Source organism: Glycomyces paridis (assembly GCF_004912155.1).
Lineage (GTDB): Bacteria > Actinomycetota > Actinomycetes > Mycobacteriales > Micromonosporaceae > Glycomyces > Glycomyces paridis.
Map to the genome: position 1 here is coordinate 152,957 of NZ_STGX01000001.1, position 57,671 is coordinate 210,627.

46 protein-coding genes (1 of these 46 cut by a window edge) are annotated in these 57,671 nt (G+C 70.3%); 30 read left to right on the forward strand and 16 right to left on the reverse strand.

Annotated features, from left to right (window positions below):
* Nucleotides 1-1,713 (forward strand): acyltransferase family protein (locus E9998_RS00630; RefSeq protein ID WP_158299654.1); only part of this gene is annotated, 1,713 nt, incomplete at its 5' end.
* Nucleotides 1,714-1,995: 282 nt separating this feature from the next.
* Here the strand turns inward: E9998_RS00630 and E9998_RS00635 are convergent.
* The 4 genes from E9998_RS00635 to E9998_RS00650 form a co-directional block, all read right to left on the reverse strand.
* Nucleotides 1,996-3,693, reverse strand: coding sequence for an HNH endonuclease signature motif containing protein (locus tag E9998_RS00635; RefSeq protein ID WP_136527772.1), 1,698 nt, complete (start codon nt 3,691-3,693; stop codon nt 1,996-1,998).
* A 409-nt stretch (nt 3,694-4,102) separates the two neighbouring features.
* The gene (locus E9998_RS00640) at nt 4,103-6,769 is read right to left on the reverse strand and encodes a S8 family serine peptidase (protein WP_136527773.1); all 2,667 of its coding nucleotides are present in this window, start codon (nt 6,767-6,769) and stop codon (nt 4,103-4,105) included.
* Nucleotides 6,770-7,003: 234 nt separating this feature from the next.
* Nucleotides 7,004-7,885, reverse strand: coding sequence for a menaquinone biosynthesis prenyltransferase MqnP (gene mqnP, locus E9998_RS00645; RefSeq protein ID WP_136527774.1), 882 nt, complete (start codon nt 7,883-7,885; stop codon nt 7,004-7,006).
* 43 nt (nt 7,886-7,928) lie between these two features.
* Nucleotides 7,929-9,386: a menaquinone biosynthesis decarboxylase gene (locus tag E9998_RS00650; protein ID WP_136527775.1), complete on the reverse strand. Its 1,458-nt coding sequence runs from the start codon at nt 9,384-9,386 to the stop codon at nt 7,929-7,931.
* A gap of 611 nt (nt 9,387-9,997) precedes the next feature.
* Between E9998_RS00650 and E9998_RS00655 the strand changes: the two genes are divergently transcribed.
* Nucleotides 9,998-11,599: an MFS transporter gene (locus E9998_RS00655; RefSeq protein WP_240037444.1), complete on the forward strand. Its 1,602-nt coding sequence runs from the start codon at nt 9,998-10,000 to the stop codon at nt 11,597-11,599.
* Nucleotides 11,600-11,613: 14 nt separating this feature from the next.
* Entirely contained in the window at nt 11,614-12,252 is a 639-nt protein-coding gene (locus E9998_RS00660; protein WP_136527777.1) for a TetR/AcrR family transcriptional regulator, read from the forward strand.
* A gap of 209 nt (nt 12,253-12,461) precedes the next feature.
* Here the strand turns inward: E9998_RS00660 and E9998_RS00665 are convergent, their stop codons facing one another.
* The 3 genes from E9998_RS00665 to E9998_RS00675 all read right to left on the reverse strand — a co-directional run bounded on the left by E9998_RS00665 (nt 12,462) and on the right by E9998_RS00675 (nt 16,936).
* On the reverse strand, nt 12,462-14,225 hold the full coding sequence (locus tag E9998_RS00665; protein WP_136527778.1) for a glycoside hydrolase family 6 protein: 1,764 nt from the start codon (nt 14,223-14,225) through the stop codon (nt 12,462-12,464).
* A gap of 553 nt (nt 14,226-14,778) precedes the next feature.
* A complete protein-coding gene (locus tag E9998_RS00670; protein ID WP_275669479.1) occupies nt 14,779-16,197 on the reverse strand; it encodes a glycoside hydrolase family 6 protein in 1,419 nt (472 codons plus the stop codon).
* Between the two features lie 523 nt (nt 16,198-16,720).
* Entirely contained in the window at nt 16,721-16,936 is a 216-nt protein-coding gene (locus tag E9998_RS00675) for a BldC family transcriptional regulator (RefSeq protein ID WP_136527780.1), read from the reverse strand.
* Nucleotides 16,937-17,162: 226 nt separating this feature from the next.
* On the opposite strand from E9998_RS00675, the gene E9998_RS00680 reads away from it, so the two are divergent.
* From E9998_RS00680 to E9998_RS00695, 4 genes are all read left to right on the forward strand, one after another.
* Entirely contained in the window at nt 17,163-17,627 is a 465-nt protein-coding gene (locus E9998_RS00680; RefSeq protein ID WP_136527781.1) for an Lrp/AsnC family transcriptional regulator, read from the forward strand.
* A gap of 24 nt (nt 17,628-17,651) precedes the next feature.
* Nucleotides 17,652-18,752 carry an L-cysteine desulfhydrase Cds1 gene (cds1, locus tag E9998_RS00685; RefSeq protein ID WP_136527782.1) on the forward strand — a complete coding sequence of 367 codons (1,101 nt, stop codon included), beginning with the start codon at nt 17,652-17,654 and terminating at the stop codon, nt 18,750-18,752.
* Between the two features lie 502 nt (nt 18,753-19,254).
* Nucleotides 19,255-20,508, forward strand: a complete 1,254-nt coding sequence (locus tag E9998_RS00690; protein WP_158299655.1) for an RICIN domain-containing protein — start codon at nt 19,255-19,257, stop codon at nt 20,506-20,508.
* 231 nt (nt 20,509-20,739) lie between these two features.
* Nucleotides 20,740-24,531: a rhamnogalacturonan lyase family protein gene (locus E9998_RS00695; RefSeq protein ID WP_158299656.1), complete on the forward strand. Its 3,792-nt coding sequence runs from the start codon at nt 20,740-20,742 to the stop codon at nt 24,529-24,531.
* Here E9998_RS00695 and E9998_RS00700 read toward each other — a convergent pair.
* From E9998_RS00700 to E9998_RS00710, 3 genes are all read right to left on the reverse strand, one after another.
* A complete protein-coding gene (locus E9998_RS00700; RefSeq protein ID WP_136527785.1) occupies nt 24,494-25,432 on the reverse strand; it encodes a YihY/virulence factor BrkB family protein in 939 nt (312 codons plus the stop codon). The two genes, E9998_RS00695 and E9998_RS00700, sit on opposite strands and share 38 nt — an antisense overlap.
* 45 nt (nt 25,433-25,477) lie before the next feature.
* On the reverse strand, nt 25,478-25,939 hold the full coding sequence (locus tag E9998_RS00705; RefSeq protein WP_136527786.1) for an RrF2 family transcriptional regulator: 462 nt from the start codon (nt 25,937-25,939) through the stop codon (nt 25,478-25,480).
* 87 nt (nt 25,940-26,026) lie between these two features.
* Nucleotides 26,027-26,695 carry a FadR/GntR family transcriptional regulator gene (locus E9998_RS00710; RefSeq protein ID WP_136527787.1) on the reverse strand — a complete coding sequence of 223 codons (669 nt, stop codon included), beginning with the start codon at nt 26,693-26,695 and terminating at the stop codon, nt 26,027-26,029.
* A gap of 290 nt (nt 26,696-26,985) precedes the next feature.
* Between E9998_RS00710 and E9998_RS00715 the strand changes: the two genes are divergently transcribed.
* The 9 genes from E9998_RS00715 to E9998_RS00750 all read left to right on the forward strand — a co-directional run bounded on the left by E9998_RS00715 (nt 26,986) and on the right by E9998_RS00750 (nt 36,044).
* Complete coding sequence (locus E9998_RS00715; protein WP_240037445.1) at nt 26,986-28,356, forward strand: MFS transporter; 1,371 nt, start codon at nt 26,986-26,988, stop codon at nt 28,354-28,356.
* Between the two features lie 125 nt (nt 28,357-28,481).
* Nucleotides 28,482-30,404, forward strand: coding sequence for an acetoacetate--CoA ligase (locus tag E9998_RS00720; protein WP_240037446.1), 1,923 nt, complete (start codon nt 28,482-28,484; stop codon nt 30,402-30,404).
* Nucleotides 30,405-30,658: 254 nt separating this feature from the next.
* Nucleotides 30,659-31,351 (forward strand): TrmH family RNA methyltransferase, encoded by a 693-nt coding sequence (locus tag E9998_RS00725; RefSeq protein ID WP_136527788.1) that lies wholly within the window; start codon nt 30,659-30,661, stop codon nt 31,349-31,351.
* Nucleotides 31,352-31,775: 424 nt separating this feature from the next.
* Nucleotides 31,776-31,940, forward strand: a complete 165-nt coding sequence (locus E9998_RS25080; RefSeq protein WP_158299657.1) for a hypothetical protein — start codon at nt 31,776-31,778, stop codon at nt 31,938-31,940.
* 13 nt (nt 31,941-31,953) lie between these two features.
* Complete coding sequence (locus E9998_RS26625) at nt 31,954-32,775, forward strand: PH domain-containing protein (RefSeq protein WP_136527789.1); 822 nt, start codon at nt 31,954-31,956, stop codon at nt 32,773-32,775.
* 253 nt (nt 32,776-33,028) lie between these two features.
* Nucleotides 33,029-33,574 (forward strand): SigE family RNA polymerase sigma factor, encoded by a 546-nt coding sequence (locus E9998_RS00735; RefSeq protein ID WP_136527790.1) that lies wholly within the window; start codon nt 33,029-33,031, stop codon nt 33,572-33,574.
* The gene (locus tag E9998_RS00740) at nt 33,571-34,752 is read left to right on the forward strand and encodes a hypothetical protein (RefSeq protein ID WP_136527791.1); all 1,182 of its coding nucleotides are present in this window, start codon (nt 33,571-33,573) and stop codon (nt 34,750-34,752) included. Before E9998_RS00735 ends, E9998_RS00740 begins: the two co-directional genes overlap by 4 nt.
* Before the next feature lie 86 nt (nt 34,753-34,838).
* Nucleotides 34,839-35,471 (forward strand): MarC family protein, encoded by a 633-nt coding sequence (locus E9998_RS00745; protein WP_240037448.1) that lies wholly within the window; start codon nt 34,839-34,841, stop codon nt 35,469-35,471.
* A gap of 24 nt (nt 35,472-35,495) precedes the next feature.
* Nucleotides 35,496-36,044 carry a hypothetical protein gene (locus tag E9998_RS00750; RefSeq protein ID WP_136527792.1) on the forward strand — a complete coding sequence of 183 codons (549 nt, stop codon included), beginning with the start codon at nt 35,496-35,498 and terminating at the stop codon, nt 36,042-36,044.
* A gap of 56 nt (nt 36,045-36,100) precedes the next feature.
* Here E9998_RS00750 and E9998_RS00755 read toward each other — a convergent pair whose 3' ends face one another.
* Entirely contained in the window at nt 36,101-36,337 is a 237-nt protein-coding gene (locus E9998_RS00755; protein ID WP_136527793.1) for a hypothetical protein, read from the reverse strand.
* Between the two features lie 266 nt (nt 36,338-36,603).
* Nucleotides 36,604-38,235 carry a DEAD/DEAH box helicase gene (locus E9998_RS00760; RefSeq protein WP_240037449.1) on the reverse strand — a complete coding sequence of 544 codons (1,632 nt, stop codon included), beginning with the start codon at nt 38,233-38,235 and terminating at the stop codon, nt 36,604-36,606.
* Between the two features lie 403 nt (nt 38,236-38,638).
* Here E9998_RS00760 and E9998_RS00765 point away from each other — a divergent pair, with 403 nt between their 5' ends.
* The 5 genes from E9998_RS00765 to hpf all read left to right on the forward strand — a co-directional run bounded on the left by E9998_RS00765 (nt 38,639) and on the right by hpf (nt 43,838).
* Complete coding sequence (locus tag E9998_RS00765; RefSeq protein WP_192907022.1) at nt 38,639-39,331, forward strand: ferritin-like fold-containing protein; 693 nt, start codon at nt 38,639-38,641, stop codon at nt 39,329-39,331.
* Nucleotides 39,332-39,427: 96 nt separating this feature from the next.
* Nucleotides 39,428-40,705 carry a peptidoglycan-binding domain-containing protein gene (locus E9998_RS00770; protein WP_136527795.1) on the forward strand — a complete coding sequence of 426 codons (1,278 nt, stop codon included), beginning with the start codon at nt 39,428-39,430 and terminating at the stop codon, nt 40,703-40,705.
* The gene (locus E9998_RS00775; protein ID WP_136527796.1) at nt 40,705-42,060 is read left to right on the forward strand and encodes an ABC transporter permease; all 1,356 of its coding nucleotides are present in this window, start codon (nt 40,705-40,707) and stop codon (nt 42,058-42,060) included. The genes E9998_RS00770 and E9998_RS00775 overlap by 1 nt, the downstream gene beginning before the upstream one ends.
* Before the next feature lie 16 nt (nt 42,061-42,076).
* The gene (locus tag E9998_RS00780; protein ID WP_136527797.1) at nt 42,077-42,727 is read left to right on the forward strand and encodes a ComF family protein; all 651 of its coding nucleotides are present in this window, start codon (nt 42,077-42,079) and stop codon (nt 42,725-42,727) included.
* 445 nt (nt 42,728-43,172) lie between these two features.
* Nucleotides 43,173-43,838: a ribosome hibernation-promoting factor, HPF/YfiA family gene (hpf, locus tag E9998_RS00785; protein WP_136527798.1), complete on the forward strand. Its 666-nt coding sequence runs from the start codon at nt 43,173-43,175 to the stop codon at nt 43,836-43,838.
* Nucleotides 43,839-43,909: 71 nt separating this feature from the next.
* Here hpf and E9998_RS00790 read toward each other — a convergent pair whose 3' ends face one another.
* From E9998_RS00790 to E9998_RS00800, 3 genes are all read right to left on the reverse strand, one after another.
* On the reverse strand, nt 43,910-45,052 hold the full coding sequence (locus tag E9998_RS00790; RefSeq protein WP_240037460.1) for a L,D-transpeptidase: 1,143 nt from the start codon (nt 45,050-45,052) through the stop codon (nt 43,910-43,912).
* 84 nt (nt 45,053-45,136) lie between these two features.
* Complete coding sequence (locus tag E9998_RS00795; protein WP_136527800.1) at nt 45,137-46,123, reverse strand: GNAT family N-acetyltransferase; 987 nt, start codon at nt 46,121-46,123, stop codon at nt 45,137-45,139.
* Between the two features lie 72 nt (nt 46,124-46,195).
* Entirely contained in the window at nt 46,196-47,317 is a 1,122-nt protein-coding gene (locus E9998_RS00800; RefSeq protein ID WP_158299658.1) for a GNAT family N-acetyltransferase, read from the reverse strand.
* 112 nt (nt 47,318-47,429) lie between these two features.
* Here E9998_RS00800 and secA point away from each other — a divergent pair, with 112 nt between their 5' ends.
* From secA to E9998_RS00820, 4 genes are read left to right on the forward strand one after another with little or no spacing between them, the layout of a single operon-like run.
* Complete coding sequence (gene secA, locus E9998_RS00805; protein ID WP_136527802.1) at nt 47,430-50,336, forward strand: preprotein translocase subunit SecA; 2,907 nt, start codon at nt 47,430-47,432, stop codon at nt 50,334-50,336.
* Nucleotides 50,337-50,341: 5 nt separating this feature from the next.
* Nucleotides 50,342-50,839 (forward strand): DUF6912 family protein, encoded by a 498-nt coding sequence (locus tag E9998_RS00810; protein ID WP_136527803.1) that lies wholly within the window; start codon nt 50,342-50,344, stop codon nt 50,837-50,839.
* A 29-nt stretch (nt 50,840-50,868) separates the two neighbouring features.
* Nucleotides 50,869-51,117 carry a ribbon-helix-helix protein, CopG family gene (locus tag E9998_RS00815; protein WP_136527804.1) on the forward strand — a complete coding sequence of 83 codons (249 nt, stop codon included), beginning with the start codon at nt 50,869-50,871 and terminating at the stop codon, nt 51,115-51,117.
* Nucleotides 51,114-51,548 carry a type II toxin-antitoxin system VapC family toxin gene (locus E9998_RS00820; RefSeq protein ID WP_136527805.1) on the forward strand — a complete coding sequence of 145 codons (435 nt, stop codon included), beginning with the start codon at nt 51,114-51,116 and terminating at the stop codon, nt 51,546-51,548. Before E9998_RS00815 ends, E9998_RS00820 begins: the two co-directional genes overlap by 4 nt.
* Nucleotides 51,549-51,567: 19 nt before the next feature.
* On the opposite strand, the gene E9998_RS00825 is transcribed toward E9998_RS00820, so the two are convergent.
* The gene (locus E9998_RS00825) at nt 51,568-52,512 is read right to left on the reverse strand and encodes a hypothetical protein (RefSeq protein ID WP_136527806.1); all 945 of its coding nucleotides are present in this window, start codon (nt 52,510-52,512) and stop codon (nt 51,568-51,570) included.
* A gap of 194 nt (nt 52,513-52,706) precedes the next feature.
* Between E9998_RS00825 and pruA the strand changes: the two genes are divergently transcribed.
* The 5 genes from pruA to E9998_RS00850 all read left to right on the forward strand — a co-directional run.
* Nucleotides 52,707-54,332, forward strand: a complete 1,626-nt coding sequence (pruA, locus tag E9998_RS00830; RefSeq protein ID WP_136527807.1) for an L-glutamate gamma-semialdehyde dehydrogenase — start codon at nt 52,707-52,709, stop codon at nt 54,330-54,332.
* Between the two features lie 53 nt (nt 54,333-54,385).
* Nucleotides 54,386-54,682 (forward strand): DUF397 domain-containing protein, encoded by a 297-nt coding sequence (locus E9998_RS00835; RefSeq protein ID WP_136527808.1) that lies wholly within the window; start codon nt 54,386-54,388, stop codon nt 54,680-54,682.
* Between the two features lie 357 nt (nt 54,683-55,039).
* A complete protein-coding gene (locus tag E9998_RS00840) occupies nt 55,040-56,587 on the forward strand; it encodes a S8 family peptidase (RefSeq protein ID WP_136527809.1) in 1,548 nt (515 codons plus the stop codon).
* Between the two features lie 4 nt (nt 56,588-56,591).
* Nucleotides 56,592-57,206 carry an RNA polymerase sigma factor gene (locus E9998_RS00845; RefSeq protein WP_136527810.1) on the forward strand — a complete coding sequence of 205 codons (615 nt, stop codon included), beginning with the start codon at nt 56,592-56,594 and terminating at the stop codon, nt 57,204-57,206.
* Nucleotides 57,196-57,671, forward strand: partial view of a carboxypeptidase regulatory-like domain-containing protein gene (locus tag E9998_RS00850; RefSeq protein WP_136527811.1) — the 5' portion only. Its footprint extends 55 nt past the window's final position; the window shows 476 of its 531 coding nt (coding positions 1-476); the start codon lies at nt 57,196-57,198; its stop codon lies off the right edge, out of view. Before E9998_RS00845 ends, E9998_RS00850 begins: the two co-directional genes overlap by 11 nt.

Here is a 57,671-nt window from a genome sequence, read left to right on the forward strand (position 1 = left end):
CTGTGGCTCCCGGCCTCCCGCTGGCCCGCCGTGTTCCGCGAGAGCATCGCCTCGCTGCTGTACGCCGAGAACTGGGCGCTCGCGACCAGGGCCGTCGACTACCTTTCCCGCGACGAGGCCCCGAGCCCCTTGCAGCACTTCTGGTCCCTATCGATCCAAGGTCAGTTCTACCTCTTGTGGATTGTCCTTATAGGCGCAGCCGCACTCATCGCCCGACGCGGCCCCATCCGCCTCCGCGAAGCCGCGTTCGTCCTGTGCGCCATGGTCTTCGCCGTGTCGCTGACGTACGCGGTCGTGACCACCGAGACCCGGCAGGCCTGGGCCTACTTCGACACCGGCGCGCGCCTGTGGGAGCTCGCCCTCGGCGGCATGTTCGCCCTCGCCCTCCCGCACCTCAAGGTCCCCGACGCGATCCGCGCCCCGCTCGGCTGGATCGGCCTCGCCGCGCTCCTATCCTGCGGCGCCCTCTTCGAGGTCTCCATGATGTTCCCCGGTTGGATCGCCCTGTGGCCCTTGGCGGGCGCGATGTGCGTGCTCCTCGCCGGGAACACCGGCCGCCGCTGGGCCGTCGACCGCCTGCTCACCTGGCCGCCGGTGATGCGCCTCGGCGCCTGGTCGTACGCCCTGTACCTGTGGCACTGGCCGATCCTCGTCGTCTACCTGCACCGCATGGGCCGCGACACCGCCACCCTCCTCGGCGGGGCCGCGATCCTCGCCGCCGCGATCGTCCTCGCCGCGGCCACCACCTGGGCCGTCGAGGGCCGCGTCGCCGCCTTCGCCCGCAGACGGCCCGGCCGCCGCTGGTCCCTCGCCACCGCCGCCGCCTTCGCCGTTCCCGTCCTCGCCGTGACCCTTGCGGCCCAGCACGTTCACGCGCAGCGCCAGGACGACCGCACTGCGGCCCTGGCCGAAGCGGCCGCCGACCGCGACTCCTACCCCGGCGCGGCCGTCCTCACCGATCCCGAACTCGCTGCGGGCCTTGCGGAACTGCCGTTCATCCCGCCGCTCGACAACGTCCGCGACATGCCGGTGATCTACGCCGACGGCTGCGACGCCGGCCTCGAAGGCACCCACGCGACGCCCTGCTCCTACGGCGACGAGGACGCCGAGCACACCATCGCCCTCGTCGGCGGCTCCCGCATCGCCCACTGGTTCCCGGCCTTCCACGACGCCGCCCTGGACGCGGGCTGGCGCCTGGTCTCGATCACCAAGTCCGGCTGCCAGTTCAGCACCGGCCAGGAGGACTCCTGTGCCGCATGGAACGAGGAGGCCCTCGCGATCCTGGACGACCTCCGCCCCGACCTCGTCGTCACCCTCTCCACCCGCGCCTTCACCTCCGGTGAGGGCATCTACGAGGGCTTCGCCGACCGCTGGCGCACCCTCGACGCCTGGGGCACCCGAGTCCTCGCCCTCCGCGACCTCCCGCGGCTGGCCGAACCCCTCCCCGAATGCCTTGAGCTGCATGAAGTCGAGGAGTGCACCACCCCGGTGGGTCTCACCCGCGCCGCGGAGGACCCCACCATCGGCTACACCGATCCGCCCCCGAACGTCGCCTTCGCCGACCTGGTCGAGTACGTCTGCCCCGCAGGCACCTGCCCCGCGGTCATCGGCAACATCCTCACCTACCGGGACCACTCCCACATGACGGCGACCTACGCCGCCACCCTCGCCCCCTACGTCGAGGCACAGGTACGAACGACCACAGGCTGGTGACCCAACTGCTAGCGCCCTCCCCAGGTCGGGGCATGGGTGCCGTGGAGGCGTCGGTGGTGGTTGCCCGGTCGCGGAGGCGCCGTGAGCACAGGGGCTGTTGCCGGTTCGGTCGCAGTCGCGGTGAGAGCGGGCGGCGACAGCGGTGGATGGTCGGGGGGAGTTGTCGAGACAGCGCCCGGTGAGGGTGGTGGCAGGGGCGGGCAGCGACGGAGCGGCGCGGCTCTGGGCCGAAGAGGTCGGTGCCGGTGAGGCGGGTGCTAGCGCAAGGCGCAGCGGTGCGGGTCAGAGGTATCGGTTTCGATCGCCGAGCATGGGAACGGGCTCGAACCCCCTGGAATTCGAGCTGGCCATGCCGCAGTCTGTGGCGCTCCGTCCCCGCCTCGGTCGCCTCCGGGACGGGCGGGTTAAGAACGGCGGCTCGCCGGGGTCTTCGGCGGCGGTCACCGATCCGACCTTGGAACATCGCGGCGTATCCGGGACATGCGGTGTCCGCGTGGTGTTCGCTTCGGCAATCGGCATCGGCTCCGCCTCGGAGGCCCGTGTCGGGATCGCGAACTTCGCTCGGGCCCTTGCCTTCGCGGCGTTCATCGCCGCGATCGTCCTGGCCATGTCGACTGCTTCGGCGGCCGGGGCGAGCACATGGCGCGTGCGCTCGGTCCACTCCGAGCGGTAGAGCCCGGTCGGGAACGCGTCCGCGTCCGCGTGCAGGGTGTCCATGTCGGCATCGGTTCGCCAATCGGCGCAGCCGCACTCGCCCTCCGAACTCTGGACGCCCTCGCCGTCCGCGTGGTCGTGGTGGACGATCGACGCCCGTCCCGGGCCGGTCTTCGTGAGCGACCAGCCCTTGGTGTGGATGCGGCCGTGGTGAAAGCGGCACAGCAGGATCAGGTTCTCGGCGACGGTCGCACCGCCATCGGCCCAATGCTCGATGTGGTGCGCCTCGGTCCAGTAGATGGGGCGTTCGCAGCCCTGCCATGCGCACCCGGCCGGCTGTTCGAGTTCGAGTTTGCGGCGGAGCGCCGTGTTGGGCAGGCGCAGGGCGCGGCCGAGTTCGACTGCTTCGCCTGCGGCGTAGTCGAACACCGAAGGGACGACGCCCGCCTCGCAGGCGAGGAGGCGGGCCTTGCCGACGCTGATCGGCTTGCCTTCGAGGAGGGGAAGGCGGCCGGTGTCCTCACCGCGGAGGGTCTCGATGTCGACGGTGAGGTCGAGGGTGGCGGTGTGGCCGTGCCGGGTCGCCGCATGGGGGCTGGCGCCGTATCCGGCGAGGAGCTGGTGCAGGGCCTCGGCGTTCCGGTTCGCCTGGGCGGGCAGGACGCCGTCGGCGTCCGACTCGTCCTGGCGGGGCGGGGGCACGGCGGTGGCGAGGTACTTTGCGAACAGCCGACCCGTGTCGGCCGCGAGGGTGGCGTCGACGGCCCACATGCCGTTGGGCAGTTCGGCGAGGTCCAAGCGCTGCAAGGACTCCTGTCCCAGACCTTCGAGGATCTCCTCGCCTGTGTCGAGGGCGGCAAGGAGCTCCCCGATGTGGGTCCGGACTTCTTCGACCGTGCCGTGGACGCACCACTCTCGGATGAGGTGTTCGGGGGTGGGGCAGGAGCGCGAGGGGTCGAAGGGCGAGGGGACCGGTTCGCGGTAGTAGGTCTTGGCGTACACGCGCAAGGCCTGGACCTGTTCGAGCCGGCGGACGGCCGCGGCGATCCGGTCGATCCGGGCGGTGCCCGTGGTGGCGGCCTCGGTCAGCGCGGTGAACTTGCGTGCGTTCCGGGCGATCGCGCCGAGGTCTGCGGCGGTCTGGGCGTGGAAGTCGAAGGTGGTGCGCAGCCATTCGCGCAGTCCGGAGTGGCCGTCGACATCGCGAGGGAGGTTGCGGGCGTGCGCCTCGATCACCGCAGCCAGCGCGCGGGCGTGCACTTGATTGATCGCCGAGGCGGCATCGTCGAGGAGGGCGTGGACGGCGGTGGGGGTTGGAGCGGTCATACGGCACCTCCTCGAACTTTCCTGCTGATTTCGCTTGTATGTGCTATATCAAGGATAGATCGGACTCGGCGGGGTGTCATCACTCGAACAGGTGAAAGTCAGATGTTTTCGCAGGTCAGCGGTACCGTACCCCGCGGTCGGGCGTGTCGGACCGCCTCCTCGCGGCAAGCGGAACCCCGCTGGTGAGCGCCGCCCGTCCGGCGCCGGACCGCCGCCCAGACCCGTCGGGAGTGCGCCCGCCTTCACCGGTCACCCGCCGCAAAGCCCGCCGCCGACCTCGCTCTTCGCCCGCCGCTTCGTCGCCGCCCGCTTTGACACCGAACCCCACACCTCCCGCCTGCTGCCGCCGAACTTGAACGGCCCGGGGCGGAGCCCCGGGCCGATCACTTCAATGCGGCTTCGGCGTCGGTCAGGTGAGCGTGAAGTCGGCGATGGTCACCGCTCCGTTGACCAGGGTGAACTGGCCGGAATCGGTGCCCGTGCCGGTCTTCGCGGCCTCGAGCGTCGTCGCTCCCGTGGCGGGCACGAACATCCAGTACGAGCCGTCCGCGCCGGTGGCGCTGTTGTAACCAGACGGCGCGTGCAGTACCGTCGCCCCCTCGACCGCCGCGCCGGCGGCGGTCACCTCGCCGAGCACCAGGCCGCCGTCGACGGGGGCGCAGGTGCCCGCGGTGCCCACCAGGACGTCGTCGAGCTGCCACCAGAAGGCCCGCTGGTTGTTGTTGCCGAAGTGGAACTTCAGGCGGGTCTCGGTGGAGGCGGCCCAGGCGGACAGGTCGACGGTGACGGTCTGGGCGGACAGGGTGCCGGTGTGGTCCCAGATCGGTTCCCAGGTCGCGCCGCCGTCGGTGCTGATGGACACGTCGTGCGTACCCGAGTTCAGGAACGACGCGATCCAGGCGCCGAAGGTCAACTGGGCGCTGTCGGCGCTGGACAGGTCGAACACGGGCGAGATGAGATCGGTGTCGAGGAGGGCGCCGCCGGGGAGGGCCGCGCCGTCGCCGATCGCGAAACCGCCGGTGCCGGCCGAGTTCGCGCGCACGCTCTGGAACGCCCAGCCGCCCTCGCCCCGGTTGACGACCGTCCAGCCCTCCGGCAGGGCCCCGGTCTCGAAGTTCTCGCCGAGCGTCGCGTACCCGTATCCGGGTGCGGTGCAGGTCGAGTCGGCCGTCAGCGCCACCGGGACGCTGCCGCCCGTCGAGGCCGTGACCGTCTGCGTCGAGTAGCCGGGGTAAGCCGCCTCCACGACGAGGTCCCACTGGTCGACCGGGAGCGTGATGGAGAACTGGCCGGTCGCCGGGTCGGTCTCGACCGAGACCTGCCCGCCCGCGTTCGAGACGGACGCCGCCAGCGGCCAGCCCTGGCCGGAGCCGTCGGTGACCGTGCCGGTGATGGTGCCGGTCGGGCGGGTCGCCAGCGTCGAATCCACAGTGGTCGTGACGCCGACGGGGACCGTCACGGCATACGTCTGCGTGGCGTACCAGAACTTCTCGATCGTCACGACGTAGTCGTCCGCCGGGAGCGCCGGGATCGCATACGTGCCGTCGGCGGCGGTGACCGCCGTGCGCGTCACGTCGCCGGTGAAGGCCACCTTGACGTCCTCCAGCGGTGCGCCGAGCGAGTCGGTCACGGTCCCTTCGGCGGCGCCGAAGTCGACCACCGGCGAGGCCGTGAACGCCGCGAACGCATCGAGGCGCCCGTGGCCGTACACGTTGTTGACCTCGGCGGTCCCGCCGCAGCTCGTGTCGTCCACGTCCACCGCCGAGCCGGCGAGGATGTCGTAGACCGCCTGGTAGTCCCCGGCGAGCGAGGGCGCGGCGCTGATCATGAGGGCGATCGTGCCCGAGACGTGCGGCGCGGCCATCGAGGTGCCGCTCCTGTAGCCGTACCCGCCGCCGGGCACCGCCGAGCGGATGCCCAGGCCCGGGGCGGCGATGTCGGGCTTGTTCTGCCCGTCCACGCCCGGCCCCTTCGAGGACTGCGGCGAGATGAGGCCGGTGCTGTCGTAGGCGCCCACGGCGATCACGTCGGAGTAGGTGCTCGGCGAGTTCGTCGACTCGCACCCGTAGCTGCCGGAGTTCCCCGCGGAGAACACCGGGATGATCCCCGCGGCGTGCCAGAGCGCCACGACCGCTTCGTAGTACGGGTCGTAGATCGTGCTCGAAGCGCCCCACGAGTTGTTCACGATGTCGGGCGCCTTCGACGGGTCGGCGTTGTTCCCCGCCAGGTCGGTCGGCGCGGCGATCCACTGGCCGGCCGCGATGAGCCCTTCGCGGCTCGGGCAGCAGCCGTTGACGCTGATCCACTGGGCGCCCGGGGCGACGCCGATCTGGTTGCCCTGGCCGTCGTCGCCGACCATGGTGCCCATGGTGTGGGTGCCGTGGCCGTCGGTGTCGCACGGGACGCCGCCGCAGGTGCCCTGCACGTCGAAGAAGTTGTAGTCGTGCGTGAAGGTGCCGTCGTGGTTGTTGCCCCGGTACTGGTCCACCAGCGCCGGGTGCGTGTAGTCGACGCCGGAGTCGATGCTGGCGATGACGACGCCGTTGCCGTCGATCCCCATGTCCCACACGTCGTCGGCGCCGATCCCGGTGAGGCCCCACTCGGCGGCCTGCACCCCGATCGCTTCTTCGACGGGTTCGACCGCGGCGTACTCGCCGGGGGCGTCGATCCCGGCGACGGAGTCGAGCGCGGCGAGTTCGGCGAGCAGGTCGGCGTCGGCGGTGACGCGGATCGAGGAGGAGGCCCAGTACGATTCGTACGCGGCTCCGGCCTCTTCGAGGACGGCGGTCGCCTCGGCCTGGGAGCTCGTCGCGAACGCCTGCGCGGCTTCGACTGCGGCGGTTCCCTTGTCGGTTTTCGCATCGGCGTCGAAGGCGTCGCTGAAGTCCGGGCCGCCTTGGAAACGTATCCAGGCCTCGGCTTCGCCTTCGGCGTCGATCTCGGCGATGAGGGCCGGGTCGGCCTTCTCATCGAGCTGCGCGGTGGCGTCCTCCGCGAATGCGGGGCTCGCCCCCGCGAGCGCCAGCGCGCCCGCGGTCGCCCCGGCGAGGGCGGTGCGCCATCGTCGTCGTGTCAATGCGTGTCCGATCTGTGTGGATCGCGGCGTCGCGTAATGCGCGGTGCCGCAACGGGTTCGGTGACGGGAACCTCATGGGAGGGCTCCCGCCACGGTCACACTGACAGTTCGGATGTCGTTGCGCAAGAGGGGATCGGCGAACCTCGATGCCGTGACCTCGGTCGTGTGACCGAATCCACAAGGTACGGGTCCACGAGGGAGCCCGGCACGCGTCGGGCCGTCGGCGGGCCCGGTTCAGCGGAGGAGCAGGTCCGCCAAAGCGAAGGCGAAGAGGGCGACGGCGACGAAGCCGTTGGCGGTGAAGAAGGCGCGGTTGACCTTGGAGAGGTCGTTCGGTTTGACGACGGCGTGTTCGTAGGCGAGGGCGACGGCGACGACCGCGAGGCCGGTCCAGTAGATCCAGCCGAAGCCGGTGAGGGCGCCGAACCAGGCGAAGGCGGCCCAGGCGACGACGTGGGTGACGGAGGAGGCGTGGAGGGCTGCTTTGACGCCCCAGCGGGCGGGGGTCGAGTGGACGCCGATCTCGCGGTCGACGTCGACGTCCTGGCAGGCGTAGATGAGGTCGAAGCCGCCGATCCACAGGCCGACGGCCGCGCCGAGGACGATCGCGGGGCCCGAGCCGTCGAAGGTGCCGGTCACCGCGAGCCAGGCGCCGACGGGGGCGACCATCTGGGCGAGGCCGAGGATCGCGTGCGGGTAGTTCGTGAAGCGCTTGGCGTACGGGTAGACGATGAGGGGCGCGACCGCGAGCGGGCTGAGGACGAGGCACAGCCAGTTGAGCAGGCCCGCCGAGACCAGGAGCGCCACGAGGCTCACCGCGCAGCCGACGTACGCCGTGCGCAGCGAGACGGCGCCGGTGACCAGTTCGCGCTTGGCGGTGCGCGGGTTCTGGGCGTCGATCCGGCGGTCGATGATGCGGTTGGCGGCCATCGCGAGCGTGCGCGCGGCGACCATCGCGACGGTGACCAGGACCAGGACGCGCCAGCTGAAGGCGTCCTCGATCGTCATGACCGTGAGCGTCGAGAGGTAGGCGAAGGGCAGCGCGAACACCGAGTGCTCGAAGGCGACGAGTTTCAGGAAGTCCTTGACGTGGTTCGGGCGGGCGATCGTGGACACGGCGGTTCCTCAGGTTCGGGGCGGCGGGCGGGCGGGGCGGGGCTCAGAGTCCGTACTCTCTCCAGCGGCGGTCGACCGTGGCCCGCACGTCCGAGCTCATCCGCATCGCCTCGGGCCAGCCGCGCGTGTAGCCCTCGGCGGGGGTCTTCGTCGTCGCGTCGATCCCGGCCTTGCCGCCCCAGAACTGGTGGTAGGACGCGTGGTCGAGGTGGTCGACGGGGCCCTCGGTGAGCAGCAGGTCGCGCGAGTAGTCCACATTGCCCAGGGCGCGCCAGGCCACCTCGCGGTAGTCGTGCACGTCGCAGTCGGCGTCGACCACGACGATGAGCTTCGTGAGGCTCATCATCTGGAGCCCCCAGATGGCGCTCATGACCTTCTGCGCCTGCTTGGGGTACTTCTTGTCGATCGAGACGATGACGCAGTTGTGGAAGACGCCAGCGGCGGGCATGTCGTAGTCGACGACCTCGGGGATCATGATCTTGATGAGCGGCAGGAAGATCCGCTCGGTGGCCTTGCCGAGCCCGTGGTCCTCCTGGGGCGGCGCCGAGGTGACGATGGTGTGGTAGATCGGCTTCTGGCGCATGGTGATCGCCTCGATGTGCATCACCGGGAACGGCTCCACGGGCGTGTAGAAGCCCGTGTGGTCGCCGAAGGGCCCCTCGGGGGCGCGCTCGCCGGGCTCGGCCCAGCCCTCCAGGACGATCTGGGAGTTCGCCGGGACCTGGAGGGGCACGGTGAGGCAGTCGACCATCTCGACGCGCTCGCCGCGCAGGAAGCCCGCGAACAGGTATTCGTCGATGTCCGGGGGGAGCGGGGCGGTCGCGGCGTAGGCCATGACGGGGTCGGGCCCGATCGCGATCGCGACCGGCAGGCGCTCGCCGCGCCGCTCGGCCTCGGCGTAGTGGCTCGTGGAGTTCTTGTGGATCTGCCAGTGCAGGCCCACCGAGCGCTGGTCGTGCTGCTGGAGGCGGTAGAGGCCGACGTTGCGCTTGCCGCTCTCGGGGTGCTTGGTGTGGACGAGCCCGAAGTTGTGGAAGATCCCGCCGTCGCCGGGCCAGACCTGGAGGCCCGGCAGCATGTCGAGGTCGACGTCTTCGCCGGTGAAGACCACTTCCTGGCACGGGGCCTTGCGGATCTTCTTGGGCGGCACCGATTTGAGCTGCATGAGCTTGCCGAGGCCGTCGCGGATGCCCGCCCAGCCCACCGGGAGTTCGGGTTTGGCGAGCTCGCCGATGCGGTCGCCGATCTCGTTGAGGTTGGCCACGCCGAGGGCCTTGGCCATGCGCGCCTCGGTGCCGAAGAGGTTGATCGCCACGGGGACGGTGCTGCCGGCGGGGCGCTCGAACAGCAGCGCGGGCCCGTCTTCGCGGATGACCCGCTGCGTGATCTCGGAGATCTCCAGGTGCGGGTCGACCTCGACGCCGATCCGCTTGAGGTCGCCGTCGGCCTCCAGGGCGGCCAGGAACGCCTGGAGGTCCTCGTACGGGAATTTGGGTGCCACGTGGCCATTCAACCACCCGTCGCGGGGGCGGCCCGCCACGCCCGATGCGGAGTGAACGCGGCCGTTCGCGCGCTGTTCACGGCAAAGCCCGTACAGCCATCCCTAACCCCCACCCTCCCGGGGAAAGGTAGGTGCAACCTTCCCCGCCGGGTACGACAGAACGGGCCCGTCAAGGCGTTTGCGTCCCTCGAAAGAGTGGTCGCGGCCGCAGGCGGCGGGGTGGAACCGCAGGTCGGGCGCAATTACGGTGCCGTCTGTCGCACCGGGGCGCTACCATTCTCTGTGATCGATATTACGATACGGTACCGTATCGTATCTGAATGCCGTAGGCTCAGACGCAACACCATAGCGCCGTGATCGCAGTAGCCCTTGCGCAACCTGAACGACTACCGCGACCACGGCGCACCAGAACCGCGCGTGGAGGCCTCGGCCCCCACCTCCGCGAACACCGCGCCCCTGGCCCGCGTCACACCGCCCGCCCGCCGCGCGTCGACAACACGGACCCGCCCGGTCGGCGCCGCGGCGGGGACGACACCAGCACGGCCCGCGAAGGGCGGCCTCCGATGCCGCCGCACCGGCGCCGCCGCGCATTCCACAGAAACGGAAACCCTGTGAGCGACTCCCGTTCCGAACCGGTCAACGCGACCGAACCCGAGGACGCCGGCCACCCGCGCCGGTGGGCCATCCTCAGCGTCCTGGTCATCAGCCTCATCGTCGTCGTCCTGGACAACACCGTCCTCAACGTCGCCATGAAGACGCTCGCCGACCCCAAGGAGGGCGTCGGCGCCACCCAGAGCGACCTCGCCTGGATGATCAACTCGTACACGCTCGTCTTCGCCGGGCTCCTGTTCGCCTCCGGCGTCATCGGCGACCGCATCGGCCGCAAGCGGATGCTCCTGGCGGGCCTCGTCGTCTTCGGCGTCGCCTCCCTGCTCTCCGCCTACGCCACCACCCCCGACCAGCTCATCTGGTACCGCGCCCTCATGGGCGCCGGCGCCGCGGTCATGATGCCCTCGACGCTCTCGCTCCTGCGCAACGTCTTCTCCGCCAAGGAGTTCCCCAAGGCCCTCGGCATCTGGACCGGCGCGGTCGGCATCGGCGGGGCCATCGGCCCCATCGTCGGCGGCGCGCTCCTCGACCACTTCTGGTGGGGCTCGGTCTTCCTCATCAACGTCCCGATCGTGGTCTTCGGCCTCATCGCCGTCCTCATCCTCGCCCCCGAGTCCAAGGGCTCCCAGGCCAGGGCCGACTTCCTCGGCATGGCCCTGTCCATGATCGGCCTCGTCAGCCTCACCTACGGCATCATCGAGGCCGGCGACGAGGGCTCGTGGACCGGCGTCACGGTCTGGGGCACCATCGCCCTCGGCGTGATCGTCCTGGTCGCCTTCGTCCTCTGGGAGCGGCGCACCCCGCACGCCTCCCTCGACATGGGCCTGTTCAAGAACACCAGGTTCTCGGCCTCCTCGGCCATCATCACCCTGACGTTCTTCGGGATGATGGGCCTGATGTTCTTCATGACCTTCTACCTCCAGCTGCTCAAGGGCTACACGCCACTGGAGACCGGTCTGCTGTTCCTGCCGTTCGGCGCCGCGATGCTCGTCTTCGCGCCCATGTCGAACACGCTCGTCCAGCGCTTCGGCGCCAAGACCGTCGGCATCGTCGCGATGCTCCTGGTCATCACCAACTTCACGGTCACCGCCACCGTGTTCGAAGCCGACACCCCCGTCTGGGTCGTCATCGTCCTGTTCGCCATCACCGGCGCCGGCATGGCCAACCTCATGCCGCCCGCCATGAACACCCTCATGGCCTCGGTCCCCAAGGAGAAGGCCGGCGTCGGCTCCGCCCTCGCCAACACGCTCCGCCAGGTCGGCGGCGCCCTCGGCGTCGCCGTGCTCGGCACGGTCATGGCCCAGGCCTACCAGTCCGAGATCGGCGAAGCCGCGCCGCAGCTGCCGGACAAGGCCGCCGAGTCGTACGCCTCCACCTACGGGGCGCTCGAATCCGGGCTCGTCCCCGACGCGGCCCAGCAGGCCGTCCAGACCGCGGCCGACGCCTCGTTCATCACCGCGCTGCACACCACCGCGTACGCCGCCATCGGCGTCGCCGTGGTCGGACTCGTCGTCATCGCCCTCTTCTTCCCCGGCAAGCGCCGCCGCGAAGCGGGCGAGGCCGAGCGCGAGGCCGCCGCCGAGCCCGAGTTCGTCGAGGTCTAAGGCACAATCGAGCCATGCGTCCCGAGCTCAGCGATCCAGTGACCCCCGCCGCGGTGCCGGCCCCCTCCAAGGGCCGGCCCCGCAGCGAGGCCGTGAGCCAGTCGATCCTGGAGGCGGCACTGGACCTCATCGCCGAGCACGGGACCATCGCCGACGTCAGCGTCGAGGCCGTCGCCGAGCGCTCCGGCGTCTCCAAGGCCACCATCTACCGGCGCTGGTCCTCCAAGGAGGAGCTCATCGCCACGGCCGTCGAGGCCATCAAGGCCCCGATCCCGGCCACGATGCCCCGCACCTCGCTGCGGGACGACCTGGTCCACATCGGGAACAACATGCGCAAGACGTTCGGGCCCCGGGACCGCAAGGTCTTCAAGTGCATGATGACCGCCGTCAAGGAACCGGAGTACAAGCGCCAGCACGACCGCATGGTCGAGCACCGGCGCCTGTTCGTGCGCGACACCTTCGCGCACTGGGCCGAACGCGGCGAACTCGGCGACGGGGTCGACCTCGACCTGGCCGTGGCCATGTTCATCAGCCCACTGCTGACGATCTTCGTGTACTCGCACTACCCGGAGCTCAACGTCGGCGGCACCGTGGAGCGGTTCGTCGACAACCTGCTGCGCGGCATCGGCGGCCCCGCCTACGTCTCCCGCTAGGCAGGGCGCACGACGAACGGCCCGGCCGGTCAGATTCCTGACCGGCCGGGCCGTTCTCGTACGCGAAGCACCGGAGGCGTGTTACGACCGGGCCCCGCCGTCCCGCGGGGCCCGGTCACCGGAAGGAACCGAGGATCTGGTCGGAATGCGGGGCCGGCGACCACCTCCCGGATCGCCGGGCCCCGCTTGACTTTCAGCTCACCGCGCCCTTAGTTGACGGGCGGGTACGCATTCTCCAGGAGCTCCTGGAACTGCTCCGAGGACCAGTGGCCCGAGATCGGCATGTTGTCACGCGCGCCGGACGGGTTGTTGCCGTTGCGGATGTTGCCCTGGTAGTCGGGGTCGCACATCTCGTCGAAGCCCTTGCCCTCGTCGTTGTCGATCAGCTCAGAGGAACCGTCCGACTCGCCCGGAGGCTTGATCCAGACGTAGGCGTCGATCCACGCCTCGGGGTCGGCCTGCGGGCGCTCGCCCAGACCGGCACCGGCCTGGTTGCACCAGTTGCCCTTCTGGAAGCGCTGGTCGATGCGGGACTCGTCCACGAAGGTGACCGGGTCGGTCGAGGTCGAGGTGCCGGTCGGACGGTAGTCGCCGCCCCAGCCGTTGCGGCTGGTGTCGATCAGCATGCCGATGTCCTCGTTGAAGCCGTTGGCGATCAGTTCCTCGCGCATGGCCTGCGTGAAGTCCTTCTCGTTGTTGAAGTCGTTCCAGTCGACCCACGGCAGGTTCGCGTTCTGGTTGAGCGCCTGGCCGCCGACGTTCTGGTCGACCTCCCAGTAGGGCTCCTCCAGCGCGGAGTAGTTCGCGGTGTTCGAGATGAAGCCGTGGACGTCGTCCGCGGTCATGCCGTTCTCACCGATGAGCGAACCGAACAGCGCGGCGGACGCGTTGAAGTTGTCGTACTGCGGGTTCACGTCGCCCCAACCGATCCAGCCGTGGTGGCCGGCGTCGATGTAGTTGTACGTGTTCGACAGGGCGCCCAGCTCGGCGACCGCGTACGAGACGCCGTCGACGTAGTTGCCGTTGTTCTTCATCGTGTCGCAGTTGGCCGTCGCGGTCTCGCGGGGCGAGACGTTGGTGACCAGGTTCGGCAGCGAGTCGATCTCGATGACGTTGACGATCTTCAGGTCGGCGTACTTGGCCTGGCCCTGGATCTCCACGATCGGGTCGATGTAGTCGTTCTTGTACGCGTCGATCTCGCCCGCGGCCAGCTCGCCGTTGGAGGCGAGGGCGGCGCAGTCGCGACCCGGCAGGTTGTAGATGACGATCTGGATGAGGTCGTAGCCGTTCTCGATCGCGTGGTCGAGGTGGTCCTCGAGGCCCATCGAGCCGGTGGTCGGCGAGTCGTTGCCGTAGATCGCGCTGGTGCGGTCGAGCCACACGCCGGTGGGCTCGTTCGCGACTGCGTCGCCGCCCGGCTCGGCCGCGGCGTTCGCGGACCACTGCGGGTTCACGTAGACGTTCGCGCCGGTGTACGGGTTGTCGACCTTGTCGCCCGGGTTGCCGGGGTCGTCGGTCGGGTCGTCCGTGGGGTCTTCGGACGTCGGGGGCTCGGTGACCTCGCCGCAGACGTCGCCGTTCACGGAGAACTCACCGGGCGTGGCGGAGGAGCCGGACCCGATGAACCCGAACACCTCCTTGCTCTGACCGGAGGCGATGGTGGAGTTCCAGCCGACGTCGCCGCCGGTGAAGTGTCCGCCGCTCACGTTCCAGTCGACGTTCCACGCGCTGGAGACGGAGGTGCCGGACGGGAAGTCCCACTCCACCTCCCAGCCGTTGATGGCCTCGCCCGCGGTGATGACGACGTTGGCCTGGAAGCCGCCGCCCCAGCTGCTGACGACGTTGTAGTCGACCTGACAACCCTCTTCGGCGAGTGCCTGGTTCGCCGAAGCGAAGGTCAGACCGCCCGCGGCGAGCGCGCCAACGGCGACGCCGGTGAGGGCGAGTCTCCTTCTCCTTCGAGGTGCTTGCATAGTTCGATGTCCTTCGGGGTTGATGGGCCGCACGAGTGCGACCCGGAACGGGTGTCCATCGAGGGAAGCGCTCCCAAGATGTGCATTGATAATCTCCGATATATAGATGGACTGTCAAGAGGTCCGCCAGGATATTTCGTTCGACAGGGCGCCCGGGGCAACGGTTTCGAAGGCTGCTGGCCGCGCGGCAAGCGCTTGAATCAGTGAAAACGCTCCCGCGCGATTCGTATCGGTCACTTGGAAAAAGTTCGCCGAGATCGCCCCGCGCCCCACAGCCCTCGCCTCGCCGCACCCCGCCCTCGTGTCCCTGTCGTACCCCCGAGGGAACCTTGTGCAAGGGGCCTTTCGACTGACCGTTTCGCGGCAAAAGCCGGATTGGATCGGATTCGGGCCACGGTTCGGTGCCTTCCGCGCGCACGACGGCGGGGCCGCGCCTGCGCGCGGCCCCGCCGTCGTCTTCATCGCGGGCAGAGTGCCGGTCCGCCCTCGTCCCCCGGACCTTTCGGCGCGGCGGCGGTGTGTCGCGCCGCCGCGCCTTCGGGTCCGCCTGCCGTCAGCTCAACGGGGGATAGGCGTTCTGGAGCAGCTCCTGGAACTGCTCCGAAGACCAGTGACCCGAGATCGGCATGTCGTCGCGGGCGCCGGACGGGTTGTTGCCGTTGCGCGGGTTCCCCTGGTAGTCGGGGTCGCACATCTCGTCGAAGCCCTTGCCCTCGTCGTTGTCGATGAGCTCGGAGGAGCCGTCGGACTCGCCCGGAGGCTTGATCCACACGTAGGCGTCGATCCAGGCCTCGGGCGAGGCCTGCGGGCGCTCGCCGAGGCCGGCTCCGGCCTGGTTGCACCAGTTGCCCTTCTGGATGCGCTGGTCGATGCGGGACTCGTCGACGAACGTCACCGGGTCGGTGGAGGACGACGGGCCCGAGGGCCGGTAGTCGCCGCCCCAGCCGTTGCGGCTGGTGTCGATGAGCATCCCGATGCTGTCGTTGAAGCCGTTGGCGACCAGCTCGGTGCGGAAGGCCTCGGTGAAGTCCTTCTCGTTGTTGAAGTCGTTCCAGTCGACCCACGGCAGTTCGGGGTTCTGGTTCAGCGGCTGCCCGCCGACGTTCTGGTCGACCTCCCAGTAGGGCTCCTCCAGAGCGGAGTAGTTCGCGGTGTTGGAGATGAAGCCGGCCACGTGGTCGGCGGTCATGCCGTTCTCGCCGATGAGCGAGCCGAACAGGGCCGCGGAGGCGTTGAAGTTGTCGTACTCGGGGTTCGTGTCGCCCCAGCCGATCCAGCCGTGGTGGCCGGCGTCGATGTAGTTGTAGGTGTTGGCGAGCGCGCCGAGCTCGGCGACCGCGTACGAGACGCCGTCGACGTAGTTGCCGTTGGACTTCATCTCGTCGCACTCGGGCGTGGCCGTGGCGCGGGGCGAGACGTTGGTGACCAGGTTCGGCAGCGAGTCGATCTCGATGACGTTGACGATCCGCAGGCCGGCGTACGCCGGGTCGCTCTGGATCTCCACGATCGGGTCGATGTACTCGGACTTGTACCGGTCGATCTCGTCGGCTCCCAGCTCGCCGTTGGAGGCGAGGGCCGCGCAGTCGCGGCCGGGGAGGTTGTAGATGACGACCTGGATGAGGTCGTACCCTTCGGCCACCGCGTGGTCGAGGTGGTCGCGCAGCCCCATGGAACCGGTGGTGGGGGAGTCGTTGCCCTCGATGGCGCCGATCCGGTCGAGCCACACGCCGGTGGGCTGGTCGGCGATGGCCTCGCCGCCGGGCTCGGCGGCGGCGTTCTCGGCCCAGATCGGGTTGACGTAGACGTTGGCGCCCTCGTAGGGGTTGTCGACCTTCGCCTGCGCGGCGTCGACCTCGGCGGGGTTCTCCGCTGCGCCCGCGGTGGTCACCGCGACGGCGCCGACGGTGGCGGCCGTGAGCGCCGCCGCGGCGATGGCCGCCAGGCGCTTGCTCCTGCTTCGACTGAGTGTCATGTGCCTTCCCTCGTAGTCGGCTCGGGGAGCGGCTCCGCGCGTACCGGGTGGATGCGGAAGCGCTCCCAATCTCATATCGAAGTTTGCCTATGTCTGAGTGTGATGTCAAGAGTCTCAGGACCGGGAAATCCAGAAAAATCCGATTGGCCGCTTCTGTGGCGACTCGCGGTGTTCATACGACTTCAGAGTGTGGACAATTGCCCTTAATGGAACAAATAGACTCCGAAATGGAATGACGGCCCACGGCGCGAAGGCGCCCCGGCGGCACCGGCGGCACGGGGGAGGGTCGCGCGGTTCCCGGGCACGCGAAAAGCCGGTCCACTGCGCTCTCCACCGCGGGCGGCGGAGGGTCTCGCGGGACCGGCTTGTGCCAGGTGTGAATCTGCGGCTCTGTGCGGCCGCTGCTCGGATTTCTACGGCTGGCAGAAGTCGCCGTAGCGGGCGGATTCACGGCTCGTGTGCGATGCCGTGGCGGGCCCGATCATCGATCGGTCGTTCGCGGTCGCGGGCACGACCAGGCGATCTACTGCTGGACGTTCCCGGACTCGAAGGCGGCCTGCGCTCCGGCGTCGCCTTCGAGCAGCGCCCGGACCTCCGATTCGCGGAACCGACGGTGACCGCCAGGCGTGCGGATGCTCCCGATCCGGCCCGCAGCGGCCCAGCGTGTGACGGTCTTGGGATCGACGCGGAACAGCGAGGCAACTTCGCCGGGTGTGAGTAGGCGGTCCTCGGTCTCCATGATTTCTTCCTCCCCGTGATGAAGACTCACTTCGTGCGTTAAACCCATTACACCACTATTCAGTCAAACCTGCCATGAGTTCTTGGACATACTTTCGGTCGGTAGGTTTTGCCTGAAAGTACCACGCGTATGTCAACGGCGCTCTGAGCTGATTCCGACGCTCTAGGAGTTCGCGGGTATGAGGTAGGCACAGGGCGCAAGTGGCAACTCTGGTTATCCTCAACGGGTGGACGAGATCGACCAGACCATCGTGAACCTCCTGCGCACCGACGGACGCACCTCGTACGCCGAGCTCGCGCGCAGGGTCGGTCTCACCGCGCCGTCCGTTCAGGACCGCGTCACCAAACTCGAGAAGAACGGGATCATCACCGGCTACAAGGCCGTGGTGGACTCCGAGACCATCGGCCTCGGCATCACGGCCCTCATCGGCATCATCCCCGACAACTCCGCCGACCACCTCGACATCTGCGAACGGCTGCGCGCCATTCCGCAGATCGAGTCGTGCTATTTCCTCGCCGGCGTCGAGTGCTATCAGCTCAAGGTGCGCGTGCCGAAGATGGGGGACCTGGAGACCCTCATCCACCGCGTCGGCGCCATCCCCGGCGTGGCCCAGACCCGCACCACCATCACGCTCTCGACCAAATGGGAGGACCGCCCGCAGCCGGTCCCGCCGGAGCAGGCCGGGCCGTGAACGCCAAGCGCAGGGGGGACGCGCATGCACGCCGTTGACCGCACCAAGGACCGCCTCTGGGTGAACTGGGCGATCACCACTGTGGAGGCCGACGCGAACCGCTCGGCCGACACGCACCTCCTGCCGTTTCCGCTCCCCCCGGAATGGGGCGTCGACCTCTATCTGAAGGACGAGTCGGCCCACCCGACCGGATCGCTCAAGCACCGCCTCGCCCGCTCGCTGTTCCTCTACGCGATCTGCAACGGCTGGATCGACGAGGGGACGCCGGTCATCGAGGCCTCCAGCGGCTCGACGGCCGTCAGCGAGGCCTACTTCGCGCGGATGCTCGGGCTGCCGTTCACCGCGGTCATGCCCGAGTCGACCAGCCCCGCCAAGATCGCCCAGATCGAGTTCTACGGCGGCAAGGCCCACCTGGTGCGCGAGGCGGCGGGCGTCTGCGCCGAGGCCGAGCGCCTCGCCGCCGAGACCGGCGGGCACTTCATGGACCAGTTCACCTACGCCGAGCGGGCCACCGACTGGCGCGGGAACAACAACATCGCCGAGAGCGTGTTCGAGCAGATGCGCCTGGAGCGCCACCCGGTCCCGACCTGGGTCGTGGTCGGGGCAGGCACCGGCGGCACCTCGGCGACCATCGGCCGGTACGTGCGCTACCGCCGGCACGCGACCCGCCTGTGCGTGGTCGACCCCGAGCACTCGGCGTTCTTCGCGGGCTGGCGCGACGGGGACGGCGCGGCCCGCGTCGACCGCGGCTCGCGGATCGAGGGGATCGGGCGCCCGAGGGTCGAGCCCTCGTTCGTGCCGGGCCTGGTCGACCGGATGGTGAAGGTGGAGGACGCGGAGTCGATCGCGTGCCTGCGCTGGGCCTCCGACCGGCTCGGGCGGCGCCTGGGCGGATCGACCGGGACGAACCTCGTGGCGGCCCTGGCGATCATCGCCGAGATGCGCGAGTGCGGCCAGGGCGGCAGCATCGTGACCCTGCTGTGCGACTCGGGCCGGCGCTACGGCGAGACCTACTTCGACGACGACTGGGTCGCAGCCCAGGGCATCGACCTCGCCGACGCCGCCGAACGCCTCGCCCCGCTCCTCCCGGCCTTACCGGGCCGCGCGGCGGTCCCTCGGCAGTGAGCCGCTTCCCATGGCGCGCTGACCGGATCGGCGCTTCACGCTTTCGGGTGACTGGCGGGCGACACGCCCGGCTTTCTGTCGGACCCCCGCGCGACGGTGGGCAGTACCTTCCCCTCTCGGGAGGGTGGGGGTTTGGGATGGTGGCGACGGCGGGCGGATTCGTCCGGAGACCGTCCGTTCGCGACGGGGCTTGTGTTAGCGCTCTCAAGGGGTTACGATTCTCGCCAAATAAATCGATACTCGTGAGTACATTGATCCCCTTGCGAAGCCCGGCACCGCCGGGGATCGCCTCCACCGCGACACGGGCGGTGGGATCCGGCGCGACTTTGAATCGTTTCATGGCACCGGTGTCATGACACGGTTTCATGGCACTGGCTTCATGACACTCGTTTCGCGGCCGTCGCGCCCACCCCTCCCTCCGACCGTCTCCCTCCTCACAAGGGTCGCGGCGCGGCCCGCGGGCCGCGCCGCGACCCTCACCATCGAGCACTGGAGTCCCCCGATGCGACAACCGAATCGACCGAACCCGTTCGACGCCAAACTCACCCGCCGCTCCCTCGGTGCGCTCGCCGGGATCGGCGCCGGCCTCGCGGCCGGCGGCCTCCTCGGCGCGGGCGCCGCGAGTGCCGCCTTCACCCCCGGCACCTGGTACCACCTCCAGTCCCGCTACTCGGGCCTCGTCCTGGAGATCGCCGGGTCCTCGACCGCCAACGCCGCCAAGCTCGTCCAGGGCAACCGCACCTACGCGAACAACCAGCAGTTCCGCTTCGTCGACGCCGGCGGCGGCTACTACCGCATCGAGGTCCGCCACTCCGGCCAGGTCCTCGACGTCTACGGCAAGTCCACCGCCAACGGCGCCGACGTCATCCAGTACCCCTCCAACGGCCAGACCAACCAGCAGTGGCAGGTCATCGACGACGGCACCTGGCTGCGGTTCGTCAACCGCAACTCCGGCAAGGCCCTCGACGTGTGGGAGTGGAGCATCGGCCTGGGCTCGCGCCTGTCCCAGTACGACTCCACCGCGGGGATCAACCAGCAGTGGAAGCTCGTCCCGGCCGGCGCCGCGCCCGCATCGGGGAACCCCACGATCTACATCGCCTCCGACTCCACCGCCCAGACCTACAACTCCTCGGTGTACCCGATGACCGGCTGGGGCCAGCGCCTCGGCGGCTGGACGGACGCCAACACGACCGTCGCCAACCACGCCATCGGCGGCCGCTCCTCGCGCTCCTTCATCGAACAGGGGCGCCTGACGACGATCCTCAACGCGATCCAACCGGGCGACTACCTCTTCGTCCAGTTCGGGCACAACGACGCGAGCACCGGCAACCCCGAGCGCTACACCTCCCCGGCCGACTACAAGATGTACCTGCGCGACCACTACATGGCCGGGGCCACGGCCAGGGGCGCGACCCCGGTGCTGCTCACGCCGATCAACCGCCTCGACTACAACTCCTCGGGCCAGTTCAACGAGTCGTTCGCGACCTACGCCGACAAGGTCCACGAGCTGGTGGCCGAGACCGGTGTGGCGCTCATCGACCTCGGTGCCCGCTCGCGCGCCTACCTCAACGCGATCACTCCGGCGCGGGCCCAGTCGCAGGTGTTCATGCACCTCGCGGCCGGGGCGTACCCGGCCTACCCGGACGGCCTGGCCGACTCGACCCACTTCCAGGACTTCGGCGCGAACCAGATGGCGCGCCTGGTGTCCGAGGGCGCGAAGGCCCTCGGCGGGAACCTCGGCGCGCACGTGCGCTGACGGCACCGGGATCGCGGGCGGTCCTTCGGGCCCGCGATCCCGGCACGGAATCCCTCGGAACCGCGCATCGGATGCCACACGTATCGACATGCATTGACTTTTCCTGCACGCGCAGGTACCGTCCTCTCAGCAGAAACCGCTTGCTCGGCGATCAATCCCGAGATTGAAACGATTCACTCACGATCGCCGGATTAGTCCCCTCCTCTCACCCCGGAAGTGAACATGAGGCCAATGACTCCTCCACCCCCTCGCCTGCGCCGCTCCCTCGCGGTGCTCGCGGCCGGGGCGACCGCGCTCGCGGGCGTCCTCACCGCGGGCGCCCCCGCCCAGGCCCAGGACGACGCCATCACCGTCTACCTCGCGTCCGACTCCACCGTCCAGACCTACGACCCCTACTACGAGCCGCAGGCCGGCTGGGGCCAGGTCCTCGACCGGTACTTCGACGAGAACGTCACGATCGCCAACCACGCGATCGGCGGGCGCTCCTCGCGCTCGTTCGTCGAGCAGGGCCGCCTCGACGCGATCCTCGACGAGATCCAGCCGGGCGACTACCTCTTCGTCCAATTCGGGCACAACGACGCCACCGTCTCGGTCCCCGAGCGGTACACCTCGCCCGAGGACTACAAGACCTACCTGCGCGACCACTACATCGCGGGCGCGATCGAGAAGGGCGCCGTGCCGGTCCTCGTGACCCCGGTGTCGCGCCGCAGCTTCAACGCCGACACCGGCGAGTTCAACACCTCCTTCCCCGAGTACGTCGAGAAGGTCTACGAGCTCCACGAGGAGACCGGCGTCGCGATGGTCGACCTCTCGGCCTCCTCACGCGCCTACCTGAACGAGATCGGGCCTGAAGAGGCCAAGTCGGTGTTCCTGCACGTCCCGGCCGGGGTCTACCCGAACCGGCCGAACGGCACCGCGGACGACACGCACTTCCAGGAGTACGGCGCCATCCAGATGGCCCGCCTGGTCGCCGAGGAGACCGCGACGCTCGGGCTTCCCCTGAGCGATCACGTGGTCGACGTCGCGCCCCCGGCCGACGTCCCGGCGGCGCCGACCGGCGTCACCGCGGCCACCGTCGCCAACGCGAGCATCACCCTCAACTGGGCCGACCAGGACGACGCGGACATCTACCGCGTCTACGTGCGCGAGCCCGGCGGCGAATGGCGCCTGGGCACCACCTCGACCGCGGGCGTCGGCCGCGTCGCGGGCCTGGCCGAGGAGACCGCCTACGAGTTCGCCGTCACCGCCGTCAACGGCAAGGGCGAATCGGCCTATTCGGACACCCTCGCGGTCGCGACCGCGACCGCCGGGTTCAAGTTCGACTTCGGGCCCGCGAGCCAGACCGTGGCCCCCGGTTACACCGAGGTCAACCGCGGCACCGTCTACGACGCCGACAAGGGCTACGGCTTCACCACCGACATGACGAGCGCGATCGACCGCGACCGAGGCAACGCCGAGGACCCGCTGGGCTCGGACTTCGTCGCCTGGTTCGGCGGCTCGTACGACTTCGCGGTCGACGTCGCCGACGGCCTCTACAGCGCCCGCGTGTTCGTCGGCGACTACCTCGGCTCCGCGCGGACCAACGTGGCCTTCGAAGGGGTCGGCTACGGCGCCGCGAACGCGGGGTCGAAGTCCATCCTCGCCAAGGACTTCGAGGGGATCGTGGTCGAGGACGGCCAGCTGAACGTCAACATCACCGGCCAGACCGGCCACCTGAACGGCCTCGAACTCACCCGGATCGGCGACGCGCCCGGCTCCGGCGACGGCCCCGACGAGCCGTGCGCCGACTGCGCCGAGCAGATCGAGAGCCTCGACCGCGCGCCCGTGGCCGTGGCCGTCGACGGCGGCAACTTCCTGAGCTGGCGCAGCCTCGCGAACGACCCCGAGGGCCTCGCCTTCAACGTCTACCGCGACGGCCGCCTCATCACCCCCGAACCGACGCAGCTGACGAACCTCACCGACCAGGGCGGCACCGCGAACGCGACCTACTGGGTCGCCACGGTCGCCGACGGCGTCGAGACCGGCTACACCGCGGCCTTCGAGGTCTGGGACGACCAGTTCATCGACATCGACATGGAGCGCCCCGAGGGCGGCACCACGCCCGACGGCGTCGCCTACACCTACGCGCCGACCGACGCCACCACGGCCGACCTCGACGGCGACGGCGTCTTCGAGCTCGTCCAGAAGTGGGATCCGTCGAACGCGAAGGACAACTCCCACAACGGCTACACCGGGAACGTCTACGTCGACGCCTACACGCTGAGCGGCGAACTGCTGTGGCGCGTCGACCTCGGCCGCAACATCCGCGCCGGGGCCCACTACACCCAGCTGGTCGCCTACGACCTCGACTCGGACGGCCGCGCCGAGGTCGCCCTCAAGACCGCCGACGGCACCGTCGACGGCGTCGGCACCGTGATCGGCGACCCCGACGCGGACTACCGCAACGAGACCGGCCGCATCCTCGACGGCCCGGAGTTCCTCACGATCTTCAACGGCCAGACCGGCGCCGCCATGGAGACCGTGGACTTCTCGCCCGAGCGCGGCGACATCTGCCAGTGGGGCGACTGCTACGGCAACCGCGGCGACCGCCTCATGGCCGCCGTCGCCTACCTCGACGGCGTGCACCCCTCGCTCATCACCAACCGCGGCATCTACGCCAAGACCGAGATCACCGCCTGGAACTGGGACGGCGACAACCTGCCGCAGCTGTGGTCCTTCAGCTCCGACAGCTGGGGCGGCGCCTACACCGGCCAGGGCAACCACCAGATGTCCGTCGCCGACACCGACGGCGACGGCCGCGACGAGATCGTCTTCGGCGCCATGACGATCAACGACGACGGCACCCCGCTGTACTCCACCGGCCTCGGCCACGGCGACGCGCTCCACGTCTCGGACTTCGACCCCTCGAACGAGGGCCTGGAGATCTTCAGCCCCTTCGAGTGCATGAGCTGCTCGGGCAACCGCGCCGGCGCCTTCCGCGACGCCGACACGGGCGACGTGCTCTGGTCGATCCCGGGCACCCGCGACACCGGCCGCGGCGCCTGCGGCGACATCGACCCCGCCTACCCCGGGGCCGAGTGCTGGGCGGCCTCCGCGACGGGCGCGTGGAACTCCCGCGAAGGCGAGCTCCACGCCGCCGACGGCACACTCATCTCCACCTCGATCCCCTCGGCGAACTCGATGATCTGGTGGGACGGCGACCTCGGCCGCGAGATCTTCGACCACGAGTTCGACGAGCCGAACTACGTGCCGATCTACCCGTTCATCGCCGAATGGGACCCGGAGACGGGCACCCAGTCGGAGATCTTCACCCCCGAAGGGGTGCAGACCAGCAACGGCACCAAGGGCAACCCGGTCCTCACCGCCGACCTGCTCGGCGACTGGCGCGAGGAGGTGATCCTGCGCAAGGAGTCCAACGACGGCGTGCGCCTGTTCACCACCACCATCGCCTCCGATTACGCCCTGCCGACGCTGATGAACGACCCGCAGTACCGCCTCGCGGTCTCCTGGCAGAACGTCTCGTACAACCAGCCGCCGTGGCCGAGCTACTTCCTCGGCTACGACATGGCGACCCCCGAGTACCAGACCGTGACCTACGGCCCGGCCCGCGACGCCGCGGACGCGCCCTACGCCGCGGCGTCCTGCTCGGTCGACTACGATGTGGTCGCCGACTGGGGCTCGGGCTTCGTCGTCCAGATCAAGGTCACCAACACCGGTGACACCGCGATCGGCGAATGGGACCTCGCCTGGAGGTCCGGCGGCGTCGAGTCCGTCCTGCACGCCTGGGGCGGCGACATCGCCGCCGACGGCGACGCCATGGTCGCCGACCCGGCCTTCTGGAACTTCCCGCTCAAACCGGGCCACACGAAGCAGATCGGCTTCCAAGGCACCGGCGACCCCCACGACCCCGGCATGTTCCTCATGAACGGCCAGGTCTGCGCGGCCGCGTCGCGAGAGTGCCGATCACCACCGGGGGTCCGGGCGCTCAGGCGTCCGGGCCCTCGGTTCGTTCGCGGTGCTTGAAGAGGCGGCCGACGCCGTTGGGGATGGCGGCCCGCTCGTAGAGGTCGATGGCGCGGCCGCGCAGGGAGGTGGCGGTCCAGGAGGCGGCGAGCAGGAGCATGACGTTGAAGAGGTAGAGGAACACGAGGAGGCCGACGGCGGTGGTCACCGCCTGGTAGGCGGGGCGGTCGGAGACCTGGAGGACGTAGAGGCGCCCGACGGTCTTGAGCAGCTCCATGCCGATGGAGACGGCCAGGGAGGCCCAGACGACGCGTCGCAGGGGCATGACGACGCGGGGGAGGGCTTGGAGGAGCACGGCGGCCAGGAGCGCGTTCGCGACCAGGCCGACGAGGACCGAGACGGAGCGGACCACGAGCGCCATGTTCCCGGTGACCTCGTCGAGGTCGAGCCAGGCGAGGACGACCTCGGCGCCGGCGGTCGCGCCGATCGTGATGAGCAGCAGCAGCGAGATTCCCAGCAGGATGCCCAGGTCGATGATCCACCGCAGGATCGGGTTCCCCGGCTGGGCGTCGAGGTCCCAGATCTGGCGGATCGCTGCCCGCACCGACTGCACCCACGCGACCCCGGCCACCACCAGCGCGACCGCCGCGAAGATCGTCACCGACTTGCGCGAGCTCTCCAGGACCCCGATGTCGATGACCGGCAGGTTGGTCGACAGCCAGCCCTCGACCGAGTCGTAGATCTCGGGGATGTTGAGCAGGAACCCGAAGATCGCCAGGGCCAGCAGCGACATGGAGAAGGCCGCGAAGAACGCGTAGTAGGAGATGGCGGCGGCGAGCTGGCCGCCGTGGACCTCGAAGTAGCGTTCCTGCGCGCGCCAGGAGTGGTCCACGAGGTTGGACCGCTTCCGGGCCCCCAGGAGCACGCGGTCCCACCAGGCCCCAAGGTCGGGGAACTTCACGCTCCGATTCTGGCAGAGCCGCGCCGCCGCCGAGGGCCCGACGCGTCAGGCGCCGCGGATGACCCAGGCGTCAGGGTCCTCCAGGAGCTTGGTGACCGAGGTGGGGAGGTCGTCGGCGGCGACCGCCGCGAGCGAGACCGACTCCAGGATGTTCCGCTCCGAGACGCGCAGCGCGATCCACACGTTCGTCAGCGCCGCGGCCGTCCCCGCGTAGGTGACCTCCTCGGGGCGCTCCCCGCGGACGCCCACGAGCGGGCCGTCCACGGCCCGGATGACGTCGGCGAGGCTGATCCGGTCGCCGGGTCGCGCGAGCTGGTGGCCGCCCTCGGAGCCGCGCTTGGAGGTCGCGATGCCCCCGCGCCGCAGTTGGAGCAGGATCGATTCGAGGAACTTGCGGGGGATGCCCTGGTCCTCGGCGATCTGCTCGGCCGACACCCATCGATCGCCGTATCCGGCGAGCGCCACCGCGGCTCGCAGTGCGTAGTCGACGCGGGCGGACAGGCGCATGAGGACTCCATTCAGATCGACGCCGCAAGGGGCGGCACTGTCGACTCTATCTCCCGCAGGCGCCGTCATCCGAGGCTCGGGCCGCGCTCAGTCGTCGATGAGCAGGCGCAGGTACGCGGCGGTCTCGGCCGCCGCCAGGTCGGCGTCCCCGGCGATGACGGCCTCGACGGCCCGGGTGTGGTCTATGTGCGGCTCCTCGGCCAGGACCGGCCCGAGCCCGGCGCGGACGGTGTCGCGCAGCGACTCGGCGAGCTCGGTGTACAGCTCGGCGAGCAGCTTGTTGTGGCTGGCCTCGGCGACTGCCTGGTGCAGGGCGATGTCGGCGGCCACGAACGCCTCGGTGTCGCCGACCTCGTGGGTCGCCTCGCGCTCGGCCAGGAGGATGCGCAGCCGGGTGATGTCGGCCTCGTCGCGGCGGTGCGCGGCGAGGCGCGCGGCCTCGACCTCCAGGCCCCGGCGGACCTCCATCGCGTCCGAGGCCGGGCTGGCGGCGATGCGGCGGCGCACGGCCGCGGTGACCTCGCTGCGGCCGACGACGAACGTCCCGGCGCCCTGCCGGATCTCCAGGAGCCCCGCGTGGGCCAGCGCCCGGACGCCTTCGCGGATGGTGTTGCGGCCGACGCCGAGGAGCTCGGCCAGTTCGCTCTCGGTGGGGATGCGCGAGCCGAGCGCCCACTCGCCGTCGGCGATCTGGCGGCGCAGCTGATCGATCACCTGATCGACGAGGGCGGACTTGCGTGTCGACTGTAGTGCCACTGGCGGACCAGACCTCTCCGGAGCGTTTCCACGGCCGCCGGGGGGCCCGCCATGGGGGGTGCGTGTTTCCCAACACTAGAAGGATTAAAGCAGACAGCGGCCGCGATACCGTTGACAGGCCGTCGATTCATCCCATGAATTGACCCGATCGTATCCCGGTCTCCGCACCGGCGCATGCGACCCAGGAAAGACCGCGGCACTGCGCACACCTGTGCGTGCCGCACGGTTGGACAGCGGTCTCCACCCCACCGGGCCACCGATCCGTTCCCGACCCGGAAGGAGCCGTCCGCGTGACGACCGATGCCGCCCCCGCGAAGGACGCCGAGGACGCGGCCGCCGCGAACCGATCCGCGGCCAGCACCGTAGAGGCAGCCGTGGAGGCCGCCTTCGAGGACGCCGCCGAGGCCGTCCCCGAACCCGCCCCGCACGCCGTACTCGCCGACCCGACCGGCCCCGCCGGCCCCGCCGCCCCGGCGACGCCCGAGGGCCGCCGCCTCGCCGCACTGCTCGTCGTCGGCGTCGTCCTCGCCGCCTTCAACTTCCGCACCGCCGTCACCAGCGTCGGCGCGATCCTCGCCGAACTGCGCGAGGGCCTCGGCATGTCCGAGACCGTCGCCGGGCTCCTCACCACCCTTCCCGTGCTCGCCTTCGCCGGCCTCGGCGCCCTCGCCCCCCGCCTCGCCCGCCGCTTCGGCCCCCGCCCGCTGCTCACCGGCGCGCTCCTGGTCATGAGCGTCGGCCTCGTCGCCCGCGCCTGGGCACCGAACACCGCGCTCTTCCTCCTCTTCAGCCTCCTCGCCCTCGCCGCCGGGGCCATCGGCAACGTGGCCGTGCCCGTCATCGTCAAGCGCTACTTCCCGCACCGCATCGGCCTCATGACCACCGCGTACTCGACGACGCTCGCGGTCGGCACCGCCGTCGCCGCCGCGGCCACCGCGCCCCTCGACCACCTCCTGGACGACTGGCGGATCGCGCTGGCGGTGTGGGCGCTGCCGGCGCTCGTGGCGATCGTCCCGTGGCTGCTGTGGCGCCCGGGCGCCGCCGCGGCCGGGGTCGCGCCGATCGGGCGCCTGCACGGCGTGCGCCGCTCGCGCCTGGCGTGGACGATGCTGGTGGCCTTCGGCGCGCAGTCGGCCATCGCGTACATCCTCATGGGCTGGACGACGACGATCCTCGCCTCCGACGGCATGAGCGCGGCCGCGGCCGGGACGATGCTCGGCGTGCTCACCGTCGTGCAGATCCCCGTCTCGGTGGTCGTCCCGGTGCTCACGGTCCGCTGGGGCCCGCGCCCGGTGTTCCTGCTGCTCATGGCCTGCTACCCGCCCGCGATCGCCGGGCTCTGGCTCTTCGGCGGCGGGCCGGCGACCTGGCTGTGGATGGCGCTGTTCGGCATCGGGACCTCGGTGTTCCCGCTGATCCTGACCCTGTTCGGGCTGCGGGCCCGCACCCCGGCCGGCACGAGCGCGCTGTCCTCGTTCGCGCAGTCGGGCGGGTACCTCATCGCGGGGGCCGGGCCGCTCGCGGTCGGCTGGGTCTTCGGGCTCACCGGCTCGTGGTCGGTGCCGTTCGGGCTCGTCGGGGCGCTCGCGGTCCTGCTGTTCGCCGCCGGGCTCTACATCACCCGGGAGCGGTACATCGAGGACGAGCTCGCGCCCGCATAACGGACACGGGCCCCACTCGTAGCGGTGAACGGGCGCACCCCCGGTTCCCCCGCGGCCCGGAGCGAACCCGAGTCGTGCCACGATAGTGCTGTGGGCCACAACGTTGTGGAAATCGGGAGGCGATCGTGACCAACGAGGTGCTGTGGCTGCCGCGGACCGACGCGGTGGAGACGACCAACATCGGACGCTTCAGCCAGTGGCTGTCGCGCCGGGAGGAACGCGACCTCACCTCTTATCCCGCGCTGTGGCAGTACTCGGTCGACCACCTGCGCCCGTTCTGGGGCTCGCTGTGGGAGTACTTCGGCCTCGGCGCCACCGTGCCCGAGCACCGGGTCCTCGCCGACGAGTCGATGCCCGACACCGTCTGGTTCCCCGACGAGACCTTCAACTACGCGCGCGCGGTGCTCACCGCGCCGGGCGTGGCCGACGACGACGTGCTCGTGCGCGGCTACTCCGACACCCGCGACCCCGTCGAGTGGACCCTCGCCGACCTGCGCGAGGCCGTCGCCCGCGCCCGTGCCGGGCTCGTGGCGCACGGCGTCCACCGCGGCGACCGCGTCGCGGCCTGGATGCCGAACATCCCCGAGACCTTCGCGCTCATGCTCGCCTCGGCGAGCCTCGGCGCGGTCTTCTCCAGCTGCGCGCCCGAGTTCGGCGCCAAGGCCGTCCTCGACCGCTTCGCGCAGATCGAGCCGAAGGTCCTGGTCGCCGTCGACGGCTACAAGTACGGCGCCAAGTCCATCGACCGCACCGCCGACCTCAAGCGGGTCGTGCGCGGCCTGGAGGGCCTGGGCGCGCTCGTGACCCTCCCGTACCTCGGCACCGAGGTCGAGGGCGAGACCTGGGACCGCTTCTGCGCCTACGACGAGGGCGTGGAGTTCGAGGCACTCACCTTCGACCACCCGCTGTACATCCTGTACTCCTCGGGCACCACGGGCCTGCCGAAGGCCATCGTGCACTCGCACGGCGGCATGGCGATCGAGCACGCCAAGATGCACTCGCTGCACCACGACCTCGGTGTGGGCGACCGGTTCTTCTGGTACTCCACGACCGGCTGGATGATGTGGAACTACCTGGTGTCGGCGCCGATCGTCGGCGCGGGCGTGGTCCTGTTCGACGGGATGCCCGACCCGGCCGGGATGTGGCGCCTCGCCGAGGAGTCGGGCACCACCTTCTTCGGCACCAGCGCGCCGTTCCTCATGGCCTGCCGCTCGCGCGGCATCAAGCCGGGCGAGGAGGCCGACCTCTCGCGCCTGCACGGCATCGGCTCCACCGGCGCCCCGCTCCCGGCCGTCGGCTTCGACTACGTGTACGAATCCATCAGCGCCACCGCGCAGCTCCAGTCGCTCTCGGGCGGCACCGACCTGTGCACCGGGTTCATCGGCGGCGCGCCCACCGTCCCGGTGTGGCGCGGGGAGCTCTCGTGCCGCTGCCTGGGCGCCGACGTCCAGGCCTTCGACCCCGAGGGCCGCCCGCACATCGGCCGCGAGGGCGAGCTCGTCATCGCCTCGCCGATGCCCTCCATGCCCGTGGGCCTGTGGGGCGACCCTCTCAAGCACCGCTACCGGGACACCTACCTCACCGACTTCCCCGGTATCTGGCGCCACGGCGACTGGATCACCATCTCCGACCGCGGCTCGGCGGTCATCTCCGGGCGCAGCGACGCGACCCTGAACCGCGGCGGCGTGCGCATGGGCACCGCCGAGTTCTACGCGGTCGTGGAGGCCGTCGAGGGCGTCGCCGACTCCCTCGTCGTCCACTTGGACGACCCGGGTCAGGACCGCCTGCTGCTCTATGTGGCCTGCACCGAGGGCACGGTCCTCGACGACGACCTGCGACGGCGCATCACCGCGGCCCTGCGCGAGCAGCTCTCGCCGCGGCACGTGCCCGACGAGGTCCGGCAGGTGCCCGCGATCCCGCGCACCCTCAGCGGCAAGAAGGTCGAGGTCCCCGTCAAGAAGATCCTCAAGGGCGTCAAGCCCGAGGAGGCGGTGGACAAGGACGCGCTCGCCGACCCCGAGGCGCTCCGGGCCTTCCTCCGGGCTTGAACGGCGCCCCGGCCCGCGCTCCGAAGCGGTCGCGAGGCCTGAGTGACACGGGGCGCCAAAGGCCCGATTTCCTTCTGCGGCAAGGGAAATCACTTGGGTGTGTGCCCGATCGCAGGCGGCCGGTGGCTAATATGTTCCGAGTCGCCCCGGTCGGTTTCCCCCGTAGCCGCCGGGGCGGCGTGCTGCCCTCCGGGCCCGTGCCCGGCGTCCCCCGCCGCCCGAGCGCGGCCGGGCGCGCCGCCGCCTGTGCTCCAATGGTCGGCGTGACTGACGAGACGGCGCCCGAACCCGGCGCAACCGGCGCGGACCTCGCCTCTGAGGACCCCGCGTCCGAGGAGGTCGGGGTCGGCCCCTGGGAGGGCCCGCCGCCTGCGGGCGACCACTACGACCCCGAACTGCTGCGCCTGGGCGACCGGCGCAACGTGGTCGACGCCTACCGCTACTGGCGCCGCGAGGCGATCGTGGCCGACCTCGACGCCCGCCGCCACGACTTCCACGTCGCCATCGAGAACTGGCAGCACGACTTCAACATCGGCACCGTCGTCCGCAACGCCAACGCCTTCCTCGCGAAGTCCGTCCACATCGTCGGCAGGCGCCGCTGGAACCGCCGCGGCGCGATGGTCACCGACCGCTACCAGCACGTCGAACACCACGCCACCGTCGAGGACTTCGTGGCATGGGCGGCGGGGGAGGGCCTGGCGGTCGTGGGCATCGACAACCTGCCCGGCTCGGTCCCCATCGAGACCACCTCCCTGCCGCGGCGGGCCGTCCTGGTCTTCGGCCAGGAGGGGCCCGGACTGTCCGAACCGGTCCGCGAGGCCTGCGCGATGGTCTGCTCGATCACCCAGTTCGGATCGACCCGCTCGATCAACGCGGGCGTCGCCAGCGGGATCGCCTTGCACGCGTGGGTGAGGGAACACGTGTTCGGACAGCGCCCCGGCGCCTGAGCCGCTCGGTCGGAAATCCGACCCCGGCCGGGTCCCCGTTCGTCGCACCGCGGTGGCACTCTGGAGACCTGGCCGCGCGACGGTGCTCAATGCCGAGCCCGGTGCTCAAAGCGGAGCGCGGTCGCGGCGATTGTCGGATACCGGACGCTTCCATAGGGCCGGTACCGGCGATGCGCCTACATTGAGCCAAGGGTGGGTGACTTGGGGTAAGCTCCCCCGTGGTACAAGCGAATAGGTCGAACCGCTGGTAGACGGCGGCGTCGGGCGACAGTGGAGCCTCAGGGCGACAGCGCTTCCCGGCACGGTCCGATCGGTGCACACCGAAGGGGCCCTTCACAAAACTGAAAGCCGAGTCATGCTCGTACGGTAGACTCGTGCAAGCCTGCGCCAGACGAAGGATCGGCCAGGACCCTTGACGGGAGGGGTGAGGAAGTTGAAGAAGTTTCTGACATGGGGCGGACTAGCGTTCCTGGTGTTCTTTGTAGCCTTCAGGCCAGGTGAAGCTAGTGACGTCGTCAGCAACCTCGCCGGCGGAATCCTCGATGCCGCAAACGGTTTCGCGGCGTTCTTCACGAACCTCGTGACCTGACGACGGCGACACCATGACCGATTCCGGTGCAGGCGGCTCGGGGGACAACAAGGACACCGAGCCGCTGGAGCCCCCCAGTCCCCGCGCCCCCTCCGACGGTCCCGCCCCGGGCGCCGATTCCCCCACCCGGGAATACCAGTTCCCCGCCGGCGTGGCCGGCTCCGCCCCCGCCACCGCCGCGAGCGACATCGACGGCGTCCGCTTCGACGACGGCCTCACCGTCGGCCTGCTCTCGGGCCCGCGCACGGTCACCGTCCCCGACGTGCCGTCCCCCATCTCCGCCCGCTACCTCTTCCCGACCGAGAAGTACCGCGGCGAGTGGCGCCGGCACTGGATCCACCTCATGCCGTGGCTCGTCATCGGCACGCTCGCGACCTTCATCATGGGGCTCGTCTCCGGCCTGCTCACCAGGGCCGACTTCGAGAACCGCGACACCGCCCTGTGGGCCACCGTCCTCGTCTGGCTCGCCGTCCTCGGCTTCGTGGGCTGGAAGCTCCTGGACTGGTACATGGACCGGTTCATCCTGACCAACAAGCGCATCATGCTCATCCAGGGCGTCATCACCCGTTCGGTCGCCATGATGCCGCTCGGGCGCGTCACCGACATGAAGTACTCGCAGACGCCCATGGGCCGGATGCTCAACTACGGTGAGTTCATCATCGAGTCCGCGGGCCAGGACCAGGCCCTGCGGAACGTCCCGCACCTGCCGAACCCCAACGAGCTGTACCTCCAGATGTGCGAGGAGATGTACGAGCCCGAGGCGGTCGACGAGCGCGAGGCCGAACCCGAGGAGGACCTCATCCCCGAGGACGCCCTCAGCAAGGACGACGCCTGAGCCGCAACGGCTCTCACGCAACGCGAACGCACCGACACCCGCCGGGCCCCCCGGCGGGTGTCGCGCTTCCCGGGCCATGACGCCCGTCGCGCCCCCGGGTGCCGGGACACACCCGATTGCAGATACTTCGTATACTCACGTAGCACCAACCCTCGGTTGCCGATGACACCCATCTTTTGGCAGAATTCCGCCCTACGGGGCAACCGCCCACCGGGGGTAAGTCGTCTGTTGTTCGACCCCCTCAGGGAGACTCGTGAGCGAGGCCAAATCGTCCCAGGACGAGGAGTTCCGCGAGTACGTGGCGGCGCGCTCGGCCGCGCTGCACCGTGCGGCGTATCTCCTCACGGGGAACTGGGCGACAGCGGAGGACCTGGTGCAGACGACCTTGACGAAGACCTACCTGGCATGGGGCCGGATCAGGACCACTGATTCGGTCGACGCCTATGCCCGCCGCATCCTCTACAACACCAACGCCTCCTGGTGGCGCAAGCGCTCCAACCGCGAGAAGCCCACCGAGGTCTTCGAGGACCGCCCCGACCTCTCCCGCGACTTCACCGAGCACACCGCCATGCGCGACGCCATGTGGCGCCACATCGCGGCCCTCCCCAAGCGCCAGCGCGCGGTCCTCGTCCTCCGCTACTACGAGCACCGCACCGACCCGCAGATCGCCGACACCCTCGGCATCTCCGTCGGCACCGTCAAGAGCCAGGCCTCCCGCGCGCTCGCGGGCCTGCGCAAGCGCCTCGGCTCGCCCGCGGCCGCGCTCGGCCTGGCGATGGAACCGAAGGAGGCGGCGTGAGCGAGGACCTCGAAACACTGCTGCGCAGCGGCCTGGCGCAGGTCGCCGAGGCCGCGCCCGACTACGACGACCCCGGCCTGGCCGACGCCGCCATCGCCGGCGCGGGCCGCATCCGCCGCCGCAGACGCGTCGGCGCCGCCGCAGGCGGCACCGGCCTGCTCGTGCTCGGCGCCGCCGCGTTCGTGTGGCAGCCCTGGACCGCCCCCGTGTCCCCCGACGAGGGCGTGATCGCGGGCGACACGTCCACCAGCCAGGCCCAGACCGAGTTCGACCTGGAGTTCGCGGTCCTGGACACCACGGGCGGCTACGAGGTCCTCACCGAGGATGACGAGCGGCTCGCGATCGGTGAGGAACTGCCCGAGAACGTCTACGGCATGACCGACTCCTACCTCGTCGAGACCGCCGACGCCGCGACCGTCTACGCCGGCGACGGCAGTGTCAGCGACCCGTACGCGATGTCCTACGACGCCTACGTCAAGGTCAACACCGGCGGCGGCGAGTTCGCGATCGTGACGCCCACCACGGATTTCACCTCCGAGGAGTACCGGCTCGCCGACGTCCTCGTCGAAGGCGGCGAGGCGCCGCGGACCTTCACCACCAGCTTCGACATCACGCTCACCGACTGGAGCGACTCCACGGCCGTCTTCACCGCCGAGCTCTGGTCCTCCACCGCCGGGGAGACCTCCTCGGCCTTCATGTTCAACGACAGCCTCGACCTGGGGCTGGAGACGGTCGCCCAGGCCGGGTTCCAGTCGGTGGTCCTCACCGACCAGAGCGATCCGAACTACGTCTGCGTGGCCGACCTCGACCCCGAAGCAGGGACCTCCAGCGACAAGGAGTCGTGCGGGTACGCCGACGACCAGGAGCTCCAAGCCGGACTCGTCGATGCCGCGGATGACCCCGACTCGCCCGAACTCATGGCGCAGGCCGTCGGTCGGGCGAGCAATAGTTTCGACGGTGACACCCTCATGAACACCGATGCGGCGTACGAAGCCGCCGACGCCGAAGGGTTCTACGAGTACGAGGGGCAGTGGTCCGACCCGAAGGGCCGCTGGCAGATCGCCGGCAATCCGGGGGACGCGAGCTGGAAGCTCCTCGACCTGGAAGGGGAGGAGCCGGTCATCACCGAGCTCGCGATCCCGTCCGGGGCCGTCCTGCCCGTCCTCGACTACGCCTGACCTGCGGCACGGCCCCGGCTGAGCCGCACGTAACACGAGTGGGCGAATCCGGGGCTGTGACCTGGTGAACTTGCCATACTCGCAGCGTGGGTGGAGTCGAATATTTCCTGACCGTGGCGGTGACGCTGTTCGTCATCATGGACCCTCCGGGGATCGTGCCGATCTATCTGGCGCTGACGGGGACCATGGACCAGCGCCAGCGCAGCCGCGCGGCGCTCCAGGCGACGTGCCTGTCGCTCGGCGTGATCACGCTGTTCGCCCTCCTGGGCCAGCAGATCATCAGCTACCTGCACATCGACCTCGCCGCGCTCCAGGGCGCGGGCGGCCTCCTGCTCCTGCTGGTGGCCCTCCAGCTCCTCACCGGCAAGGCCGACGACCCGAACGAGGCGGCCACCTCGAACATCGCGCTCGTCCCCCTCGGCACCCCGCTCCTCGCCGGCCCCGGCGCGATCGTCGCGGTCATCCTGTTCGTGAAGCAGGCGGAGTCCAACGTCGACTACCTCTGGATCGCGCTGGCGATCGTCGTCATCCACGTCTCGATCTTCCTGGTCATGCGCTTCTCCGGCTTCCTGGTGAAGATCCTGCGCCGCGGCGGCATCGAGGTCCTCACCCGCATCGCCGGCGTCCTCCTCGCGGCCATCGCCGTCCAACTCATCGCCGACGCCGTCATGGGCTACGTCGCCGTGTTCGAAAGTTCCGCCGGCGCTTCCGTTTGGTGATCGCTTTAGGGTTCAATTGAATCCATGACGACGATTCTGGATCTGCCGGTTCACCCCTTGGCGGTGCACGCCCCGATCATCCTGGTCGCCCTGCTGGTGCTGTTCGGCCTGCTGTACCTGTTCGTGCCGCCACTGCGGCAGCGGGTCGGGTGGGTGGTGGCCGTGCTGCTGTTCGCCGCGCCCGCTTCGGCGTACGGATCGATCTGGAGCGGCGAGCAGCTCGCGAACTACCTGTCCGGGGGCAACGCCTGGAGCGAGGCGATCGAGCAGCACCAGGACTACGGCTGGTGGCTGCTGTGGACGCTGGTGGCGCTCATCCCGGTGTGGGGCCTGTTCGCCGGCCTCGACCGCGGCCGCAGGACCGCGCTCAAGCGCGGCGGCGACGCGCCGAAGCCCTCGGAGGACGGCGACACGGTCGCGGTCGCCTCGGACGACCCGGCCGCCGCGGGGCGGAAGGTCGTCATGTTCGTGGTCGGGATCATCGCGCTCGCGCTGCTGCTGCTCGCCGCGTTCCTGATCTTCCAGTCGGGCCACTCGGGCGCGGACATGAAGTGGGGCGGCACGGTTCAGTAGCCCTGTACGGAAGAGCGGCTCCGACCGAATGGTCGGGGCCGCTTCGTCGTCGGGTCTCAGCCGTTGAGGAGGCCGATGACGAGGACGGTGAACATGAGGGCCACCGAGACCAGGGTGATCCAGTGGGTCACGAGGCGGGCCCGCTGTTCGTCGGCGTTGATCGCGGCGTGGTCCTGCGGGGGCAGGCGCCGCGGCTCGCCGGTGAGGGCCACGGACTCGACCCGCCAGCCCGGCGGCGGCGGGACGTTCACGGGCGGCCCTTCGTAGGCGGGGAGATCGGACCGGTCGCTCATGGGAGCAGCCTAACGCCGCGAGGCGACCCCGTGCGCGGCCAGGCCGAGGGGCCGCCGGTTCCGGGGCGCTCGATTTGAAGGCGCGCGGTTTGAGGGTGCGCAGTTCCAGGGCCCGGTTTGAGGGAGCACTGGCGAGTCGTGGGAGCGGGGTTCTCGGGCCCCCGGTTTTCTAGAGTGCCCGGCGGGTGCGACAGAAAGGCCGTGGCGTGTTGTCACCCGATCGGGTGACAACACGCCACGGCCTTCAGTCTGCGCGGCGCTTACCGCTAGTCCTCGCCGGTCTGGCGGTCGCTGCTGCCGTTGGGACGGCGGCGGCGACGGCGCCTGCGGGCCGGGGCGTCGCCCTCGCCCTCGGCGCGGGGGGCCGGGTCGGTGCGCGGGGCGCGCTCGGGGGCGGCCTCGCGGGGAGCGGCGGCCTCGCCCTCGGTGCGGACGCGGCGGCGCTGGCGGTTGCGGGGGGCCGGGGCCTCGCCGCTCTCGCCGGTGGTGCCGCGCTCCTCGTTGGAGGCGCCCCGGCCGCCGCCGCGGCGGTCGCCGTCACCGCGGCCCCTGCCGCGGTCGCCGCCGCCGCGCGGGCCGCGTCCGCGGCCGCGACCGGACTTGCGGGCGTCGCCTTCCACGTTCTCCTCGCGCTCGGCGCTCAGGCCGTCGCGCTTGCGCAGCTCGCTCGGCAGCGCCGAGGGGGCGCCCTCGGGGATGTCGAGGTCGGTGTAGATGTGCTCGGAGGTGTGGTAGGTCTCCACCGGCTCGCCGATGTCGAGGCCGTTGGCCTTGACGATGATCTTCCAGCGGGGCAGGTCCTCCCAGGTCAGGAAGGTCACGGCGATGCCGGTCGCGCCCGCGCGGCCGGTGCGGCCGATGCGGTGCACGTACGTCTCGGCCTCTTCGGGCGAGTCGTAGTTGATCACGTGGGTGATGTCGGGGACGTCGATGCCGCGGGCGGCCACGTCGGTCGCCACGAGCACGTCGATCTTGCCGGAGCGGAAGGCCCGCAGGGCCCGCTCGCGCGCGTTCTGGCCGAGGTCGCCGTGGACCGAGCCGACCGCGAAGCCGCGGAAGTCGAGCTCGTCGGCGAGCTTCTGCGCGGCGCGCTTGGTGCGGCAGAACATGATCGTCAGGCCGCGGCCGCGGGCCTGGAGGATCCGGGCGGCGACTTCGACCTTGTTGAGCGCGTGGGTCATGTAGACCAGCTGGCGGGTGTTGTTGGCCGCCTCCTGGTCGGGGCCGGTCACGTCGGCGGCCACCGTCATCGGGCGGTGCATGTGGCGGCGCGAGAGCGACATGATCGTGTCGGGCATCGTCGCCGAGAACAGCATGGTCTGGCGCTCGACGGGCAGGAGCTTGAGGATCTTCTCGACGTCCTCGGAGAAGCCGAGGTCGAGCATCCGGTCGGCCTCGTCGAGGACGCAGTGCGCGATCTTGTCGAGCTTGATGTGCTTGGACTTGTAGAGGTCCAGCAGGCGCCCGGGGGTGCCGACGATGATGTCGACGCCGGACTTGAGGGCCTCGACCTGGGGCTCGTAGGCGCGGCCGCCGTAGATCGGCAGGACCCGGATGTCGCGGGTCTTGCCCGCGTCCTCAAGGTCGCGTGCGACCTGGAGGCCGAGCTCGCGGGTGGGGACCAGGATCAGCGCCTGCGGCTTGCCGTCGGCGCCCTCCTCGGCGGAGGTGATCTGGTCGATGATCGGCAGGCCGAACCCGAAGGTCTTGCCGGTGCCGGTGGGGGCGCGGCCGATGATGTCCGAGCCGCGGAGCGCGATCGGGATCGCGTACTCCTGGATGGCGAATGCCCGCTCGATGCCAAGGGCCGCAAGGGCCTCGATGGTCTCATCGCGGACACCCAGCTGGGCGAAAGTCGGCCCCTCGTTCTTGGGCCGGTCGTTGTTCACTTCGTTCACTCTGTTCACCTCGTGGCGGAGGACGTCACCAGATCCGGGGAACTCGGCGCCACATCATGTCTCGTCACACAGCGGCGACGACCGCCGGATTCGGGAAGTCGCCGCTTCGCAGGAGCGGCACGGCGCCTGGCGCCGTGACCGCATCGAGGACCGCTCTCGCAATCGTCGAAGACTCGTCTCGCGAGCTTCGTCAAGGGGACTGCCACGTCGTGGCCGCGGTCGCTCCCGACCATCCTACGCTCTCCGGACCCGTTCGTCTCGGTGCGCCGTTCCCGACCCGCCTCGAAGGTGGCCGGACTCACCCTTATGAGACCCTTCTGGCCTGCGAAGACGCCTCGGAAGCCGGTGCGGCGGCGACACCGCGAAGACGAACGGCGCTCCGGGCCAGTGGTAACCTGCCCCCGTGTCCGAGACAACTGATCCCGCCGCCGGCCCCGACGGCCCGGTCCCCGCGGCCCCGGCCCCCGGCCGCGAATCCGTCATCGACCTCCTTGGCCTGCTTGCACTCGGCGAACTCCTCGCCTTCGAGCGGATGGTCTTCGACGCCCGCCTCGCCCCCGACCTCGCCCGCCGCGCCGCCCTCTCGGAGGCGGCCGTGGGTGAGATTCGCAACTACCGGCTCCTCGCCGACCGCCTCGCCGAGCTCGGGGCCGACCCCGCCGAGGCCATGGCCCCGTTCAAGGAGGCCTTCCGCTCCTTCGACGCCTCCACCTCGCCCCGCGACTGGCTCGAAGCGCTCGTGAAGGTCCACCTCGGCGACGCCGTCGCCGACGACTTCATCCGCGCCGTCTCCGCCGGGCTCGAAGAGGGCGACCGCGAGCTCATCGCGACCGTCCTCGCCGAGACCGCCGCCGCGGACCTGGCCGCCGAGGAGATCCGCGCCGCCGTCAAGGCCGACCCGGCCGTCACCGGCCGCCTGTCGCTGTGGGCCCGCCGCCTCGTCGGCGAGGGCATCAACCGCGCCCAGGGCGTCGCGGCCGCCAACGAGCGCCTCACCGGCCTCATCGTCGGCGACGGCGGCACCCTCGACGCCCTCCTGCGCCGCCTCACACGCGCGCACCAGGACCGGATGAAATCCGTCGGCTTGAACAACTGACGGCCCGGTCCGCAAGGGCCGTTACCGAATCGAGACGAAACGGCCGCAACTGGTCCCTCCGTCTCCCGCGTCTTGGGGGCGGAGGAGGACACAAACATGCGGCTCACGAAAAGCCATGTCGTCAGCGGGGTGCTCGCCCTCGCGCTGCTCGGCGCCACGGGTACCGCCTGGTACTTCGCAGCGCAGGCGCGCACCCCGGCGCAGCGCGCCGAGGAGACGAGCGCACCCGACGACAGCGTGATCACGGTCCGGGTGGACCAGGATCAGCTCATCGACACCTTGGAATTCGACGCGGTCCTCGACCGCACCGGGGACTTCGCCGTCCCCGCGCCCAACCCCCCCGAGGGGATCGAGACCGCGCTGGCCTCGAAGATCCCCCTGAAAGTGGGCGACGAGGTCAAGGCGGGAACCGTCCTGCTGGAGGTCTCCGGCCGCCCGATGATCGCCCTCAAGGGCGACGTGCCCGCCTACCGCGACCTCGTCGAGGGCGACACGGGCCCCGACGTCGAGCAGCTCCAGAAGGCGCTCGCATCCCTGTACGGCACCCCGACCACCGGCACCTTCGACTCGCGCACCGCCTCGGACCTCGAGAAGCTCTACGACCACGCCGGCTACGACCCGGCCGTCCTCGAAGAGGAGGTCGAGCAGGACCCGCCGCCCGAGAGCGAAGGCGAGACCGACGGGACCGGCGAGGACGCCGAGACCGAGGAGAACATCGGCGGCGCCCAGACGACCACGGTGGAGCGGGCCAAGCTCCCGGCCTCCGAGGTCGTGTTCCTGCCCGAGCTGCCCATGCAGGTCAGCAAGGTCAACGTCAAGCAGTCCGCGCCCGTCGGCGAGGAGGCCGTCCTGGTCCTCGCCTCCGGCGACTGGAAGCTGGAGGCCAAGCTGGACTCCGAGGCCGCCGCCGAACTCAACAAGCTCGGCGGGGAAGCCGAACTCGAATACGGCTCGGGCCCCCTCGAAGGCCAGGAGGTCGGCGAGTTCGAACTCGACGTCCGCGAGGAGGAGGGCGAGTCCGAGGGCTGGGAGGAAGAGGCCCCGACCGTCGAGAACACCTACGCCGTCTTCGAGTTCGACGAGGACAAGATCGAGGACCTCGACGAGCTCGCCCCCGGCGAGGAGCAGGAGCTGACCCTCGTCCGCGCCCGCTCCGCCGAGGACGCCCTCATCGTGCCGCTCTCGGCACTGTGGACCGACGCCGAGGACCGCACCATGATCACCGTCCTCGAAGGCGACGACGCCACCGAACGCCACGTCGAGGTCGAGGTGACCTTGCGCCACGAGGGCCGCGGCGTGGTCGAACCAGTCGAGGACGAGCTCGCGAAGGGCGACAAGGTCGTGATCGCCTGGCGCGACCGGGGCAACGGCTGATGGCACGCAAGCGCCGCGAACCCGAGACCGACACCGAACTGCTCGAATATGTCACCCCCGGCGAGGAATCGGCGCCCACCGGCCGCGCGGCCCGCAAGGCCGCCAAGGCCGAGCGGAAAGCCGAGCGGAAGGCGCGCGCCGAGGCCGAGAAGCTCCTGCCGAAGGCCAAGGGCCGCTTCGGCGTCCGCAGCATGGGCATCGCCTACGAGGCGTTCCAGTCCCTGCGCGGGCGCACCATGCGCACCTGGATGACCGCCATCGGCATCGCCCTCGGCATCGCCGCCACGGTCGCCACCGTCGGGCTCTCGTCCACATCGGCCGCCGCCATCGCCGAGCGCTTCGACGCCACCGAGGCCACCCAGGTCACCGTCTCGTTCTCGAACAACATGCGCGACGCCGGGTACGCCCCCGACCTCGAATCCTCCGAACGGGTGCGGGGCATCCACGGCGTCGTCGACGCCGGGATCTTCTGCGCCGCGGGGGAGGAGCGGACCGCCTCGCGCACCGAGTCCCAGGACTACGCCCGCGACGTCCCCGTCTTCGGCATGGAGCCGGGCGCGATGGAGGCCTACGGCTTCACCTTCACCCAGGGCGCCGCCTTCGACGCCGGGCACGTCGCCCGCGACGACCGCGTCGCCGTCATCGACGAGTCCGCCGCCCGCGACCTCGGCTACTCCTCCCTGGAGGGCGGGCCGATGATCTACATCGAAGGCGAGGAGTACGCGCTCGTCGGCGTCTACCAGGCGCCCGAGGGCGAGGCCAAGCTCACCGGCGCCGTCGTCATCCCTCCGACCCCCTGCACCGAGGCCGACCCGGACTACGCCGCGGCCCAGGTGTTCATCCGCACCGACCTCGGCGCCGCCGACAAGGTCGCCGAGACCGCCCCCACCGCGGTCTTCCCCGAAGGCGCCGACAACCTCTCGGTGTCCAAGCCCTCCGATCTGCGCAGCTTCCGCAAGGGCGTCGAGAACGAGATGCAGGCCCTCCTGCTCGGCCTCGCGGCCGTCTCCCTCGTCATCGGCGCCGTCTCGGTCTCCAACACCGCGCTCGTCTCGGTCATGGAGCGCCGCTCCGAGATCGGCCTGCGCCGCGCCGTCGGCGCCGCCAGACGCGCGGTGGCGATGCAGTTCGTCTGGGAGTCGACCCTCATCGGGCTCATCGGCGGCCTCTTCGGCACCGTCCTGGGCGTCAACGTCACCGCGCTCGTCTCGCTCATGCGCGACTGGCAGATCGTCTTCGACCCGTCCCTGTTCGCCGCCGGACCCGTCATCGGCGCCGTCGTCGGCGTCGTCGCGGGCGTCTACCCGGCCTGGCGCGCCAGCCGCATCCCCCCGGCGGTGACCCTCCGGGCCTGACACTCGTTACACCCGCGTGCCGATCACCGACGACGCCCGCGACCTGTTCCTGCCCGCCGCCTGCGCCTCCTGCCGGAGCGCGTCGGCGGCGGGCTTCGGCCTGTGCCCCGACTGCGCCGCCGACCTCGCGGCCCTGCGCCCGCTCCTGGCCGCCCCCGCCGTGCGCGGCGCCCCGCCCGTCGTCGCCGCCGGACCCTACGCCGGCACCCTCGCCGAAGCCCTGAACGAGTACAAGGAGCGCTCCAGGCGCGAACTCGCCCCCGCCCTCGGCGCCCTGCTCGGACGCGCCCTCGCCGTCGTCGCCGCCGAGGTCCCCGGCGCGGTCCTCGTCCCCGTCCCGCCCACCCGCGCCGCCCGCCGCGCCCGCGGCTTCGACCACGTCGCCGCCGCCTGCGCCGCCGTACCCGGGCGCCCGCCCGTCCACGCGTGCCTGCGGGCCCTGCCCAGGCCCGACTCGGTCGGCCTCACCCCGCGCGGGCGCCTGGCCGCCGCGACGGCGAGCCTGCGCGCACGGCCCCGGGCCGCCGCCGCGCTGGCGGCCACCGGGGCGCCCGCGATCCTCGTCGACGACGTCGTGACGACCGGCGCGACCCTGCACGCGGCCGCGCGGGCCCTGGCGGGCGCCGGTGTCGCCGTCCCCGCGGCGGTCTGCGTCGCCGCGGCCTGAGTTGCGGGAGGTGTGACGATCCCGCTTTCGGGTATTCGTTCCGCTGTCAGGTCCCCGACAGCGCCGGTCGACGGTTCGGCCACGAATGCGAAGACTTATCTCGGTTACGCGGAAACGCACGCGCGCACCGCGCGGCGCGTTGGAGAATTCGTGTAGCCGAAGGGTCGACTTTCGGTGATGGAGGGGTTAGTCTCAAAATCTCAGATCGGTAACGAGACGGCTGAGGCCAGATGGACATTCACTGGACCAGAAGTGAACTCCCCCAGGGAGTTCCGGCCAGGCTCCGCGAGCCGGGCCGGGACGGGGGACGCACGCGCCGCAGCCCGTCCCACCCGTGAGAGGAGGTCGATCCTTCCGCCGTACCGGATCTTCGGCTCCGGACCCAGCAGTTCAGCATCGTCAGCATCCCCCCGCGCAGAGCGGGATGCATCTGGGAGGTTCAGAGGTGGACATCGTCGTCAAGGGCCGCAACGTGGAAGTGCCCGACCACTACCGCGAGCTCGTCGAGGAGAAGATCGAATCCAAGATCGCGAAGTACCTCGCCCGGTACGACGGGGAAGCGATCGACATCGACGTCGAGCTCTATCACGAGCCGAACCCCCGCCAGGCCGACCACGCCCAGCGCGTCGAGATCACCTGCCGCCCCAAGGGGACGGTCATCCGCGCCGAGGCCTGCGCCGGAGACTTCCGGTCCGCCTTTGAGCTGGCGGTGACCAAGCTCGGGCACCAGCTCCGCAAGACCTCCGACCGCAAGCGGATCCACCGCGGCGGCTCCAAGTCGCCGATGTCGGTCGCCGAGGCGACCTCGAACGGCAGCGGGCCCGCGGCCTCGGCCGCGACGCTGCTCGCCGAGCCCGGTGAGCGGACCGAGGCGCGGTTCATTTCCGAGGACGTCGACCACTACGAGGGCCTGGTCGAGGACGAGATGCCCGGCCGGATCGCCCGCGAGAAGATTCACCCCGGCGAGCCGATGACCGTCGACGACGCCCTCCAGAACATGGAGCTCGTCGGCCACGACTTCTACCTGTTCCACGACAAGGAGAGCGGGCGCCCGTCGGTGGTCTACCGCCGCCGCGCCTTCGACTACGGCCTGCTCCGCCTCGACCTCTAGCGTTCCCGCCAGGGAACGCACGAGGCCCCGGGCTCGCGCCCGGGGCCTCGTCTCACTTCGGTCAGAGGGAGTTAGAGGGCCGAGCCCTCCTGCCATTCGTCCCAGGACATGATCCAGAAGCCCCAGCCGTTGTTCCAGGGCATCTCGCGCGGGGAGCCGACGATGTCGACCGGGTCGCCGCGCTGGGCGAGGTGGTAGAACCACTCGGCGTCGGCGTTGCTGGCGTTGACGCAGCCGTGCGAGAGGTTCGCCGAGCCCAGGGAGCCGTTCCACGGCGCGCCGTGGACGAACTCGCCGGTGATGTTGATGCGGGTGGCCCACTGGACGTCGGTCGAGTAGTAGCCCTCGTCGCCCGGCTCCCGGCCGGGGGACACCATCGTCTTGTCGGCGAACTTCTCCATCACCAGGTGCACGCCGGTGGCGGTGTAGTACTCCCACTCGGCGCCGGAGCCGCCGCTGATCGCCATCTCCTTGACGACCTCGCCGTCGACCTCGACGGTCATGGTGTGCGCGTCGAGGTCCACGAAGGAGATCTGCGACTCGCCGATGACCAGCTCGGCCACGTAGTCCTCGCCGCCCCAGGTGTCCTCGCCGAGGAACTCGCCCTCGAAGTCGGCGGTGAAGGTCACCGTCTGGTGCGGCTCCCAGTACTCCTTGGTCCGGTAGATGACCTGGGTGTCGCTGATCCAGCGCCAGGCGCCCTCGTGGCCCTTCTCGGACTCGACGACGAGGTGGCGCTCGACCTCGGCCCGGTCGGGGGCGGCCTCGCTGAAGTTGACGATGATCGGCGCGCCGACGCCGACCTCCTCGCCCTCGACCACGGGCGTGACGTCGAGGACCTCGAAGCCCGAGCTCTCGCGGGCCTCGGTGGTGAACTGCTGCTCGAATTCGGTGACGGTGCCGTCCGAGCTGACGGCCTTGGCCACGACGGTGTGCGTGGACCCGGCGTTCATGATCCCCTCGGAGGTCCAGCTCGTCAGGTCCTCGGAGAACGCGCCCTCGATGGTCTCGGAGCGGTCCGAGGTGACGTTGACCTCTTCGAGGATGCCGTCCACGACGGACAGGGAGAACGGCTCGGTCGGGTCCTGCTCTTCTGCGGCGTCCATGGAGACGACCGGAACGATCGGTGCGGGCGTGAACGTCCCGGTCTGGGGAGCGGCGCAGGCCCCCGCCGCCAGCAGCAGGGACAGCACCGCCAAGGCGCGCACGGGCATGAGCTTCAAAGGGGGTTCCTCCACATAGCGAAGTGACGAGATCACTATATCTTCGACGCGTGGAACCGCCCTGGTGGTTGCACGTCAGTCGCTACTGAGCGCGGCCCACAGCAGCGTGTCCCTCCGGCGCCCGCTGACGGTGGGCAGTCCGCCCCTTTCGACCCCTTCGAGGCGGAAACCGGCCCGGCGCAGCACCGCCTGCGAGGCGGTGTTGTGGAGGTCGGTGCCCGCCCAGACCCGGTCGATGCCGACCTCGCGGAAGGCCCACCCGGTGACCAAGCGCACCGCGCGGGTCGCGTAGCCGTTGCCGCGGGCCCCGGCCCGCAGGTCGTAGCCGACCATGCCGGTGCCGACGACGCGCGCCACGTCGTAGAGCCCGATCGTGCCCTGGTACCCGGTGCCGTCGTCGATGACCATGAGGGCGCTGCGTCCGCGCAGCCAGTCCACGGCCGCGCGCCACTCGCACACCTCCCGGGCCTCGGCGGCGCTCGGCGGCAGCGGCAGGGCCGCCCCGGCGTACACGTCCGGGCTCGACCGGTGGCGCAGGTGCGCCTCGTAGTCGCCGGGGGTCAGGGGCCGCAGCGCGATCGTGCCGTCGCCGAGGGTCCCGCCGGGCAGGTCGGGCAGGACGCGCGGCGTGGGCCCGGGGCCGTCGGCCGGGAGCAGGCCGAGGACGAGCGCTTCGGTGCCGTCCCAGGCCGCGCCGCGCGAGACGCCGCTGTCGGGCCGGAAGCCCGCGCGCAGGGCGGCGCGGATCGCCGCCTGGTCGCGCACCGGCGGACGCACCTCGACCCGCCGCGCGCCCGCGGCGAACAGGCCCGGCGCGGCGGCCTTGAGCATCCGGGCGCCGAGCCGGTCGCCGCGCCGCTCGGGCTCGACCCAGAACCGGACGCTGACCACGCCGTCGTCCGCGCCGAAGGCCAGGGCGCCCCAGACCGCCTCGTCGGCCGGGCCGGTGGCGACCGCGTGGGGCTCGAAGGGGGCGCTGTCGGCGCCGCGGTCGATCTTGACGTGGTCGGGGGCCGGACGCAGCGCGAACGCCGTCGTCTCGACGGGTTCGAAGAAATGCACGCACTCAGAAAAGCAGGCCGGGGAGGGCGCGTCAACCGTTTGCGAGGTTCGAATGGGCGGCGCCGGAGCGGGTCAGCCCAGGTCGGCGGGGAAGAGGCTGCCGATCCAGGAGTCGACCCGGCCGTCCGCGCCGTGGCGCAGACCCCGGCCGACCCCCTCGACGGTGAACCCGGCCTTCTCGGCGACGCGGCGCGAGGCCTCGTTGCCGACGACGGCGCGCCAGGCGATCCGCTCCAGGGCCAGCTCCTCGAAGCCGAGGCGGCACAGGCGCCGCACCGCGGCCGTGGTCCAGCCGCGCCCGCGCGCCCACGGGGCGCAGAAGTAGCCGAGCTCGGCCTCGCCGGGGGCCTTGAGGACGAGTTCGACTGAGCCGCAGTAGCGGTCGTCGGCGTCGGCGAGCGCGTAGAGGACGGTCTCAGCGCGGTCGCGGCGGCCGCGGCTGAAATCGAGCCAGGCGTCCGCGTCGTCCCTCGTGTACGGGTTCGGCAGGCCGCCGACCCAACGCTGCGTCTCGGGGTCGGCGCAGGTCGCTGCGAGGTCGCCGAGGTCGGAGCGCTGGAGGGGCCGCAGCCGCAGCCCGGCGGCGCCGGTGTCGAGCACCGGTTGGGGCGCCGTGAAGAACGCCGCCTGCCGCTTGGCGACCGCGTAGTGCCACGGCGGGTTCTCGGGACCGCGGACCTCGCCGGGGAGAATGCCGCCGACCCAGCAGTCGCGGGAGGTCCCGCGCTGGTTGACGCCGCTGCGGGCGATCCCCTCGACGGTGAAGCCGGTGCGCAGCGCCGCGAGTCGCGAGGCGTGGTTGCCGACGATGGCGTCCCAGGCGATCCGCTTGGCGCCCAGGCGTTCGAAGCCGAAGGCGACGGCGGCGCGGATGGCGCGCTGCGCGACGCCGCGCCCGCGGGCCCACGGCGCGGTGACGTACGTGATCGTCAGTTCCGAGGGGAAGGACTTCGTCAGCGCCATCGAGCCGACGAGGGCGCCGTCCTCCTCGACCGCCCACCGCGGGTTGCCGCCCTGCCAGTGCCGCACCTGCATCGACACGAACCGGTCGCGGGCGGGCCCGCCCCAGGGCAGGGGCATGACCAGGTAGCGCTCGATGAGGGGATCGGCGTAGATCCGGGCGAGGTCGGCGAGGTGCCGCTGCTCCCAGGCGACGAGCCGCAGGCCGTCGGCGTCGAGGGTGACGGGTTCCATAGGCACCGATTGTGCCGCACCGGCTGGCATGGGGGCCAGCCGCTGCCTACGCGTAGTATTGGGCGGGAAATCCACCCGATCTGGTCAAGACCTTGCTGGGAGCTGATCCTCCGTGTCGTTGTTCGAGAAGGTACTGCGGGCAGGCGAGGGCCGCGCGCTCAAGCGACTCCATGTCATCGCGTCCGCGATCGACTCCCTGGAGGACGAGTACGAGGCGCTGACCGACGCGGAGCTGCGCGCGCTCACCGACGAGTACAAGGAGCGACTCAAAGACGGCGAGACGACCGACGACCTGCTCCCCGAGGCCTTCGCCACGGTCCGCGAGGCCGCCAAGCGCGTCCGCGGGATGCGGCACTACCACGTGCAGCTCATGGGCGGCGCCGCCCTGCACCAGGGCAACATCGCCGAGATGAAGACCGGCGAGGGCAAGACGCTCGTCTCGACGCTCCCGGTGTACCTCAACGGGCTCACCGGCAACGGCGTGCACCAGGTCACCGTCAACGACTACCTGGTGCGACGCGACGCGGAGTGGATGGGCGAGATCCACCGCTTCCTCGGCCTCACCGTCGGCGTCGTGCTCCCCGGCGAGGGCTCGGAGAAGCACCGCGAGGCCTACCAGGCCGACATCACGTACTCCACGAACAACGAGCTCGCGTTCGACTACCTGCGCGACAACATGACCAGCGCCGCGGCGAACCTGGTCCAGCGCGGCCACAACTTCGCGCTCGTCGACGAGGTCGACTCGATCCTGGTCGACGAGGCCCGCACCCCGATCATCATCTCCGGACCGGCCGACCACACCCCCCGCTGGTACAAGGAGTTCGCGCAGATCGTCGGCTCGATGAAGCGCGACGAGCACTACGAGGTCGACGAGGGCAAGCGCACCATCGCGATCACCGAGGTCGGCGTGGCCCGCGTCGAGGACCGCCTGGGCATCGAGAACCTCTACGACTCGGCGAACACGCCGCTCGTGGGCTACCTCAACAACGCGATCAAGGCCGCGGAGCTGTTCGAGCGCAACCGCGAGTACATCGTCTCGGAGTCCAACGAGGTCCTCATCGTCGACGAGTTCACCGGCCGCGTCCTGCCCGGCCGGCGCTTCAACGAGGGCATCCACCAGGCCATCGAGGCCAAGGAGAAGGTGGACATCAAGCAGGAGAACCAGACCTTCGCGACCACCACGCTCCAGAACTACTTCCGCATGTACGACAAGATCGCGGGCATCACCGGTACGGCCCAGACCGAGGCCTCGGAGTTCAACAACGTCTACGGCATGGGCGTCATCCCGATCCCCACGAACAAGCCGATGATCCGCAAGGACCAGTCCGACGTCATCTACAAGACCGAGGAGGCGAAGTTCCAGGCGGTCGTCGACGACATCGCCGAGCGCCACGAGACCGGCCAGCCGGTCCTCGTCGGCACCGTCTCGGTCGAGAAGTCGGAGATGCTCGGCCGCTTCCTCAAGAAGCGCGGCATCCCCCACCACGTGCTCAACGCGAAGAACCACGCGAAGGAAGCCGACATCATCGCCCAGGCGGGCCAGCGGGGCGCGGTCACCGTCGCCACGAACATGGCCGGGCGAGGCACCGACATCATGCTCGGCGGCAACCCCGAGTACCTCGCGGCCTCCGACCTGCGCGCGCGCGGCGTCGACGAGGCCGACGAGGAGACCTACTCGACCGCGTGGCAGGAGGCCCTCGAGAAGTTCGAGGAGACCGCCAAGGCCGAGGCCGAGGACGTCAAGGACGCGGGCGGGCTCTACGTGCTCGGCACCGAGCGCCACGAGTCGCGCCGCATCGACAACCAGCTGCGCGGCCGCGCCGGGCGCCAGGGCGACCCGGGCGAGTCGCGGTTCTACCTCTCGCTCTCCGACGACCTGATGAAGCGGTTCAACGCCGACGCCGTGCGCGCCATGATGAACCGCCTGCGCGTGCCCGACGACGTCCCGATCGTCTCCAAGCTCGTGAGCCGCCAGATCGAGTCGGCCCAGTCGCAGATCGAGGGCCACAACGGCGAGATCCGCAAGAACGTCCTCAAGTACGACGAGGTCATGAACCGCCAGCGCACCGTCATCTACGACGAGCGGCGCAAGGTGCTCAACGGCGAGGACGTCTCCGAACAGATCGGCCACTTCGTGGACGACGTGCTGGAGGCCTACGTCGCGGGAGCCACGTCCGACGGCTACGCCGAGGACTGGGACCTCGACGAGCTGTGGGGCGCCTTCAAGCAGCTCTACCCGATCCAGTTGACCCACAAGGAGCTCGTCAAGAAGGTCAAGGGCCTCGACAAGCTCGACGCCGAGAACCTCCTCGAAGCGGTCAAGGCCGACGCGCACGCCTACTACGAGTCGCGCGAGGAGACCTTCGGCGAGGAGGTCTTCCGCAAGCTCGAACGCCAGGTGCTGCTTCAGACCATCGACCGCAAGTGGCGCGAGCACCTCTACGAGGTGGACTACCTCAAGCAGGGCATCAGCCTGCGCGCGTACGCGCAGCGCGACCCGGTCATCGAGTACCAGCGCGAGGCCTTCGACATGTTCCAGACCATGCTCGACGGCATCAAGGAGGACTCGGTCCGGTTCCTCATGAACGCCGAGCTCAAGACCAAGACCGCCGAGGACGGCGGCTCGGCCGAGCCCGTGGCCGAGATCCGGGGCCTGGAGCCGCTGCGCAAGCCCGAGCGGCTCCTCCAGTCCGCGCCGTCGGCCGACGCGCCCGGCGGGGTCGAGCAGCAGGCCACGACCGAGGACGGCACGGTGTTCAAGCGCCCGCCCAAGCCGGTCCCGGGCCAGAAGCGGGCAGTCACACGCACTCCCGGCGCCGGTTCGAAGGGCGCCGCGAAGGTCGCCCCGAAGTCGGCCCGGTCCGCGGGCCCGCGCAAGGCCTCGACGGCGCCGCCGGCGAAGCAGGCGAACCCCGGGCAGGCCCACTCCGAGAAGGTGGGGCCGAACGAGCAGTGCCCGTGCGGTTCGGGCAAGAAGTACAAGCGCTGCCACGGCGCGCCCGGCGGTGCCGCACAATAGCCTCCATGACGCGCATCTACATGCCGGCGGACGTCGCGATGCTGGCCCGCCTCGCCGAGACCGGCGAGGTGAGGCCGGTCGCGGCCGTCCACACGGTGACCTCCTGGCTCCGGGGCGAGGCCCCGGGCGCCGACGTGGAGGACCTGGAGTACACGGCCTTCGCCGACGCGGCGACCGCCTCGGTGGCGCTGCTCGCCGGGTCTGAGGGTGCACTGTTGAAGGGTGCGCTGTCGAAGGGTGCGCGCCGGGTGGTGATCTCGGCCGACGTGCCCGACAAGCTCGTGGCCGAGCGGCCCGGCGGGACCGGGGCCGACTTCGAGGGGAGCGTCAAGCTCAAGCGGGTCGCGGCGGTCCACGTGGACGACGCGGACGCGGCCGCCGAGATCGCGGCGGCGCTGGCCTCGGGCGAGGTCGACCTGGAGCTCATCGAGGCGAACGTCCTCGACTGGTACGCCCCGGCCGAGATCCCCGACCTGCTCGCGGCGCTGTCCGCGCCGACCTAGGAAGCGCCATAGCGGGTACCATATGTTGTATGAGCGAGCAGCAGCGGAAGACGACCACCTACCTGCGCGAGACCGATATCTGGCGACTTGATGCCCTGGCTCGGAAACAAGGGCTGACTCGAGCTGAACTGCTACGGCGCATCGTGTCCGAATACGTCGAGGACCACCGCCCGGAGAAGGAGCCGTTGCCGGTGTTCGACCTCGGTGAGCCGATGTCGGTGGCGGAACAGGAGCGGGCCCTCACCGAGGCTTTGGAACGCAAGGCGGGCCGTCGGTGATCGTCATCGCCGACACGTCGGCGCTGCTGTCGGCGTTCGGCAGGGCCGAGCCCCTGCATGATGCGGCGGTCGCGGTGCTCAACGCGGAGACGTTCGTGCTGTCGCCGATGGTGCTGACCGAACTGCACCATCTCGCCTATAAGCGGAGCGGCTTCGAGACCGCCCGCGCCATCATGGGGGCGCTTCTCGGCAGGCTCGCAGACGGTGATGATGTCCTGGGCGCGATCACGCTTGACCGGCTGCGATCGGCGCACGAGGTCCAGGGCAAGTACGCGTCGCTCGAGCTGGACCTGGCCGACTGCATCGGCGTGGTCCTCGCCGACGAGTACCAGACCGACCGGATCTTCACCTTGGACCAGCGGGACTTTCGAGCGGTCAGGCCGCTGACGCCGAAGTTCGACGCGTTCAAGATCCTTCCGGCGGACTGCTGAGGCTCCGGCCGGTACCGGATCACCCGTGCTCGGCGGCCTTCGCGGCCGCGCGCTGCGCGGCGACGGCGGTCTGCTTGGGGGCCTTGGGGATGAGCAGACCGTAGGCGAGGACGGCGCAGAACGCGCCGGCGAACATGGCGGTCATCGAGCCGTTGTACTGCCACTGGAAGCTCACGCCGAGGAAGGCCTCGTCGAGCGGGGAGACCTGGTCGAGGCCGACGGCGAGGAGCACTTCGACGCCGATCTGGGCCACGATGGTGGCGACGAGCCAGATCCCGCCGGGCATGGCCCCGGCGAGCAGGTGGCCGAGGAGTTTCGTGCCGGACCGCTTGCGGCGCAGGTAGACGAATGCGCACAGGCCGCAGGCGAGGCCGGCGACGAACGGGATGGTGCGGCCGAGGGCGCCGTACTCGTCGAGCGGGTCGGAGAACAGGCTCACCGAGGAGGCGGCCTCGAACAGGCCGCGCGCGAACATGAGGAGCAGGAGCAGCAGCGTCGCGCTGAGCCCGGCGACCACGGGGACGGCGTGGCGCGGCAGCGAGAACAGGCCGCCGACGATCGCGGAGCCGAACAGGACCGCGGCGAGGACGAGCGCGATCGAGGGGTCGACGCCGAAGCTGAGGTAGGCGACGACCGCGGCGGCGAGCGCGACGACGGTGAAGCCGAGTGTGGCGGTGGCCGCCCGCGGCCAGTGCCGGATCAGTCGGGGGGCCGCGACGCCCGCGACGGCGCCCGCGAAGGCGGCCGTGATGATGGGGCTGAAGAGGCTGTTCGCCAGGAGCATGACGCCGGTGTCGTCGAGGCCGTCGGCCATGCCGGTGAGGCGGTGCAGCGAGTAGACGACGCCGCCGAGGGAGAGGGCCGCGCAGGCCCCGAGCACCCACAGGGCGATGCGGCCGGGCCGCGGTGCGGGCGCGGCGGTCGGCTCGGCGGTCTCGGCCTGCGTTTCCTGCGTCTTGGTCACGGGCCCAGAGTACGTACACCCGTGAGGGCCGCTGCGTCACACCGGACGCTTGCGGCGACGCGCGCGCCAGTTCTCGTCGCAGCAGGTCGCAGGCCCGGAACTGTGCGAGGATGGCGGCAAGGCGACGCATCTTGTAGCCTCGTTATCAAAGACATGAAATCGCAGTAGCCATCGAATCAATGGGGAGGGGTGCGATGGACGCCTTGTTTACAGTCCCGACGCCGCAGAACGAACCGATCAACTCGTACGCGCCGGGCAGCCCGGAGCGCGAGAGCCTCCAGAAGAAGCTCGTCGAGCTCGCCGGCACGCAGCTCGAACTGGACCTCAACCTCTCGGGCGAGTGGCGGCGCAGCGCGGGCGCGGAGATCAAGGTCGTCCAGCCGCACAACCGCGCCCACGTCCTCGGCGTCACCCGCGAGGCCACCGAGGCCGAATGGGCCGGGGCCGTGGCCGCCGCCAAGGCCGCCCGCCACGACTGGGTCCGCACCGACTTCGCCGACCGCGCCGCGATCTTCCTGCGCGCGGCCGACCTCATCGCCGGGCCCTACCGCGACGCGCTCAACGGCGCGACCATGCTCGGCCAGTCCAAGACCGTCGCCCAGGCCGAGATCGACTCGGCGTGCGAGCTCATCGACTTCCTGCGCTTCAACGTCGGCTTCGCCGAGGGCCTCTACCGGCAGCAGCCGATCTCCTCCAAGGGCATCTGGAACCGCACCGACCACCGCCCGCTCGACGGCTTCGTCCTGGCGATCACCCCCTTCAACTTCACCGCGATCGCCGGGAACCTCCCGACCGCCCCGGCGCTCATGGGCAACACCGTCGTGTGGAAGCCCTCGCCGACCCAGCAGTTCGCGGCGCATTTCGTCATGAAGGTGCTCCTGGAGGCGGGCCTGCCGCCGGGCGTCATCAACATGGTCACCGGCGTCGGTCACGCCAGCGAGGTCGCCCTGCTCGACCCCGACCTCGCCGGCATCCACTTCACCGGCTCCACCAAGACCTTCCAGCACCTGTGGAACACCGTGGGGCGCAACATCGCCGGGTACCGCACCTACCCGCGCCTGGTCGGCGAGACCGGCGGCAAGGACTTCATCGTCGCCCACCCCAGCGCCGACCTGCACAGCCTCGCCGTCGCGATGGTGCGCGGCGCGTACGAGTACCAGGGCCAGAAGTGCTCGGCGCTCTCGCGGACCTACGTGCCCGCGTCCCTGTGGCGCGGCGGCCTCAAGGACGCCGTGGTCGGCATGACCGAGGACATCACCTACGGCGACGTCACCGACTTCGCCAACTTCGGCGGCGCCGTCATCGACGAGCGCGCCTACGCCAAGCACACCGCGCTCTTCGAGCGCCTGCGCGGCGACGCGAAGGCCACCGTCGTCACCGGCGCCACCGCCGACGACTCGCAGGGCTTCTTCGTGCAGCCCACCCTCGTCGAGGCCACCGACCCGACGCACGAGCTGTTCACCGAGGAGTACTTCGGGCCGATCAACGGCGTCTACGTCTTCGACGACGCCGACTTCGACGCCGTGGTCCGCCAGGCCGCCGACGTCGCCCCGTACGCGCTCACCGGCGCCGTCTTCGCCACCGACCGGGCCGCGATCGCCCGCGCCGGCGAGGAGCTGCGGTTCGCCGCCGGCAACTACTACATCAACGACAAGCCCACCGGCGCCGTCGTCGGCCAGCAGCCCTTCGGCGGCTCCCGAGGCTCGGGCACCAACGACAAGGCCGGCTCCTGGCAGAACCTCGTGCGCTGGATCAGCCCGCGCTCGATCAAGGAGACCTTCGTCCCGCCCACCGACTACCGCTACCCCCACCAGGGCTAGCGCACGCGAGAGGGGCCCGGATCGCTCGATCCGGGCCCTTTTATGCTTGGGCCATGACGAAGCGTGAGCACCCGCTCAAGGGCGAATTCGACACTGCCACGGCCCGTTGGGAACGCACCACCCACGAGGACGGCGCTCCCGCCGCGCTCGAGATCGGCTACGCCGACAACGGGATGGTCGCCCTGCGCATGGCCGAGGACCCCGAGGGGGACATCCTCATCTACACCCCGTCCGAGTGGGAAGCCTTCGTCGAAGGCGTCCGCGACGGCGAGTTCGACATCGAGACCTGGGACGACGAACCCATTGTCGAGATCATCGACGACGAGGACGGCACGCCCGCCGGACGCTAGCCGCACCCGCCCGAATCAGCGCGACCGCGCCGACCGCCCAGCGGACGGCGCGGTCGCGGTGCGTCCGCACCCCTACCGCCCCCGGGTGAACGCACTGCCGACCCCGGTGCGAACGTGCCAATCTGGAATTCACCCCCGACGCCTTGTATCCCGCCGGACGCCGAGGACTCTTGCCTGGTGAATGCCGTGATATCCGCCCAGCCCGTGGCGATCGCGGCATTCCGGGCCCGAGTGCCTCCCGACCGCGGCGCCGGCGTGTACCCCACGACCGGCGGAGGATGAGGAGAATCGTTCGAGAAGGATCCCCCTCCTCGGTTGACAACCGAATAGACCCCTAGAGAAGCAGAGGAGCTCCCCATGCGATTGGTGTTCGCCGATCACGAACCCCATCTCAAGCCCAATCCCCGGCGCGACCACATGAGCGGCGTGCCGGAGCTCGCCTACTCCACACTCGACCGCCACGGCGGCCGCGTCCTCGCCCCGGGCCAGGTCGTGCGGACCGCGGGCCAGTCCTCCCCGGTGGGGACGATCTACCGCTACGACCGCCTGCTGGTGGACGAGTCGGTCATCCAGAACGCCGAAGCCCGCCGGAAGCTCGAGGGCGCCATCAGCCCGACCGGAATGTCGCTGGAGAGCCAGGCCGCCAGCGTGATCGTCGCCGGGCAGGGTTCGTACCGCGTGCCCGTCACCAGCGCCGCAGGCGACCACGCCGCGGTCGACGCCTGGGCGCTCATCCAGCGCCTGCGCACGGGCTCCGGTGAGTCGAGCCTTCCCGGTGAACTGCTGGACAAGGTTCGGCTGGAACACCTGATGATCTGCTCGAAGAGCGGACCGGGCGTCGGCAACGGCGAACCCCCTGTCGGTGGTTCGCACTCGTTCTCCCTGGGCCGCATTCCCGTCGACATGGTCAATCCGATGCCGAGCCGACACTCGGCCGAACGCCGTATGCGTGTGGCGGTCCTCGACACCGGCGTGCCGCCGAAGCATCCGGCCTTCGACGTGTCCGACCGTTCCGAGGGCGATGACACGTTCGTGATCGTCGACCACGCCTTTCAGACGAAGCTCGGCGAGCATTCCGACTCCCCGGCGATCCCGCTCGACGACCCGTGGGAGGGTCCGGTCCACGAACCGACCCTCGTCGGCGAGGTCGCAAGCCACTTCGGCCACGGCACCTTCATGACCGGCCTGCTCCGGCAGATGTCGCCGGACGTCCAGGTGTACTCGCTGCGAGTCGTCCACAACGACGGACTCGCCTACGAGCACGAGGTCATCGCCGCGCTGCACCACGTGGCCGACCAGGTCGAGGCGTCGAGGAACGGCGAAGCCGAGGCGGTCAACGTCGATGTCGTGGTCCTCGCCATGGGCTACGTCGACGAGAGCCCGGACGACGAACCGGGCGGATGGATCGGCGACGCGGTCAAGCGCCTTGCGGCGCTCGGCATCCCAGTGGTCGCGGCGGCGGGGAACCAGTCGTCCGACCGGCCCTTCTATCCGGCGGCCTTCTCGGCGCACCACCTGCCGGAGGTGGCCGCCCCCATCCTGAGCGTCGGAGCGCTGAACCCGAACCGGCACATCGCGATGTTCTCCAACGAAGGCCCGTGGGTCACCTGCTACGCCACCGGGGCCGGGCTGGTGAGCACGTATCCCAGGGAGGCGAAGGGCTCCCGGATGCCCGATCGCCGCGCGAGGTCGTCCTACCTCAACCGGCACAGGGAGAGCCACGACCCCGACGACTTCTCGTCCGGGTACGCGGTCTGGAGCGGCACTTCTTTCGCCGCTCCGATCGCCGCCGCGTTCCTGGTGAACGCGATGGCCGATGCGGAGCCGGGCGGCGCACTGGACTCCGCGGCGGCCTCCGCGCGTGCGCACGAGGCCTTGAAGCGGCTGAAGAAGCAGCTAGCCTGAGGTCATGAACATGACCTCAGCTCATTCGGTGGCTGCCGTGGACTACGACCGGCGCGCGCAGTTGTACCTCGCCGCGCGCGCCGGCGACGGGTCCGCGCAACGGGCGCTCGTCCAGGACCTCAACGAGGTCCTCTGGCGAGCGGCTCGCCGCACGGGCCTGGACAGGGAGAGCGCGGCCGACGCGGTGCAGACCGCGTGGCTGCGGCTCTGGCACACCGAACGAGAGCTGGACCAGCCTCGCGCCCTGACCAAATGGCTCCTGACGACCGTCAGCCGCGAGGCCTGGAGGCAGATGGGGCGTGCGCGGCGCGAGGTCGTGGCGGACCCGATCGACATCGAGGAGCCCGTCCTCGACGGCATCGAGGACGGAGTGATCCGCGATGGCGACCGGGAGGCCGTTCGCCGTGCATTTCTCGCCCAGAACGATCGATGCAAGCGACTGCTGGCCATTGTGGCCGCGGTTTCCCGGCCGGATTACGAATACATCGCCGAGTCATTGGGAATGAAGAGGGGGAGCATCGGACCCACACGGGGACGGTGCTTGGACAAAATGAGGACAGCGCTCTTGGACGATCCGTCCTGGAGCGCGGGTGAGGGGCAGGGTGAACATGCGACCTGAGTTCGAAGATCAGGGCGGCTACGAACAGCTGGACTCCTGCGACGAGCGGATCCTGGCGGTCATCAACGAATTGCACCACCGCGACGACCCGCTGCCGGACGATCTCAACGAAAGGGTGCTGTTCGCGCTCGAATTGGAGGCGGCCCTCGACGCGAGGGTGGCGCGGATATCCCGCGAGAACGAGCTCGTACCGATGCGCGGCGAAACCGAGATGACGGTGGGACAGGGTGATCCGGCCTCGATCACCTTCGACTGCGAAACGGTCACCGTCATGGTCACGCCAAGGCCGTCAGCCGTTCACGAGTTGCGCCTGGACGGTTGGATCGGTCCAGAAGGGATATACGAGGTCGAGCTCAGAAGCGGCGACGGGTCGAAGCTCGCTTCGACGGACGAGTCGGGTCGATTCGTCGTCGAAGGCCTTCCCGGCGGGCAGATGTTCCAACTCGTCATCAGGCCCGAGGAGTC

Bases quoted from the DNA above. Each gene is read 5' to 3' on its own strand.
- E9998_RS00675 (WP_136527780.1), bottom strand. From the start codon at position 16,936: ATGGAGACCGAGGACCGCCTACTCACACCCGGCGAAGTTGCCTCGCTG.
- E9998_RS00770 (WP_136527795.1), top strand. From the start codon at position 39,428: ATGCGGCTCACGAAAAGCCATGTCGTCAGCGGGGTGCTCGCCCTCGCG.
- pruA (WP_136527807.1), top strand. From the start codon at position 52,707: ATGGACGCCTTGTTTACAGTCCCGACGCCGCAGAACGAACCGATCAAC.
- E9998_RS00835 (WP_136527808.1), top strand. From the start codon at position 54,386: ATGACGAAGCGTGAGCACCCGCTCAAGGGCGAATTCGACACTGCCACG.
- E9998_RS00695 (WP_158299656.1), top strand. From the start codon at position 20,740: ATGACTCCTCCACCCCCTCGCCTGCGCCGCTCCCTCGCGGTGCTCGCG.
- E9998_RS00725 (WP_136527788.1), top strand. From the start codon at position 30,659: ATGGTCGGCGTGACTGACGAGACGGCGCCCGAACCCGGCGCAACCGGC.
- E9998_RS00845 (WP_136527810.1), top strand. From the start codon at position 56,592: ATGAACATGACCTCAGCTCATTCGGTGGCTGCCGTGGACTACGACCGG.
- E9998_RS00755 (WP_136527793.1), bottom strand. From the start codon at position 36,337: ATGAGCGACCGGTCCGATCTCCCCGCCTACGAAGGGCCGCCCGTGAAC.
- E9998_RS00790 (WP_240037460.1), bottom strand. From the start codon at position 45,052: ATGCCCGTGCGCGCCTTGGCGGTGCTGTCCCTGCTGCTGGCGGCGGGG.
- E9998_RS00635 (WP_136527772.1), bottom strand. From the start codon at position 3,693: ATGACCGCTCCAACCCCCACCGCCGTCCACGCCCTCCTCGACGATGCC.
- E9998_RS00810 (WP_136527803.1), top strand. From the start codon at position 50,342: ATGACGCGCATCTACATGCCGGCGGACGTCGCGATGCTGGCCCGCCTC.
- E9998_RS00815 (WP_136527804.1), top strand. From the start codon at position 50,869: ATGAGCGAGCAGCAGCGGAAGACGACCACCTACCTGCGCGAGACCGAT.
- E9998_RS26625 (WP_136527789.1), top strand. From the start codon at position 31,954: ATGACCGATTCCGGTGCAGGCGGCTCGGGGGACAACAAGGACACCGAG.
- cds1 (WP_136527782.1), top strand. From the start codon at position 17,652: ATGCACGCCGTTGACCGCACCAAGGACCGCCTCTGGGTGAACTGGGCG.
- E9998_RS00665 (WP_136527778.1), bottom strand. From the start codon at position 14,225: ATGCAAGCACCTCGAAGGAGAAGGAGACTCGCCCTCACCGGCGTCGCC.
- E9998_RS00690 (WP_158299655.1), top strand. From the start codon at position 19,255: ATGCGACAACCGAATCGACCGAACCCGTTCGACGCCAAACTCACCCGC.
- E9998_RS00840 (WP_136527809.1), top strand. From the start codon at position 55,040: ATGCGATTGGTGTTCGCCGATCACGAACCCCATCTCAAGCCCAATCCC.
- E9998_RS00750 (WP_136527792.1), top strand. From the start codon at position 35,496: ATGACGACGATTCTGGATCTGCCGGTTCACCCCTTGGCGGTGCACGCC.
- E9998_RS00670 (WP_275669479.1), bottom strand. From the start codon at position 16,197: ATGACACTCAGTCGAAGCAGGAGCAAGCGCCTGGCGGCCATCGCCGCG.
- E9998_RS00800 (WP_158299658.1), bottom strand. From the start codon at position 47,317: ATGGAACCCGTCACCCTCGACGCCGACGGCCTGCGGCTCGTCGCCTGG.
- E9998_RS00660 (WP_136527777.1), top strand. From the start codon at position 11,614: ATGCGTCCCGAGCTCAGCGATCCAGTGACCCCCGCCGCGGTGCCGGCC.
- E9998_RS00775 (WP_136527796.1), top strand. From the start codon at position 40,705: ATGGCACGCAAGCGCCGCGAACCCGAGACCGACACCGAACTGCTCGAA.
- E9998_RS00705 (WP_136527786.1), bottom strand. From the start codon at position 25,939: ATGCGCCTGTCCGCCCGCGTCGACTACGCACTGCGAGCCGCGGTGGCG.